This window comes from Pseudomonas sp. FG6, from assembly GCF_057809015.1.
The window spans coordinates 1-56802 of sequence record NZ_JBMDJD010000016.1 but is presented as its reverse complement, the minus strand read 5'-3'; the positions used below and the strand labels follow the sequence as shown (position 1 = coordinate 56802).

51 protein-coding genes (1 of these 51 only partly in view) are annotated in these 56802 nt (G+C 61.4%); 36 read left to right on the top strand and 15 right to left on the bottom strand.

Annotated elements, in window-relative coordinates:
* Positions 1–1767 carry the 3' portion of an efflux RND transporter permease subunit gene (locus ACODSJ_RS12730; RefSeq protein WP_489102057.1) on the top strand. It extends 1299 nt beyond the left edge of the window, so 1767 of the gene's 3066 nt are visible here — the last part of the coding sequence; its start codon lies off the left edge, out of view; the stop codon is at positions 1765–1767.
* A 162-nt stretch (positions 1768–1929) separates the two neighbouring features.
* On the opposite strand, the gene ACODSJ_RS12725 is transcribed toward ACODSJ_RS12730, so the two are convergent.
* The 3 genes from ACODSJ_RS12725 to plsB are packed head-to-tail and all read right to left on the bottom strand — an operon-like array spanning position 1930 to position 5605.
* Positions 1930–2619, bottom strand: a complete 690-nt coding sequence (locus ACODSJ_RS12725; protein WP_489102056.1) for a DUF4197 domain-containing protein — start codon at positions 2617–2619, stop codon at positions 1930–1932.
* 33 nt (positions 2620–2652) lie between these two features.
* The gene (locus ACODSJ_RS12720) at positions 2653–3051 is read right to left on the bottom strand and encodes a YbaY family lipoprotein (protein ID WP_489102055.1); all 399 of its coding nucleotides are present in this window, start codon (positions 3049–3051) and stop codon (positions 2653–2655) included.
* Between the two features lie 52 nt (positions 3052–3103).
* A complete protein-coding gene (gene plsB / locus ACODSJ_RS12715; RefSeq protein ID WP_489102054.1) occupies positions 3104–5605 on the bottom strand; it encodes a glycerol-3-phosphate 1-O-acyltransferase PlsB in 2502 nt (833 codons plus the stop codon).
* Positions 5606–5859: 254 nt separating this feature from the next.
* On the opposite strand from plsB, the gene ACODSJ_RS12710 reads away from it, so the two are divergent.
* Positions 5860–6069 carry a cold shock domain-containing protein gene (locus ACODSJ_RS12710; RefSeq protein WP_489102053.1) on the top strand — a complete coding sequence of 70 codons (210 nt, stop codon included), beginning with the start codon at positions 5860–5862 and terminating at the stop codon, positions 6067–6069.
* A gap of 82 nt (positions 6070–6151) precedes the next feature.
* Here ACODSJ_RS12710 and ACODSJ_RS12705 read toward each other — a convergent pair whose 3' ends face one another.
* From ACODSJ_RS12705 to dapE, 3 genes are all read right to left on the bottom strand, one after another.
* Positions 6152–6529, bottom strand: coding sequence for a hypothetical protein (locus tag ACODSJ_RS12705; RefSeq protein ID WP_489102052.1), 378 nt, complete (start codon positions 6527–6529; stop codon positions 6152–6154).
* 86 nt (positions 6530–6615) lie between these two features.
* On the bottom strand, positions 6616–7425 hold the full coding sequence (locus ACODSJ_RS12700) for a putative RNA methyltransferase (protein ID WP_489102051.1): 810 nt from the start codon (positions 7423–7425) through the stop codon (positions 6616–6618).
* Complete coding sequence (gene dapE / locus ACODSJ_RS12695) at positions 7425–8576, bottom strand: succinyl-diaminopimelate desuccinylase (protein ID WP_489102050.1); 1152 nt, start codon at positions 8574–8576, stop codon at positions 7425–7427. The genes ACODSJ_RS12700 and dapE overlap by 1 nt, the downstream gene beginning before the upstream one ends.
* A 302-nt stretch (positions 8577–8878) precedes the next feature.
* Here dapE and tcdA point away from each other — a divergent pair, with 302 nt between their 5' ends.
* Positions 8879–9691 carry a tRNA cyclic N6-threonylcarbamoyladenosine(37) synthase TcdA gene (tcdA, locus tag ACODSJ_RS12690; RefSeq protein WP_024779001.1) on the top strand — a complete coding sequence of 271 codons (813 nt, stop codon included), beginning with the start codon at positions 8879–8881 and terminating at the stop codon, positions 9689–9691.
* 141 nt (positions 9692–9832) lie between these two features.
* Here the strand turns inward: tcdA and ACODSJ_RS12685 are convergent, their stop codons facing one another.
* From ACODSJ_RS12685 to ACODSJ_RS12670, 4 genes are all read right to left on the bottom strand, one after another.
* On the bottom strand, positions 9833–10237 hold the full coding sequence (locus tag ACODSJ_RS12685) for a SufE family protein (RefSeq protein WP_489102049.1): 405 nt from the start codon (positions 10235–10237) through the stop codon (positions 9833–9835).
* The gene (locus ACODSJ_RS12680; RefSeq protein WP_489102048.1) at positions 10234–11439 is read right to left on the bottom strand and encodes a cysteine desulfurase; all 1206 of its coding nucleotides are present in this window, start codon (positions 11437–11439) and stop codon (positions 10234–10236) included. The genes ACODSJ_RS12685 and ACODSJ_RS12680 overlap by 4 nt, the downstream gene beginning before the upstream one ends.
* 75 nt (positions 11440–11514) lie before the next feature.
* Positions 11515–12549, bottom strand: a complete 1035-nt coding sequence (gene dapD / locus ACODSJ_RS12675) for a 2,3,4,5-tetrahydropyridine-2,6-dicarboxylate N-succinyltransferase (protein ID WP_489102047.1) — start codon at positions 12547–12549, stop codon at positions 11515–11517.
* A 33-nt stretch (positions 12550–12582) separates the two neighbouring features.
* Complete coding sequence (locus ACODSJ_RS12670; protein ID WP_489102046.1) at positions 12583–12945, bottom strand: ArsC family reductase; 363 nt, start codon at positions 12943–12945, stop codon at positions 12583–12585.
* A gap of 301 nt (positions 12946–13246) precedes the next feature.
* On the opposite strand from ACODSJ_RS12670, the gene ACODSJ_RS12665 reads away from it, so the two are divergent.
* Positions 13247–14893: a Na+/H+ antiporter gene (locus ACODSJ_RS12665; RefSeq protein ID WP_489102045.1), complete on the top strand. Its 1647-nt coding sequence runs from the start codon at positions 13247–13249 to the stop codon at positions 14891–14893.
* Between the two features lie 9 nt (positions 14894–14902).
* On the opposite strand, the gene ACODSJ_RS12660 is transcribed toward ACODSJ_RS12665, so the two are convergent.
* Positions 14903–15298: a type II toxin-antitoxin system PemK/MazF family toxin gene (locus tag ACODSJ_RS12660; RefSeq protein WP_210643046.1), complete on the bottom strand. Its 396-nt coding sequence runs from the start codon at positions 15296–15298 to the stop codon at positions 14903–14905.
* Between the two features lie 609 nt (positions 15299–15907).
* On the opposite strand from ACODSJ_RS12660, the gene ACODSJ_RS12655 reads away from it, so the two are divergent.
* Positions 15908–16273, top strand: coding sequence for a DUF6124 family protein (locus ACODSJ_RS12655; RefSeq protein ID WP_489102044.1), 366 nt, complete (start codon positions 15908–15910; stop codon positions 16271–16273).
* Positions 16274–16647: 374 nt separating this feature from the next.
* On the opposite strand, the gene dapC is transcribed toward ACODSJ_RS12655, so the two are convergent.
* From dapC to map, 3 genes are all read right to left on the bottom strand, one after another.
* Positions 16648–17847 (bottom strand): succinyldiaminopimelate transaminase, encoded by a 1200-nt coding sequence (gene dapC, locus ACODSJ_RS12650; protein WP_489102043.1) that lies wholly within the window; start codon positions 17845–17847, stop codon positions 16648–16650.
* A gap of 137 nt (positions 17848–17984) precedes the next feature.
* A complete protein-coding gene (locus ACODSJ_RS12645; RefSeq protein WP_489102042.1) occupies positions 17985–20687 on the bottom strand; it encodes a [protein-PII] uridylyltransferase in 2703 nt (900 codons plus the stop codon).
* A gap of 38 nt (positions 20688–20725) precedes the next feature.
* Positions 20726–21508: a type I methionyl aminopeptidase gene (gene map, locus ACODSJ_RS12640; RefSeq protein WP_053118843.1), complete on the bottom strand. Its 783-nt coding sequence runs from the start codon at positions 21506–21508 to the stop codon at positions 20726–20728.
* 444 nt (positions 21509–21952) lie between these two features.
* Between map and rpsB the strand changes: the two genes are divergently transcribed.
* From rpsB to ispD, 23 genes are all read left to right on the top strand, one after another.
* On the top strand, positions 21953–22690 hold the full coding sequence (gene rpsB, locus ACODSJ_RS12635) for a 30S ribosomal protein S2 (protein ID WP_003198231.1): 738 nt from the start codon (positions 21953–21955) through the stop codon (positions 22688–22690).
* A 193-nt stretch (positions 22691–22883) separates the two neighbouring features.
* Positions 22884–23750 carry a translation elongation factor Ts gene (gene tsf / locus ACODSJ_RS12630; RefSeq protein WP_489102041.1) on the top strand — a complete coding sequence of 289 codons (867 nt, stop codon included), beginning with the start codon at positions 22884–22886 and terminating at the stop codon, positions 23748–23750.
* Between the two features lie 212 nt (positions 23751–23962).
* Positions 23963–24706: a UMP kinase gene (pyrH, locus tag ACODSJ_RS12625; RefSeq protein WP_003198235.1), complete on the top strand. Its 744-nt coding sequence runs from the start codon at positions 23963–23965 to the stop codon at positions 24704–24706.
* Positions 24703–25260, top strand: a complete 558-nt coding sequence (gene frr / locus ACODSJ_RS12620; protein WP_489102040.1) for a ribosome recycling factor — start codon at positions 24703–24705, stop codon at positions 25258–25260. The genes pyrH and frr overlap by 4 nt, the downstream gene beginning before the upstream one ends.
* Before the next feature lie 13 nt (positions 25261–25273).
* Positions 25274–26029 (top strand): polyprenyl diphosphate synthase, encoded by a 756-nt coding sequence (gene uppS / locus ACODSJ_RS12615; RefSeq protein WP_489102039.1) that lies wholly within the window; start codon positions 25274–25276, stop codon positions 26027–26029.
* Positions 26029–26835: a phosphatidate cytidylyltransferase gene (locus tag ACODSJ_RS12610; RefSeq protein WP_489102038.1), complete on the top strand. Its 807-nt coding sequence runs from the start codon at positions 26029–26031 to the stop codon at positions 26833–26835. Before uppS ends, ACODSJ_RS12610 begins: the two co-directional genes overlap by 1 nt.
* Positions 26832–28022 carry a 1-deoxy-D-xylulose-5-phosphate reductoisomerase gene (gene ispC, locus ACODSJ_RS12605; RefSeq protein ID WP_489102037.1) on the top strand — a complete coding sequence of 397 codons (1191 nt, stop codon included), beginning with the start codon at positions 26832–26834 and terminating at the stop codon, positions 28020–28022. Before ACODSJ_RS12610 ends, ispC begins: the two co-directional genes overlap by 4 nt.
* 52 nt (positions 28023–28074) lie before the next feature.
* Positions 28075–29427: a sigma E protease regulator RseP gene (gene rseP, locus ACODSJ_RS12600; RefSeq protein WP_489102036.1), complete on the top strand. Its 1353-nt coding sequence runs from the start codon at positions 28075–28077 to the stop codon at positions 29425–29427.
* A 74-nt stretch (positions 29428–29501) separates the two neighbouring features.
* Positions 29502–31877 carry an outer membrane protein assembly factor BamA gene (gene bamA, locus ACODSJ_RS12595; RefSeq protein WP_489102035.1) on the top strand — a complete coding sequence of 792 codons (2376 nt, stop codon included), beginning with the start codon at positions 29502–29504 and terminating at the stop codon, positions 31875–31877.
* A gap of 45 nt (positions 31878–31922) precedes the next feature.
* Complete coding sequence (locus tag ACODSJ_RS12590) at positions 31923–32426, top strand: OmpH/Skp family outer membrane protein (protein WP_489102034.1); 504 nt, start codon at positions 31923–31925, stop codon at positions 32424–32426.
* Positions 32427–32429: 3 nt separating this feature from the next.
* Complete coding sequence (gene lpxD, locus ACODSJ_RS12585; protein WP_489102033.1) at positions 32430–33485, top strand: UDP-3-O-(3-hydroxymyristoyl)glucosamine N-acyltransferase; 1056 nt, start codon at positions 32430–32432, stop codon at positions 33483–33485.
* Between the two features lie 105 nt (positions 33486–33590).
* On the top strand, positions 33591–34031 hold the full coding sequence (gene fabZ / locus ACODSJ_RS12580) for a 3-hydroxyacyl-ACP dehydratase FabZ (RefSeq protein ID WP_489102032.1): 441 nt from the start codon (positions 33591–33593) through the stop codon (positions 34029–34031).
* Positions 34028–34804 carry an acyl-ACP--UDP-N-acetylglucosamine O-acyltransferase gene (lpxA, locus tag ACODSJ_RS12575; protein WP_489102031.1) on the top strand — a complete coding sequence of 259 codons (777 nt, stop codon included), beginning with the start codon at positions 34028–34030 and terminating at the stop codon, positions 34802–34804. Before fabZ ends, lpxA begins: the two co-directional genes overlap by 4 nt.
* 2 nt (positions 34805–34806) lie before the next feature.
* A complete protein-coding gene (lpxB, locus tag ACODSJ_RS12570) occupies positions 34807–35937 on the top strand; it encodes a lipid-A-disaccharide synthase (protein WP_489102030.1) in 1131 nt (376 codons plus the stop codon).
* A gap of 11 nt (positions 35938–35948) precedes the next feature.
* Positions 35949–36587, top strand: coding sequence for a ribonuclease HII (gene rnhB / locus ACODSJ_RS12565; protein ID WP_489102125.1), 639 nt, complete (start codon positions 35949–35951; stop codon positions 36585–36587).
* A gap of 211 nt (positions 36588–36798) precedes the next feature.
* Positions 36799–40320 (top strand): DNA polymerase III subunit alpha, encoded by a 3522-nt coding sequence (gene dnaE / locus ACODSJ_RS12560; protein ID WP_489102029.1) that lies wholly within the window; start codon positions 36799–36801, stop codon positions 40318–40320.
* 149 nt (positions 40321–40469) lie between these two features.
* Positions 40470–41417: an acetyl-CoA carboxylase carboxyltransferase subunit alpha gene (locus tag ACODSJ_RS12555; RefSeq protein WP_489102028.1), complete on the top strand. Its 948-nt coding sequence runs from the start codon at positions 40470–40472 to the stop codon at positions 41415–41417.
* A 132-nt stretch (positions 41418–41549) separates the two neighbouring features.
* Entirely contained in the window at positions 41550–42875 is a 1326-nt protein-coding gene (gene tilS / locus ACODSJ_RS12550) for a tRNA lysidine(34) synthetase TilS (protein WP_489102027.1), read from the top strand.
* Positions 42876–43149: 274 nt separating this feature from the next.
* Entirely contained in the window at positions 43150–44781 is a 1632-nt protein-coding gene (pyrG, locus tag ACODSJ_RS12545) for a CTP synthase (protein ID WP_489102026.1), read from the top strand.
* Between the two features lie 4 nt (positions 44782–44785).
* Positions 44786–45631, top strand: a complete 846-nt coding sequence (gene kdsA / locus ACODSJ_RS12540) for a 3-deoxy-8-phosphooctulonate synthase (RefSeq protein WP_489102025.1) — start codon at positions 44786–44788, stop codon at positions 45629–45631.
* A 247-nt stretch (positions 45632–45878) separates the two neighbouring features.
* The gene (gene eno, locus ACODSJ_RS12535) at positions 45879–47168 is read left to right on the top strand and encodes a phosphopyruvate hydratase (RefSeq protein WP_489102024.1); all 1290 of its coding nucleotides are present in this window, start codon (positions 45879–45881) and stop codon (positions 47166–47168) included.
* A 171-nt stretch (positions 47169–47339) separates the two neighbouring features.
* Positions 47340–47618 carry a cell division protein FtsB gene (ftsB, locus tag ACODSJ_RS12530; RefSeq protein ID WP_003184873.1) on the top strand — a complete coding sequence of 93 codons (279 nt, stop codon included), beginning with the start codon at positions 47340–47342 and terminating at the stop codon, positions 47616–47618.
* A complete protein-coding gene (gene ispD, locus ACODSJ_RS12525) occupies positions 47615–48322 on the top strand; it encodes a 2-C-methyl-D-erythritol 4-phosphate cytidylyltransferase (protein WP_489102023.1) in 708 nt (235 codons plus the stop codon). Before ftsB ends, ispD begins: the two co-directional genes overlap by 4 nt.
* An 82-nt stretch (positions 48323–48404) precedes the next feature.
* Here the strand turns inward: ispD and ACODSJ_RS12520 are convergent, their stop codons facing one another.
* A complete protein-coding gene (locus ACODSJ_RS12520) occupies positions 48405–49301 on the bottom strand; it encodes a LysR substrate-binding domain-containing protein (RefSeq protein WP_489102022.1) in 897 nt (298 codons plus the stop codon).
* Positions 49302–49408: 107 nt separating this feature from the next.
* On the opposite strand from ACODSJ_RS12520, the gene ACODSJ_RS12515 reads away from it, so the two are divergent.
* The 8 genes from ACODSJ_RS12515 to rpoS all read left to right on the top strand — a co-directional run bounded on the left by ACODSJ_RS12515 (position 49409) and on the right by rpoS (position 56617).
* Positions 49409–50521 (top strand): S-(hydroxymethyl)glutathione dehydrogenase/class III alcohol dehydrogenase, encoded by a 1113-nt coding sequence (locus tag ACODSJ_RS12515; protein ID WP_489102021.1) that lies wholly within the window; start codon positions 49409–49411, stop codon positions 50519–50521.
* A 93-nt stretch (positions 50522–50614) separates the two neighbouring features.
* Positions 50615–51460: an S-formylglutathione hydrolase gene (gene fghA / locus ACODSJ_RS12510; RefSeq protein WP_489102020.1), complete on the top strand. Its 846-nt coding sequence runs from the start codon at positions 50615–50617 to the stop codon at positions 51458–51460.
* Between the two features lie 43 nt (positions 51461–51503).
* Positions 51504–51977: a 2-C-methyl-D-erythritol 2,4-cyclodiphosphate synthase gene (gene ispF, locus ACODSJ_RS12505; protein WP_003184863.1), complete on the top strand. Its 474-nt coding sequence runs from the start codon at positions 51504–51506 to the stop codon at positions 51975–51977.
* Positions 51974–53032 carry a tRNA pseudouridine(13) synthase TruD gene (truD, locus tag ACODSJ_RS12500; protein ID WP_489102019.1) on the top strand — a complete coding sequence of 353 codons (1059 nt, stop codon included), beginning with the start codon at positions 51974–51976 and terminating at the stop codon, positions 53030–53032. The genes ispF and truD overlap by 4 nt, the downstream gene beginning before the upstream one ends.
* Positions 53020–53769 (top strand): 5'/3'-nucleotidase SurE, encoded by a 750-nt coding sequence (gene surE / locus ACODSJ_RS12495; protein WP_489102018.1) that lies wholly within the window; start codon positions 53020–53022, stop codon positions 53767–53769. Before truD ends, surE begins: the two co-directional genes overlap by 13 nt.
* Positions 53770–53810: 41 nt before the next feature.
* Positions 53811–54446 (top strand): protein-L-isoaspartate(D-aspartate) O-methyltransferase, encoded by a 636-nt coding sequence (locus tag ACODSJ_RS12490; protein WP_489102124.1) that lies wholly within the window; start codon positions 53811–53813, stop codon positions 54444–54446.
* 211 nt (positions 54447–54657) lie between these two features.
* Positions 54658–55503: a peptidoglycan DD-metalloendopeptidase family protein gene (locus ACODSJ_RS12485; protein ID WP_489102017.1), complete on the top strand. Its 846-nt coding sequence runs from the start codon at positions 54658–54660 to the stop codon at positions 55501–55503.
* 106 nt (positions 55504–55609) lie between these two features.
* Positions 55610–56617, top strand: a complete 1008-nt coding sequence (gene rpoS / locus ACODSJ_RS12480; protein WP_489102016.1) for an RNA polymerase sigma factor RpoS — start codon at positions 55610–55612, stop codon at positions 56615–56617.
* Positions 56618–56802: the final 185 nt, after the last annotated feature.

Genomic DNA, 56802 nt, shown 5'->3' with positions numbered 1-56802 from the left:
TTCCCGATGCTCACCGGTACATTGATTACCGCCGCGGGCTTTCTGCCAATCGCCACCGCGCAATCGGGCACTGGCGAATACACCCGTTCGATTTTCCAAGTGGTGACGCTCGCGCTGTTGGCGTCCTGGGTGGCTGCCGTGGTGTTCGTTCCGTATCTGGGGGAGAAACTCCTACCGGATCTGGCGAAAATTCACGCAGCCAAACATGGCACGACTGACGGTCAGACCGACCCTTACGGCACGCCGTTTTATCAACGGGTGCGGCGGATGGTGGAGTGGTGCGTACGTCGCCGCAAGACCGTCATCGCGCTGACGGTGCTGGTGTTCGTGGGCTCGGTGGTGCTGTTCCGCTTCGTGCCGCAGCAGTTCTTCCCGGCATCCGGACGGCTGGAACTGATGGTCGACCTGAAGCTGGAGGAGGGCGCTTCGCTGACCAACACCGCCGAACAGGTCAAGCGCTTGGAAGCGCTGCTCAAGGACCATGTGGGCATCGACAATTATGTGGCCTACGTCGGCACCGGTTCGCCGCGTTTCTATCTGCCGCTGGATCAACAACTGCCGGCACCCAGTTTTGCCCAGTTCGTTGTGCTGGCCAAGACCATCGAAGACCGTGAACCGCTGCGCAGTTGGCTGATCAGCACGCTGAACGAGCAATTCCCGACCCTGCGCTCGCGGGTCACACGCCTGGAAAACGGCCCCCCGGTGGGTTACCCGGTGCAGTTTCGCGTAACCGGCGAGCACATCGAGGAAGTCCGGGCGCTGGCGCGCAAGGTGGCGGCGAAGGTCCGCGAGAACCCCTACGTGACCAATGTGCACCTGGATTGGGAAGAACCGAGCAAGGTGGTGTACCTCAATATCGACCAGGACCGGGCGCGGGCCTTGGGCGTGAGCACCGCCCGTCTGGCGAGTTTCCTGCGCAGCTCCCTGACCGGTTCCAGCGTCAGCCAGTACCGGGAAGACAACGAGCTGATCGAGATCCTGTTGCGCGGCACGGTGCAGGAACGCACTGACCTGTCCGGCTTGCCGAGCCTGGCAGTACCCACCGACAACGGCCAGAGCGTGGCGCTGTCGCAGATCGCGACGCTGGAGTATGGCTTCGAAGAAGGTGTGATCTGGCACCGCAATCGCCTGCCGAGTGTGACCGTGCGGGCCGACATCTACGGCAAGGAGCAACCGGCGACGCTGGTGCAGCAGATCTTCCCGACCCTGGAGCCTATTCGCGCCGAATTGCCGGACGGCTATCTGCTGGAAGTGGGCGGTACGGTCGAAGATTCGACCCGGGGTCAGAAATCGGTGAACGCCGGCGTGCCGTTGTTCATCGTCGTGGTGCTGACGTTGCTGATGGTGCAGCTGCGCAGTTTCTCGCGCACGGCCATGGTGTTCCTCACCGCGCCCCTGGGGCTGATCGGTGTCACGCTGTTCCTGCTGGTGTTCCGCCAACCGTTCGGCTTCGTCGCCATGCTTGGCACCATTGCGCTGTCGGGGATGATCATGCGCAACTCGGTGATCCTGGTGGATCAGATCGAACAGGACATCAAGGCGGGACTGGCGCCCTGGCAGGCGATCATCGAAGCGACGGTGCGGCGCTTCCGCCCGATCGTGCTGACGGCCCTGGCAGCCGTGCTGGCGATGATCCCGCTGTCGCGCAGCCTGTTCTTCGGCCCGATGGCCGTGGCGATCATGGGCGGACTGATCGTGGCGACGGCGCTGACGCTGTTGTTCCTGCCGGCGTTGTATGCGGCGTGGTTCAGGGTCAAGAAAACCTGATCAACAGCTGCACACCAGACCTGTGACGAGGGAGCTTGCTCCCGCTGGGCCGCGCAGCGGCCCCAAGCTTTTGCGGTTGCTGAGCCCGAGGCGTCGGACCGACCGAGCGGGAGCAAGCTCCCTCGCCACAGTGGTTTGTGGTCTGTGGTTCGTCGTTGAGGCTTAGAGGCTGCCGAAGACCTTCTTCGCCAAGCTCGTCGCCGCCGCTGCCGGGTTCTTGCGGATGGCGGCTTCCTGCTTGCCAATCATTTCGAACAGACCGTCGAGCGCTTGTTCGGTCACGTAGTTCTCGATGTTGGCGCTCTTGGCATCCAGCACGCCGAACGTGGCGGCCTGGCCGGCGAAGGCGTTGTATTGCTGGGCCAGGCCGACCTTGTCGGTGGCTTGCTTGACGATAGGCAGGAACTTGACGCGGATCTGCTCGCGGCTGCTCTTGTTCAGGTATTGGGTGGCCGAGTCGTTACCGCCGCTCAGGATGCCCTTGGCGTCGTCCACGCTCATGTTCTTCACCGCGTTGACCAGGATCGGCTGGGCCTGCACCACGGCGGCTTCGGCGGCCTGGTTCATGCTGGTTTCCAGCTGATCGACCTGGTCGCCCATGCCGAAGGCCTTCATCTTGCTGGCGACCTTGCCGAGTTTGCCCGGCAATTCGATCTTCACATCCGGGTTGTTGCTGAAACCGCCGGGCGTGCCCAGCTGCTTGACGGCCACTTGCGCCCCTTGGGTCAGTGCATCCTTAAGGCCACCCGTGGCGTCCGTCTGCGAGAGATCGCCGAGAGACAAGGCCATGGCGTTGGCGCAGATCAGCAGGCCCGCGCACAGGCCGGTGAAGCGGAGGGTTGAGCGGAACATGATGGCGTCCTTGAATACAGTTGGAAAAAGGAATCAGCGTGCGGCGTTGACGCGGATCTTCAGTGGCTGCGGATCCTTGCCATCGAGTTGCACGGCGTGTTGTTCGGTGGTGATGAACATCAATTGGCCGTCCACTTCGATACGGGCACTCACGGCATAGCGATGACCAGGCTTGACCTGCGCCGGATCATAGCTGAGGTGGAACGGCAGTGGGACCTGGCCTTTGACCGGGCCGCTCTGCTCATCGAGTACCGTTGCCGGCGCATCGGCCAGGGAAACGTCCTGCAGGCTCACGCTCAGGGTGGTGCCCGGTGGCAGGGCGATGCGCTGCAGGTAGAACACCTCGCCGTCGAGGCTGTGCTTGCCCGCCAGCGGCGCGCTGGAGCAGGCGCTGAGCAGCGCGGTCGCGCAGAGGAGAAGAAACTTTTTCATGATGCCTTTCCTTGTTGAAGGGCGCCGCAGAACGACACGGCGCCAGTGGGAATCAGTCCTGGGCCGCCGGGGCGATCTGCTCCGCCGCGTCTTCATTGCGCTGCAGCGCGACCTGGCGAATCGACAGGCGAATCTCCGCCGGCAATACCCGCTTGGCCGCACCTTCGGCCAGTTCGCCCAGCATTGGGTGATAGCTTAGCTTGCCGGCTTCGTCCCGGCGCAGTACGTCGAGGTCCAGCATCGTCTGGATGAAGTGGCGGAACAGGCTCTTGTCGAAGAATTCCGGCGCATTCAGGCCATGCAGGATCGACAGGCGCTGGGCCATCATGGTGCAGAGATCTTCCAGCTCCTCGGCACTGATGCTGTTCTGGCCACTGTTGAGCAGCAGCGAAACGGTCATGTAGAAGCGTTGCAGGGTCTGGGCGATGCTTTTCGACAGCAGGGTCAGCAGCACGAAGTGCCGCGAGCTCGGGGCCGGGCGCAGGTACACGTGGTCCTCGAAACGCAGCAGGCCCTGCTCGACGAACGCTTCGAGCCACTGGTCGACCACCGCGTCCAGCGCCTCCAGCGACCAGCGAATGAACAGCTCCGATTGCAGGTACGGGTACAGGGCGCGAGTGTAGCGCAGGATCTGCTCGCGGCTCATGCGCGAGCTGCTCTGGAAGAAGCTCGCCAGCAAGGCCGGCAAGGCAAAGATGTGCAGGACGTTGTTGCGGTAGTACGTCATCAGCACCGCGTTCTGTTCGTCCAGGTACAGGATCTTGCCCAAGGCGTCGTTCTGTTCCGACAACAGGTCCATGCCCTTCACGTGTTCGATCAGCGCTCGGCCATCGCCTTCGGGCAACGTGGTATGCGGTGAGTAGGGCACCTTGCGCAGCAGCGCCAGGTACAGGTCCAGTACGCGCGCCATGGCCTGGTCGTCCAGGGCCAGGCGGCTGGTGGAGAGCAAGGCCAGGGCGACAAGGTTGACTGGGTTGATGGCCGCGGCTTCGTTCAGGTGGCAGGCGACGCGCTCGCCGAGGCGGTGGGTGGTCGCGTTGAGCCAGGCCGGCTTGAATTGCGGCCCCAGTTCCTGTTGGCGCCAACCCGGTTGCTCGCCGTCGAGGAACTCTGCCAGTTTGATCGGCTCGCCGAAGTTCACCGCCACCTGGCCGAAACGCTGCTTGAGGGCGCCGATGACCTTGAAGATGTCGAAGATCGACTCTTTCTTCTTGCTGGCGCCGCGCAATTCACCCAGGTAGGTGCGACCTTCCAGCACTCGTTCATAGCCGATGTAGACCGGCACGAAGACGATGGGCATGCGTGATGAGCGCAGGAAGCTGCGCAGGGTGATGGCGAGCATACCGGTCTTGGGTTGCAGCATGCGCCCGGTGCGCGAACGGCCGCCCTCGACGAAGTACTCCACCGGGAAACCCTTGGTGAACAGCGTGTGCAGGTATTCGTTGAACACGGCGGTGTAGAGCGGGTTGCCCTTGAAGGTGCGACGCATGAAGAACGCCCCGCCACGGCGCAGCAGGCCGCCGATCACCGGCATGTTGAGGTTGATCCCGGCGGCGATGTGCGGTGGCGTCAGGCCGTTGCGAAACAGCAGGTACGACAGCAGCAGGTAGTCGATATGGCTGCGGTGGCACGGCACGTAGATGACTTCGTGGCCTTGGGCGACGTTCTGCACATTCTCGATGTGGTTGACCTTGATGCCGTCGTAGATCTTGTTCCAGAACCAGCTCAGCACCACTTCCAGGAAACGGATCGCGGTGTAGGTGTAGTCCGAGGCGATCTCGTTGCCGTAGCGCAGGGCCTGGGCCTTGGCTTTTTCCGCAGAGATCTTTTCCCGCTCGGCTTCTTCGGCAATCGCCTGGCGGACCAGTGGCTGGTTCAGCAGGCCCTTGACCAGGTTGCGCCGGTGGGAAATGTCGGGGCCGATGACGGCCGCCTTCAAATTGCGAAAGTGCATCCGCAGGATCCGCTGGGCCATGCGCACGGTGCGTTCGTGGCCCTTGTCGTGCTCGATCAGTTCACGCACGTGGATCGGCGCGGAGAACTGCACGCGGGTCTTGCGCCCCAGGATCATGATGCTCAACAGGCGGCGCAGACGCCCGGTGACCGCCCAGCTGTCGGCGAACAACAGTTTCCACGGGCTGGATTCACTGTCGGGCGACTGGCCCCAGAACACACTGACCGGGATGATCTGCGCGTCTTCGGCCGCGTTGTGGGTGAGGGTATCGACCAGTCGTTTCAGGGTGGGCGGTGCGCCACGCTTGTCCTGGCGCCCGAGCCAGTCCGGTGCCGGCGTCAGGTAGAAAAACGCTGCTGGCTCCAGCAGGTGACCCGCCAAAACCGGCAACACCGGACGAGGCAGGCCTGCCTTGGTGCATTCGCGGTCGAGCACCGCCAGGTCTGTGAGCGACGGATCTTGCAGGACGTAGAACACCGGGCGGCTGCGGTCCAGGTTGAGGGTCAGGGACGACTGGTTGATCGTCTCGGAGCGAACCCACAGGTACAGCAGGCGGCGCAGGGTGCCAAACACAAGGCGGCGGAACGGGGAGCGGGTCATACGGTTTCTGCATGAGTGAGTGAAATCGAGCGGCTGCCCGAAAGGTCGCCAGTGTGCCGGATTCGTCGAAAATCGGCAAAATTGCGCCGAAGTAAAGTCAGTTGAGAGTTTTTGTGTCTGACATATACTCGGGCGGCTGGCTGCCTCCGCTTTCCACTGGGACGGCCGGACGGCGGCGAAAGTTCGTACGGCTCTGCCTTCTGAAGTGGGGGTAGCAGTAGCCGACTTAACAATAAGAAATGGGAGTGAACATCATGGCAGCACGCGAAACCGGCAACGTGAAGTGGTTCAACGACGCAAAAGGCTACGGCTTCATCCAGCGCGAAGATGGCGCGGATGTGTTCGTGCATTACCGTGCGATCCGCGGCGAGGGCCACCGTTCACTGGCCGAGGGCCAGAAGGTTGAATACGCGGTGGTGGAAGGGCAGAAGGGCTTGCAGGCTGAGGATGTGGTGGGGTTGTAAACCGTTCTTGCAGATACTGCAAATCCCCTGTGGGAGCGGGCTTGCTCCCACAGGGGGTTCTGCTTCAGGCATGAACGATGTGTCAGGCCGTCCTCCAGGTAATCTCCTCCTCCCCATCGGCACTGATGCGAATCCAGCGATCCGCCGCCGCTTCATCTTCTTCTTCCACCCACGAGCCCGGTGCGCAGCGTACCTCGACGTTCAGCGCGGCGAAGGCGGCGCGGGCGCAGGCGATGTCGTCTTCCCACGGAGTCTGGTCGCTCTCCAGGTACAAGCTGTTCCATTTGCCCACGGCCTTGGGTAGCCAGGTCACGGGAACGTTGCCGGCCTTGCATTTGTAGGTCTGGCCTTTCTGTACCCAGTCGCTGCACGGGCCCAGGGCCTGGCCGAGCCAGGCGGCGATGGCCTTGTGGTCGACGTCGGCGTCCTTGAGGTAAATCTCGATATCGGGTTGGCGCATGGATGTCCTCACTGCGGTCTGGAAAAATCCATTCGCGGATTTAACTGGCCCCGAGCGGTTGCCCGGGGCCCGGAATCAAAAAAAGTTTATTGAAGAACGAAATAATCGTAGCGCATCGACACGGTGACCTTGAACGGCTCGGCCTGCTCGATCACGCTGGCGCGGCGTTCGGCACTGGCGCGCCAGCCGTGGGGCGTCATGGCCAGCAGGTTGGCGCGGTCCTGGCCGTTTTCGAGCGTCAGCTTGAATTCGAGGGTTTCGCTGTGATCCAGCACCATGCCCGAGGGCACCAGGGCCAGGTGCTTGTCATCGGTGTATTCGCGTACTTCGTCGTACAGCCGTTCGCGCAATTCCATCAGATGGCCGGCGGTGGGGCCGACTTTCATCAGGCCGCCGCCGGGGCTGAGCAGGCGTTTGGCTTCTTGCCAGTCCAGCGGACTGAACACGCTGGCCAGGAACTGGCAGCAGCCGTCCGCCAGCGGCACCCGGGCCATGCTGGCGATCAACCAGGTCAGCTGCGGGTTGCGCTTGCAGGCCCGCTTGACCGCCTCGCGGGAAATATCCAGGGCATAGCCGTCGGCCTGGGGCAGCGCCTCGGCGATCTGCGCGGTGTAGTAACCCTCGCCACAGCCGATGTCCAGCCAGCGTCCGGGCGCCCGCTCGGCAGCCAGTTCCGCCAGGCGCCGGGCCACCGGGGCGTAATGCCCGGCGTTGAGAAAGTCGCGACGGGCTTCGACCATGGCCTGGTTGTCACCCGGGTCGCGGCTGTTCTTGTGCTGCACCGGCAGCAGGTTCAGGTAACCCTGGCGCGCACGGTCGAACCGATGCCCGGCCGGGCACGCGACGCCATTGTCCACCGCATTGAGCGGCTCACTGCAGATCGGGCAGGCGAGCATCAGGCGAGCAACTTGATCAGGGTCTTGTAGTAGATCTCGGTCAGCACATCGAGATCGGCCGCCAACACGCGTTCGTTGACCTGGTGGATGGTCGCGTTGACCGGCCCCAGTTCCACGACCTGGGTGCCCATGGTGGCGATGAAGCGACCGTCGGACGTGCCGCCGCTGGTGGACGCGTGGGTTTCGCGACCGGTGACGTCCTTGATGCTAGACGACACGGCGTCCAGCAGCGCACCTGGCTCGGTGAGGAACGGCAGGCCCGACAGCGCCCAGTCGATGTGCCAGTCCAGCTGATGCTTGTCGAGAATGTCAGCGACGCGTTGTTGCAGGCCTTCGACGGTGGATTCGGTCGAGAAGCGGAAGTTGAACACCGCGACCAGCTCGCCGGGAATCACGTTGGTCGCGCCGGTGCCGGCGTTGAGGTTGGAGATCTGGAAACTGGTGGGCGGGAAGAAATCGTTGCCGTGGTCCCAATGCTCGGCGGCCAGTTCGGCCAGCGCCGCGGCGGCCAGGTGGATCGGGTTCTTCGCCAGGTGCGGATAGGCCACGTGACCTTGCTTGCCGCGCACGGTCAGTTTGGCGCCGAGGGAGCCACGCCGACCGTTCTTGACCACGTCACCCACCAGGGTGGTGCTCGACGGCTCGCCGACGATGCACCAGTCCAGCCGTTCGTTGCGGGCCTTGAGGCGTTCGACCACGGCCTTGGTGCCATGGTGGGCCGGGCCTTCTTCGTCGCTGGTGATCAGGAAGGCGATCGAACCCTTGTGGTCCGGGTAGTCGGCGACGAAGCGTTCGGCTGCCACCACCATGGCCGCCAGGCTGCCTTTCATGTCCGCTGCGCCGCGGCCGCAGAGCATGCCGTGCTCGTCGATGATCGCCTCGAACGGGTCGAGCTGCCAGGCCTGCACCGGACCGGTCGGCACCACGTCGGTGTGGCCGGCGAAGCACAGCACCGGGCCGTCGTGCTTGCCATGGCTGGCCCAGAAGTTATCCACATCCTCGATGCGCATGGGTTCGAGCTTGAACCCGGCACTGCCCAGGCGCTGCATCATCAGTTTCTGGCAATCGGCATCCACGGGGGTCACGGATGGACGGCGGATCAGGTCGCAGGCGAGTTGCAGGGTCGGCGAGAGGTCGGCGTGGGCCGTCATGGAAAACTCCGGAAAGCTGGAAAGGAGATCTCAGTCCATGTGGGAGCGGGCTTGCTCGCGAAGGCGTCCTCGCAGACGCTAAAAGCTTCGCGAGCAAGCCCGCTCCCACAGGTCATGAGTTAGGCCGTTGGATGGTATTCGGCCAAGGGTTACAAAATGGCGGTTATCTTATAGCAAAACGAACACCGTGGGCCCCTGGTGCGGGACAGGTGGAACACAAAACCTGTGGGATTCAACTGGGGAACGGCTCGAATTGCCGCGGCAAAGCCCTATAATGCGCGCCGGTTTTTGGGGTAATGGTCATGAGTACAGAAGATCCACGGTTTGCCGGCATCGCCCGTTTATATGGCCTCGAAGGCCTTGAGCGCCTGCGAGCGGCCCATGTGGCAATTGTTGGCGTCGGCGGTGTCGGTTCCTGGGCGGCGGAAGCCATCGCCCGTTGTGGCGTGGGCGAGATTTCGCTGTTTGACCTTGACGACGTCTGCGTCAGCAACGCCAACCGCCAGTTGCACGCGCTGGACAGCACGGTGGGCAAGCCCAAGGTCGAGGTCATGGCCGAGCGGTTGCGCGGGATCAACCCCGACTGCACCGTGCATGCGGTGGCGGACTTTGTCACCCGCGATACCATGGCCGAGTACATCACGCCGAACATCGATTGCGTGATCGACTGCATCGACAGCGTCAACGCCAAGGCGGCGCTGATCGCCTGGTGCAAGCGCCGCAAGATCCAGATCATCACCACCGGCGGCGCGGGCGGGCAGATCGACCCGACGCTTATCCAGGTCTGCGACCTGAACCGCACCTTCAACGATCCATTGGCCTCCAAGGTGCGCTCCACCTTGCGCCGCGACTACGGTTTCTCGCGCACCGTGACCCGCCACTACAGCGTGCCGTGCGTGTTCTCCACCGAACAGCTGCGCTATCCGAAGCCGGACGGCAGCATTTGCCTGCAGAAGAGTTTTGTCGGCGACGGGGTGAAGCTCGACTGCGCCGGTGGGTTCGGTGCGGTGATGATGGTCACGGCGACGTTTGGCATGGTCGCGGCGACCAAGGCTGTGGATAAGATCGTGGCGGGTGTACGGCGACCGGCTGACAGGCTGAAGAGCGGGCAGTAACGGCTTTTGTGGCGAGGGAGCTTGCTCCCGCTGGGTCGCGAAGCGGCCCTGAAACCAGGCAGCGCGGTATGTCAGGCAGATTGAGTTGACGGTTTTTGGGACTGCTGCGCAGCCCAGCGGGAGCAAGCTCCCTCGCCACGGTTATTGCGCCAGTTCGCGCATCCGCTGCAACACCGCATTCAAACCATTGCTGCGCGACGGCGAGAGCTGTCGCGATAATCCCAGCTCATTGAACCACCCCGGCAAGTCCACCTGCTGCAACTCGGCGGCGGAGAGTCCATTGACCCGCGCCAGCAGCAACGCCACCAACCCCCGGATCAACCGTGCCTCGCTGCTGGCGGAAAACTGCCAGTGGCCGTTCTCCAGGCGACCCACCAGCCAAACCTGACTTTCACAACCGTGGACGAGGTTGGCCTCGCACTTGTCTGCGTCATCGAGGGGGGGCAGGCGTTCGCCCCATTGCATCAGCAATCGCGCGCGTTGTTCCCAGCCGGAGGCGTCCTGGAAGATGTGCAACGCGGCAGCGGCGTCGACCGGCAGGTTCATCGCAGCATCTCCAGGGCCTGGTCCAGGGCTTCGAAGAAGCGTTCAAGGTCGGCAGAGTCGTTGTACAGCGCCAGCGACACCCGGATCGCCCCCGACAGCTTCAGATGCTTGAACAACGGCATGGCGCAGTGATGCCCGGCGCGCACAGCGATGCCTTGCTCGGTCAGCAGATGCGCCAGGTCGGCGTTGTGGATGCCGTCGACCACGAAGCTCACCAGGGCCAGTTGCGGATGACCCACCAGGCGCACGCCGTTACGCGCCAGCAGGCCGTGGAGCAGGTAATCGTGCAGCGCCGCTTCATGGTCGATGACCGCTTGCCCGTCGAGACCAGCCAGGTAGTCCAGGGTCGCGCCCAAGCCGATCACGCTGGCAATCGGTGGTGTGCCGGCTTCAAAGCCCAGCGGTGCCGGACGGAAGGTCGCGTTGTGGTAGTCAGCTTGCTGCACCATTTCGCCACCGAACTGCCAGTGGCGCAGTTGGCCAAGTGCCTCGGTGCGGCCAAACAGCGCGCCGAGCCCGTCCGGTCCGTAGAGTTTGTGGCTGGAGAACACGTAGAAATCGCAACCCAGCGCCTGCACATCGTGGCGCCCATGGACCACGCCCTGGGCGCCGTCGATCACCGTCAGCGCGCCTTGCGCCTTGGCCAGGGCGAGCAGCGCCGGCAGCGGCTGCCAGGTGCCCAGCACATTGGACAGCTGGCTCGCCGCCAACAAGCGGGTGCGCGGGCCGATCAGGTCGGCCGCTGCGTCCAGGTCGATCACGCCGTCCGCGTCCAATGGCAATACCACCAACGTCAGCGAACGACGTTCGGCCAGTTGTTGCCAGGGCAGCAGATTGGCGTGGTGCTCCAGGGCGCTGATGACGATTTCATCGCCCGGGTTGAACAGATGCTCCAGCCCGTAGGCCAGAAGATTCAGCGCCGACGTGGCACCGTGGGTGAAGACGATTTGCCCGCAATCACCTGCGTTGAGCCATTGTGCAACCTTGAGACGGCTGTCCTCGAACGCCTGGGTGGCGTGGGCACCGGGCAAATGTTGCGCACGGTGCACGTTGGCCGCGCCGTTGGCGTAGTAGTGCGCCAGGGCATCGAGCAGGGCTTGGGGTTTTTGCGTGGTGGCGGCGTTGTCCAGGTAGGTCTGGCCTTGCCGTTGCAGGGCGGCAATGGCCGGGAAATCGGCCCGCCAAGGGGATGGAATCAACATGCTTTCGGCCCTGCTGGAGTGAAGCCGGACCCTGTGGGAGCAAGGTTGCTCCCACAGGTGACTGGGTGAAGCGGCTCAGTTGTGGGCGTGCAGCGCTTCGTTCAGCTCGATGGCCGATTTATGGGTCTTGCATTCCACCGCGCCAGTCTCGGAGTTGCGGCGGAACAGCAGGTCGGGTTGGCCGGCAAGGTCGCGAGCCTTGACCACCTTGACCAGTTGGTTGTGCTCGTCCAGCAGCGCCACCTTGGTGCCAGCGGTCACGTACAGGCCCGACTCCACGGTGTTGCGGTCGCCCAACGGGATACCGATACCGGCGTTGGCGCCGATCAGGCAGCCTTCGCCGACCTTGATCACGATGTTGCCGCCGCCCGACAGGGTGCCCATGGTCGAGCAACCGCCGCCCAGGTCCGAGCCCTTGCCGACGAACACGCCAGCCGACACGCGGCCTTCGATCATGCCCGGGCCTTCGGTGCCGGCGTTGAAGTTGACGAAACCTTCGTGCATCACGGTGGTGCCTTCGCCGACGTAGGCGCCCAGGCGCAGACGCGCGGCATCGGCGATGCGCACGCCGGCCGGGACCACGTAGTCAGTCATTTTCGGGAACTTGTCCACCGAGAACACTTCCAGCAGCTCGCCACGCAGGCGGGCTTCGAGCTGGTGCTCGGCCAGTTCGCTCAGGTCGATCGCGCCCTGGCTGGTCCAGGCCACGTTCGGCAGCAGCGGGAAGATGCCGGCCAGGTTCAGGCCATGGGGCTTGACCAGGCGATGGGACAGCAGGTGCAGCTTGAGGTAGGCCTCGGGGGTGGAGCTCAGTTGCGCATCTTCCGCCAGCAGGGTGGCGACCAATGGCTTGTGGCTTTCGGCCAGGCGGGTCAGCAATGCGGCTTGGCCGGCATCGACACTCTTGAGCGCGTCTGCCAATTGCGAGGCCTGGGTGGTGGTGAAGCTGATGGCCTGGTTGCCTTCGCTGTAGCCGAGGATCGGCGCGATGGCGGCCACGATATCGGCCGATGGCTTGAGCAATGGCTGGGCGTAGAACACTTCCAGCCAGGTGCCTTCACGGTTTTGAGTGCCAACGCCGAAGGCCAGGCTGAACAGGGTAGTGGACATGAACGTTACCTCAACAAAATGGACTGGGCAGGCTTACTGGAGCGCTGCCGCATAAATATCTGGCTTGAAGCCAATCAGGGTTCGGTCACCGAGATCGAGCACCGGGCGCTTGATCATCGAGGGTTGGGCGAGCATCAGTTCGATGGCTTTCATCTGGTCGAGATCGGCTTTGCGTTCGTCGTCGAGTTTGCGAAAGGTCGTACCGGCCCGGTTCAACACCACCTGCCAGCCATGTTCGTCGCACCATTGGGTCAGGTGCTCACGGTCGATGCCGGCAGTCTTGTAGTCATGGAAGTCGTAGCGTACAGCGTGTTCATCGAGCCAGGTGCGCGCCTTTTTCATCGTGTCACAGGCTTTGATGCCGAAAAGGTGCAACGTTTTGCTTGAATCGGTCAAGGAACTGCCCCCTTTGCAGGTGCTGGGAATAAAAGGTGAAGGATTATGCCATGACCGGACGGCTGTGGGAGCGAGGCTTGCCCGCGATGAACGATGATGCGATCTTCTGGTGGACCGAGGTGTTTTCATCGCGAGCAAGCGTTGCTCCCACAGCATTACTCCCGCAGCTTGCTTCACAGCCTTGCTCACATAGGAGCTGCTGCGACATAGGTGTAACGGCCAGGCCGATGCTAAGCGGTTAATATGGCACTTCAACGGCAAGCTGTTGCCGGATGTGTGTCGCTGCAATTGGAATACCGTCATGCAAAGCGCCTATACCGTCCTGATCCTGTTGATGCTGGTGGGTGTGTCGCGCCTGATCGGACGGTTGATTCCGCTGCCGCTGCCCCTGGTGCAGATCGGCGCCGGCGCGGTGCTGGCGTGGCCGTCCCTGGGCCTGCATGTGGCCTTGGACCCCGAACTGTTTCTGTTTCTGTTCCTGCCACCGCTGCTGTTCTCCGACGGTTGGCGCATGCCCAAGCGCGAATTATGGCGCCTGCGTGGACCGGTCCTGACGCTGGCGGTGGGCCTGGTGTTGTTCACCGTGGTGGGTGCCGGCTATTTCATTCATTGGCTGTTGCCGAGCATTCCCCTGCCAGTCGCCTTCGCCCTGGCGGCCGTCCTGTCGCCGACCGACGCGGTGGCGGTGTCGGCCATTGCCCGGGACCGTTTGCCTGCGCCGCTGATGCACATGCTCCAGGGCGAGGCGTTGATGAACGACGCGTCGGGCCTGGTGACTTTCAAGTTCGCCTTGGCAGCGGCCATCACCGGCGTGTTTTCCCTGGCGAGTGCCAGTCTGACCTTCGTTCTGGTGGCGGTTGGCGGTCTATTGGTGGGCGTGGCCCTGAGTTGGTTGATGGGCCGCTTGCGGGCCTGGATGATCGCCCGAGGCTGGGACGATCCGGCCACCCACGTGGTGTTCATGTTGTTGCTACCGTTTGCGGCCTATGTGCTGGCGGAACGACTGGGCGCCTCGGGCATTCTCTCGGCCGTGGCGGCGGGGATGATGCAGAGCTGGCTCGACCTGCTGCCGCGCCAGACAGGCACGCGGCTGCTCAATCGCAGTGTCTGGTCGCTGTTGGAGTTCGCCTTCAACGGCTTGATCTTCCTGCTGCTGGGCTTGCAACTGCCAGACATCATCAAGGCGGTGACCAGCCAGGAAGCCTCGCTGTGGCCGACACTGTTTTACCGTTGCCTGGACGTGCTGGCGATTTCCCTCGTGTTGCTGGTGTTGCGATTTGTCTGGGTGCAGAGCATCTGGCGTTTGTCCGGGTGGTTGCGCCGTTGGCGCGGCAAGGGCGAGCTGGCCCTGTTGCCGACCGCGCGTTCCTGCTGGCTGCTGACCTTTGGCGGTGTACGGGGGGCGGTGACGCTGGCCGGTGTGCTGTCGGTGCCGATGCTGCTGGACGCCGGACACGCATTTCCCGAGCGCGATCTGCTCATTTTCATCGCTGCCGGAGTGATTTTGCTGTCGTTGATTGCCGCCTGCATCGCCTTGCCCCTGCTCCTGCGCGGCCAGCAGAAAAGCCCCGACGACAAACGTCGTACCGAAGTGCGTGATGCCTGGCGCAAGACCGCCGAAGCGGCGATCCGTGCGCTGGAGGTGGAAGAATCAACCGAGGCCGTCACCACACCGGATGCGGCCCAGGCAGCACTGGCGACCGAGGTCAAGGCGCGACTGATGTCCGAATATCGCCACCAGTTGGAGGTGTTCAACGACTCCGCCGAGGCCCAGGCTATGGCATTCGAGATGGACCTGCTGGAGCGGCGGCTGCGTTTGAAAGCCTACCGTGCGCAACGCCTGGAGCTGTACCGGCTCAGCCGTCATCACCAGATTGGGGATGATGTGTTGCGTGAAGTGCTGGGAGAGTTGGATTTGGCGGAGGCGAATTTGGGGTTGGGTAAATAGCGATTGGGGTCAGAGCGGAAGGTAGGCCTTCACACCGGCGATCACGCCTTGCATGTCCTCAGAGCCCAGGCGAGGAACGAAATACTCTCGGCCCTTGGATCGGGTCTTTTTGTGCAGCTTGTCCAGACGTTCAAAACTCACGGTATAGATCATGTCGCACTTTACCCACAGTTCTTTGTAGCCATCGGACTGGAGGGGGTTGGTGCGGAGCAGATGGTGCCAGTCTTGCTGAGTCTGTGGCGTTGTGGAGGAAATCGGCACCACGGTACAGAGCTTGCGACTGTGTGTGGCAGTAGGGGAGATCACCACAACCTTGCGGATCTTCAACATTTCAGGCGCAACAAAGCCCCGCGTGAAGTCACAAAGAAGAACATCGCCTTGCTTGGGATGGTAATAAAGAGGCATTCCTTATCCTCAAAAAAACAAAGCCGCCCGAAGGCGGCTTCAATCGACACGCAGTTGAGCTTGCTTCGCCCTTTCTGCGCCGCTGGGTCAACCTCGAAAGGGCCCCAGACTCCTGCCAGCTTTCACTGGTGACGGGGTCGATTATGACTATCGACGGTAGCGAACTCAAGACAGCTTGAACCGCAGTAACAGAGTTGAATGACAACTGTCGGTGTACAAAGTAAGCGAAATCAATGACTTGGCGTTCGCGGTAGATTTTATGTCTTTTCTTGTCTGAGCAGGCAGATCGTGGTCTGTCAGACGCGCCGAAGTTTCCGACAAGTTTTTAAGGTTGTCCGTCGGAAGCGAGGGCTCTAGCCTCTGGGTGTCGCTTCCAATTCAGCGACCGGACGTGAGAATCCGAACACCCACTATGCGCAGTGGCGCTCGCCATATAAAGTGCAGGCGCCGTTTCGTCATGCATCATGTTATGGCGGCTGTGCGCGGGCATGTTTCGACATGGCCGGGTTTTTGGTGGGTTTAACTCGGATTCTCACCCCGCGTACGGCTGCCACTCTCTAGTCCGTGAGAAGGCTTTGTGGCAGCTCCAAGACCCACAGGAGCATGGAAATGATCAAAGAAACGCCTAATCCTCCGCAATCAGCGTCCACTTTCCCCTACGGCGACTACGCCCCCGAAAAGCTGAAAGAAGCCGCCGACCGGGCGATGGACCATTACCTCAAGCCTGACGACAGCGACTCCGAGCCCAAGCCCAAGCCCTCGGTTCAGCTATTCACTGTGGCTGACGGTATCGACACCGAAGTGTTGCTGGCCAACCTCAGTGAAACCCTGGCTTCGGCCAATGCAATGCTCAATGACCTTGCCTTCGATCAGGACGGCTCGCGACGACATGTAGCATTGGGAGTGGCCCAGATGATTGAGCTGGGGATGTTGTTGGCAAACAAGTGCCTGGATCGGGTCGAGCTTCGGACTTGATGCAATAAGTTCCGGCCTCATCGCGAGCAAGCTTTGCTCCCACAGGACCTAGTGTCGATCACAGGTGTTGTGAACAACACCTATCCACTGTGGGAGCGAGCTTGCTCGCGAAGACGTAGGCCCATCCAACATGAATGCAAGCTGAACCACCGCTTTCGCGAGCAAGCTCGCTCCCACAGGGTATTTGCGGTGTTTACAGATATGGGGGGCGACACCAAACCCCTGTGGCGAGGGAGCTTGCTCCCGCTGGGCTGCGAAGCGGCCCTGAAATCGGGTAACGCGGTATGTCAGGCAGATTGAGTTGACTGCTTTGGGGGCCGCTGCGCCGCCCAGCGGGAGCAAGCTCCCTCACCACAACAGCCCCGGTACAGCCATCAACCCCGACGCTGAATAAACGCCCGAATCCGCTCCGCCGCTTCCACGCATTCGGCCAATGGCGCAACCAGAGCCATGCGCACGCGCCCGGCGCCTGGGTTGACGCCGTCGACTTCGCGGGACAGGTAGGAGCCTGGCACCACGGTCACGTGTTCCTGTTCGAACAGGTCACGGCAGAACGCCGCGTCGTCGCCCGCCACGTTTGGCCACAGGTAGAAGCTGCCGTCGGGGCGCTGCACGTCCATTACCGGGCTGAGGATCTCCAGCACAGCATCGAATTTCTCCCGGTACAGCGCGCGGTTGGCGCGTACGTGCACTTCGTCGTTCCAGGCCGCGACGCTTGCCAGCTGGGTTTGAACCGGCATGGCGCAGCCGTGGTAGGTGCGGTACAGCAAGAAACCCTTGAGGACGTCCGCCTCACCCGCCACGAATCCGGAACGCAGGCCCGGCAGGTTGGAGCGCTTGGACAGGCTGTGGAATACCACGCAGCGCTTGAAGTCCTTGCGACCCAGTTCGACGCAGGCACTGAGCAGGCCCGGCGGCGGGGTCTGTTCGTCGAAATACAGTTCGCTGTAGCACTCGTCCGCCGCGATCACGAAGTCGTATTCGTCGGCCAGGGCGATGAGTTTTTTCAGCACGTCCACCGGAATCAGGGCGCCGGTCGGGTTGCCTGGCGAGCACAGGAACAGGATTTGGCAGCGCTTCCAGATATCCGGCGAGACGGCATCGAAGTCCGGATTGAACCCGTTTTCGTCCAGGCACGGCAGGTAGTGCGGCTTGGCCCCGGCCAGGAACGCCGCGCCTTCGTAGATCTGGTAGAACGGGTTCGGGCTGACCACCAAGGCGTCGTCGCCACGGTTGACCACGGTCTGGGTGAAGGCGAACAGCGCTTCACGGGTGCCATTGACCGGCAGCACGTGGCGCGCCGGGTCCAGCCAGCCGCTTGGCACGTTGAAGCGGCGCTCGCACCAGCCGGTGATGGCTTCGCGCAACTCCGGCAGGCCAAGGGTGGTTGGGTACACGGCCATTTTTTCCAGATTGCTGGCCAGGGCTTCAGCCACGAAGCTGGGCGAACGGTGCTTGGGCTCGCCAATGGACAATGCGATCGGGCGCTTGTCCGGGTTGGGCGTGACGCTGCCGAGCAAGGCGCGCAGTTTTTCGAACGGGTAGGGCTGGAGCTGGGACAGAGCGTTGTTCATCGGGGGCCTCGTTCAATGTGGGCACTGCCCTTGTGGGAGCGGGCTTGCTCGCGAAAGCGGTGTGTCAGTCGATGAACCATTAACTGACACACCGCTTTCGCGAGTAAGCCCGCTCCCACAGGGGGGGATTTGTTCGTTCAGATGCTGATGCGTGTCACATGAGCATCGGGTTCCTGGTTGACGCTCAAGTGCTGCTCCATTGCTTCTTGCAAGCGGCTGCACAGGTGCGGGTCGGACAGCGGCTGGTTATGCGCGTCGGTGATGAAAAAGACGTCTTCCACCCGCTCGCCGAGGGTGGCGATCTTGGCGTTTTGCAGCGACAGGTCGAACTCCAGGAAGATATGCCCGACCCGCGCCAGCAGCCCCGGGCGGTCCGGCGCGCTGAGTTCCAGCACCGTGACCTGGCGCAGGGCGTCGTTGTGGATCGTGACCTGGGGGGCGAAGGCGAAGTGCTTGAGCTGGCGCGGCACCCGGCGCTGGATGATGGTCGGGTAGTCCGCCGGGTTGCGCAAGGCTTCGGTGAGGCCGTCGCGAATCTGCTTGACCCGTACCGGGTTGTCACCGATCGAATCACCGTCGGTGTCGAGCACGATGTAGGTGTCGAGGGTGAACTGGCTGCTGGAGGTGATGATCCGTGCGTCATGGATGTTGAGGTTGAGCTGGTCCATCGCGGCTACGGTCACCGCAAAGAAGTCATGCTGGTCCGGTGCATAGATGAAGATCTGGGTGCCACCCTCGAACTCGCGCTGGGTGGTTTCCTTGATCAGCACCAAGGGCCCGCCATCGGCCGGTTGCTGCAGGATCGCGTCGCTGTGCCAGGCCACGTCGCCGGCGGTGTGGCGCAGGAAGTAATCATCGCCCAGTTGCGACCAGAGTTGCTCGACATCGTCGGGGTCGGTACCGCCGCGCACCAGGATGTCCAGGGCGGCGCTTTGGGTGCGCCGGATCTGCTCTTCGCGGTCCACCGGGTTCTCCAGGCCGCGGCGCAAGGCACGCTTGGTCTCGGTGTAGAGCTGGCGCAACAGGCTGGCGCGCCAGGAATTCCAAAGGGTCGGATTGGTGGCGTTGATGTCGGCCACCGTCAGCACGTAGAGATAATCCAGGCGGGTCTCGTCACCGACGACCTGGGCGAAGTCGTGGATCACCTGCGGGTCGGACAGGTCCTTGCGCTGGGCCGTGGTCGACATCAGCAAGTGGTTCTGTACCAGCCAGACGATCAGTCGACTGTCCCAGGCAGGCAACTGGTGGCGCTGGCAGAACGCCTCGGCATCCACCGCGCCGACTTCCGAGTGGTCGCCCGGCCGGCCCTTGCCGATGTCGTGGTAAAGCCCCGCCATGTAGATCAGCTCGGGCTTGGGCAGCTTGCCCATGAGCTTGCTGGCCAGCGGGAATTTCTCCGACACCTGGGTGTATTGCAGTTTGCGCAGGTGCTTGATCAGGTTCAGCGTGTGGGCATCGACCGTATAGATGTGGAACAGGTCGTGCTGCATTTGCCCGACGATGAAGCCAAACTCCGGCAGGTAGCGCCCGAGGATCCCGTAGCGGTTCATGCGCCGCAGGTTGCGATGCACGCCGATCTTGCACTTGAACAACTCGATGAACAGGCTGGTGTTGCGGATGTCGTGGCGGAAATCCTCATCGATCAGATGACGGTTTTCCCTCAGCAGGCGAATGGTATCGGCGCGCACGCCCTTGATTTCCGGTTGCTGGGCCATGAGCACGAAGATTTCGAGCATGGCGAAGGGCGTGCGGCGGAACACATTGGCGTTGCGCGCCTCGATGTAGCCGTCATGCAACTGGAAGCGTGCGTTGATCGGCTGCGGCGGTTCTTCATCTTCGGGGGCGAGGATGACTTCTTCGAAGTGCTGGATGATCAGTTCACTGAGCTGGGCGATGCTCATCACCACCCGGTAGTACTGCTGCATGAAATTTTCGATGGATTGCTTGGCATCCTGGCCGGTGAAACCCAGCAGGCCGGCAATCGAGCGCTGGTGATCGAACAGCAGGCGGTCCTCGGCGCGTCCGGCCAGCATGTGCAGGGCGTAGCGGACTTTCCACAGGAATTCCTGGGACGAGGCCAGCAGGGCGTTTTCGCTTTCCACCAGAAAACCTTCGCCCGCCAGGGCTCGCAGGTTCAGCGTGCCGTATTGGCGGCGGGCAACCCAGAGGATCGTCTGGATGTCCCGCAGGCCGCCGGGCGATCCCTTGACGTTGGGTTCCAGGTTGTATTCGGTGTCGTTGTACTTGTGGTGCCGGGCCTTCTGCTCGGCGTGCTTGGCCAGGAAGAAGTCCTTGCTGGGCCACATGTGCGCCGTGCTGGTCACGTCGAGCATGCGCTGGCGCAGGTGCTCGGGGCCGGCAATGGTGCGGCTTTCCATCAGGTTGGTGATCACCGTGAGGTCGGCGCGGGCCTCGTCGGCGCATTCCTGCACCGAACGCACGCTCTGGCCGACTTCCAGGCCGATGTCCCAGAGCAGCGTCAGGAAACGCTCGATGGAGTCGCGGAAAACCTCATGATCGGCGTTATCCAGCAGGATCAGCAGATCAATGTCGGAGTAGGGGTGCAGTTCGCCGCGCCCATAGCCGCCCACCGCCACCAGGGCAATGTCGGCATCAAGGCTCCAGTTGAACTGCTCCCAGGCCTTTTGCAGGATGTTATCGACGAACCAGGCACGGTCCTCGATCAATCGCCGAATGTCGCGGCCGTTGCGAAAGCGTTGGTCGAGCACTTCGTGGGCTTGGCGGATCGCCTTCTTGAACGCCGAGATGGGGCTTGCCTTCAGGGCCAGTTCAGCCTGGAACTGGCCGCGGTCGAAAAGTTCGGGATCCACCTGCGGCATCGAATGGCTTTCCTTTCTATCTATAAGCTGGGTTCGGATCAGGCGGAAACGCGGGCAATGGTGTCATCGCTGCGCAGGGTGAAGATCTCGTAGCCGGTCTCGGTCACCAGCAGCGTGTGTTCCCACTGGGCCGACAGCTTGCGGTCCTTGGTGATGGCGGTCCAGCCGTCGCCCAGGACCTTGGTGTCGGCGCGACCCTGGTTGATCATCGGCTCGATGGTGAAGGTCATGCCCGCTTGCAGCTCCATGCCGGTGCCGGCGCGGCCGTAGTGCAGGATCTGCGGTTCTTCGTGGAACACCTTGCCAATGCCATGGCCGCAGAATTCGCGCACCACCGAGAAGCCGTTCTTCTGGGCGTGCTTCTGGATCACCTCGCCGATGTCGCCGAGGCGGCAGCCCGGTTTCACCAGTTCGATGGCCATGTACATGCATTCCTGGGTGACCTTCGACAGGCGCTGGGCCCACTCCGGGACGTTGCCGACATGGAACATGCGGCTGGTGTCGCCGTGGTAGCCGTCCTTGATGACGGTGACGTCGATGTTCAGGGTGTCGCCATCCTTCAACGGTTTTTCGTTGGGGATGCCGTGGCAGACCACGTGGTTGATCGAGGTGCAGATCGACTTCGGGAAGCCTTTATAGTTGAGCGGGGCCGGGATGGCCTTTTGCTCGTTGACGATGTAGTCGTGGCAGATGCGGTCCAGTTCTTCGGTGGTCACGCCCGGCTTGACGTAGTCGGCAATCATTTCCAGCACTTCGGCGGCGAGTTTGCCGGCGACGCGCATTTTTGCGATGTCCTCGGGGGTCTTGAGGGTAACGGTCATACAGGCTCTCTCTGCGCCCGACGGCGCTGTTCAAAACGGAATGGGCGGCGGATCATGAATCCCGTGGCCCTGAAAGCGCCGATTCTAACAGACGATCGGGGCAAAGAGCTCCTCAGTCTGGAGCTCCGTGGCAAGCGGGCGACTGCAGATAACCCTGTGGGGACGGGCTTGCTCGCGAAGGTGGTGTTTCAGCCAACTCAATGTCGACTGACCCGATGCCTTCGCGAGCAAGCCCGCTCCCACAACGCTCCCCGCAGCTTTTCAGAATCCGTGTTCCGTTTTCTCCCTTGCTGTGGTATAAAATGCGCCGCTTTCCGGGGATGACCCCGCAAGCTTAAATCCACACACGTGTCGACACGATGACCTGGGTGCCTTTGGCTTATATAGCCTCTGGTTGGTCATTGGGATACGTGGAGGCCAAACCCGACTTATCAAGGAACTATCATGTCCCAAGTCAACATGCGCGATATGCTGAAGGCCGGTGTGCACTTCGGTCACCAGACCCGTTACTGGAACCCGAAAATGGGCAAGTACATTTTCGGCGCGCGCAACAAGATCCACATCATCAACCTTGAAAAAACCCTGCCAATGTTCAACGAGGCACTGACCTTCGTAGAGCGCCTGGCCCAGGGCAAAAACAAGATTCTGTTCGTCGGCACCAAGCGTTCCGCTGGCAAGATCGTTGCTGAAGAAGCAGCACGTTGCGGTTCGCCGTACGTCGATCACCGCTGGTTGGGCGGCATGCTGACCAACTTCAAGACCATTCGCGCTTCCATCAAGCGTCTGCGTGACCTTGAAGTTCAGTCCGAAGACGGCACTTTCGCCAAGCTGACCAAGAAAGAAGCGCTGATGCGCACTCGCGATCTTGAGAAGCTGGACCGCTCCCTGGGCGGTATCAAGGACATGGGCGGTCTGCCTGACGCACTGTTCGTGATCGACGTTGACCACGAGCGCATCGCGATCACCGAAGCCAACAAGCTGGGCATCCCGGTCATCGGCGTTGTCGATACCAACAGCAGCCCGGAAGGCGTTGACTACATCATCCCAGGCAACGATGACGCCATTCGCGCCATTCAGCTGTACATGGGTTCGATGGCTGACGCTGTTATCCGTGGTCGCAACAATGTAAATGGCGGCACCGAAGTCTTCGCTGAAGAAGCTCCGGCAGCAGCCGCTGAGTAATTGACGCCCTGGCGTTGACTCAGTAAGCAAAAAGGGGGCTTGGCCCCCTTTTTGCCACCTCGAAAACCATTCGTCGCCCGCGCAATTGCCTGTTTGTAATCTGCCGAGGCCTATAAGCAGTGGTTTTCAGGAAGAATTGATCGCCCGTTCGGTCGGGTGGAATGGTTGAAAACCTATCCAAGAGGATTTTGAAATGGCAGAGATTACTGCAGCGTTGGTCAAAGAACTGCGCGAGCGTACCGGCGAAGGCATGATGGACTGCAAGAAAGCCTTGACCAAGGCTGGCGGCGACATCGAGAAAGCCATTGATGACATGCGTGCTTCGGGCGCCATCAAGGCTGCCAAGAAAGCTGGCAACGTTGCCGCTGAAGGCTCCATCGCCATCAAGGACGACGGCAAGGTCGCCGTTCTGCTGGAAGTCAACTCCCAGACCGACTTCCTGGCTCTGCAGGACGACTTCAAGGCATTCGTCGCTGCCAGCGTCGAGAAAGCCTTTGCTGACAAACTGACCGACGCAGCTCCGCTGATCGAAGCTCAAGAAGCTGCTCGCCTGGTCCTGGTAGGCAAGACTGGCGAGAACGTCAACATCCGTCGTCTGACCCGCGTTGAAGGTGACGTGGTCGGTACTTACCTGCACGGTAACAAGATCGGTGTTGCTGTTGTCCTCAAGGGCGGTTCCGTTGAACTGGCCAAGGACATCGCCATGCACGTAGCAGCCAGCAACCCTGAGTTCCTGCTGCCGTCGCAAGTGTCCGCTGAAGCCATCGAACGCGAAAAAGCCGTGTTCCTGCAGCTCAACGAAGACAAGATGAAAGGCAAGCCTGCTGAAATCGTTGAAAAAATGATCGGCGGCCGTATCAGCAAGTTCCTGGCCGAAGCCAGCCTGGTTGAGCAAGCTTTCGTCAAGGATCCGGAAATCACCGTAGGTGCCCTGGCCAAGAAGGGCGGCGCTGAAATCGTTTCCTTCACTCGCTTCGCTGTAGGTGAAGGCATCGAGAAGCCGGTCGACAACTTCGCTGAAGAAGTTGCTGCCCAGGTAGCTGCTGCCAGCAAGCAATAAGACGGTTTTTTTAACTGTCGCCCAGAAGAGGCTGCCCGCTCACGCGCGCAGCCTCTTTTTGGATGAGGATGCCGATTTTTATTGGTTTCCTGTCGGAACTGGCTTACAAAGCCGTGTTCCGATGGCGCTGTGTCAGCGTCAAACGACTGTGAACGCGGGCTGCAAACAGCTTGCACAGAATTTTCGAAAATACGCCGCAGGAGAGATTCGCAATGGCTCAGCAGGGCAGTGGTTATCAGGCTCGCTATAAACGCATTCTACTCAAGCTTAGCGGCGAGGCCCTGATGGGCTCGGAAGAGTTCGGGATCGACCCGAAAGTGCTCGATCGCATGGCCCTGGAAGTCGGCCAACTGGTCGGAATCGGCGTCCAGGTCGGCCTGGTCATCGGCGGCGGCAACCTGTTCCGCGGTGCGGCGCTGAGCGCGGCCGGCATGGATCGGGTCACGGGCGACCACATGGGCATGCTGGCCACTGTGATGAACGCCCTGGCTATGCGTGATGCGCTGGAGCGTGCCAATATCTCGGCCATCGTGATGTCGGCCATTTCCATGGTGGGCGTGACCGACCACTACGACCGTCGCAAGGCGATGCGTCACCTCAACTCCAAGGAAGTGGTGATTTTTGCCGCCGGTACCGGTAATCCGTTCTTCACCACGGATTCGGCTGCCTGCCTGCGAGCGATCGAGATCGATGCCGATGTCGTGCTCAAGGCCACCAAGGTCGATGGCGTCTACACTGCCGACCCGTTCAAGGACCCGCATGCCGAGAAGTTCGATCATCTGACCTACGATGAAGTGCTGGATCGCAAGCTGGGTGTCATGGACCTGACGGCTATCTGCCTGTGCCGCGACCACAAGATGCCGCTGCGCGTCTTTAACATGAACAAACCCGGTGCCCTGTTGAACATCGTCCACGGCGGCGCCGAAGGAACACTGATCGAGGAAGTCCAGCAATGATCAACGAAATCAAGCAAGACGCTGAACAGCGCATGAAGAAATCCCTGGAGTCCCTGGCCCACAACTTCGGTCGCATCCGCACCGGCCAGGCTCACCCCAGCATCCTGGAAGGCGTGATGGTGCCGTACTACGGCGCCGACACCCCGATCAAGCAAGTGGCCAACATCACCGTCAAGGACGCCCGTACCCTGCAGGTGGTGGCTTTCGAGCGCAACATGCTTGCCGCCGTCGACAAGGCCATTGGCAGCGCCGGCCTGAACCTGAACCCGACCAACCTGGGTGAACTGCTGCTGATCTCCATGCCGGCCCTGACCGAGGAAACCCGCAAGGGCTTCACCAAGCAGGCTCGGGACGTCGCCGAAGACGCTCGTGTTGCCGTGCGCAACATCCGTCGCGATGCCAACAGCTCCCTCAAGGACCTGGTCAAGGAAAAGGAAATCAGCGAAGACGAAGAGCGCCGTGCCACGGGCGAGATCGACGACCTGACCAAGAAGTACGTGGCGAAGATCGATGCCGATCTGGCCCAGAAAGAAAAAGACCTGATGGCCGTATAAGGGTCTCGCTTTCATGGAAAAGACCAAGCAGGCCGTGTCGTTCGCGGTGCCGCGCCACGTGGCGATCATCATGGACGGTAATAATCGCTGGGCGAAGAAGCGCTTTTTGCCCGGTGTTGCCGGGCACAAGGCCGGGGTCGACGCGGTTCGCGCGGTCATCGAGGTGTGTGCCGAGGCTGGTGTCGAGGTGCTGACCCTGTTCGCCTTCTCCAGCGAGAACTGGCAGCGCCCGGCCGATGAGGTCAGTGCCTTGATGGACCTGTTCCTCAAGGCGTTGCGGCGTGAGGCAAAGCGCCTCAACGAGAACAAGATCAGCCTGCGCATCATCGGCGATCGTTCGCGCTTCCATCCTGAACTACAGGCTGCAATGCGTGAAGCCGAGGCCGCGACGGCCGGTGCTGACCGCTTTATCCTGCAAATCGCCGCCAATTATGGCGGTCAGTGGGATATTGCCCAGGCCGCCCAGCGGCTTGCGCGGGAAGTCCAGGCCGGGCATCTGCGCCCGGAGGACATCAGCCCCGAACTGTTGCAAACCTGTCTGGCGACGGGCGACTTGCCGTTGCCGGATCTTTGCATCCGTACCGGCGGTGAACACCGCATCAGCAATTTCCTGCTTTGGCAGCTGGCCTACGCCGAGCTGTATTTCTCCGACCTGTTCTGGCCGGACTTCAAACACGAAGCCATGCGCACCGCACTGGCCGATTTCGCTTCCCGTCAGCGTCGTTTCGGTAAAACGAGCGAGCAGATCGAAGCTGGAGCCCGGGTTTAATGCTCAAACAACGAATTATTACAGCGCTTATCCTGTTGCCTATCGCCCTGGGCGGGTTCTTCCTGCTCGAAGGTGGCAGCTTCGCCCTGTTCATTGGACTGGTCGTGACGCTGGGGGCTTGGGAGTGGGCGCGGCTGGCGGGTTTTCCCACGCAGTCGGCGCGCGTGGCCTACGCCGCTGCGGTGGCGGCGATGCTGTTCATCCTCTACCTGGTGCCAGGGCTCGCGCCTTGGGTGCTGGGCGCTGCCGTACTGTGGTGGGCAACGGCGACCTTCCTTGTCTTGACCTATCCGCGAACCTCGCACCATTGGGCCAACACCGCCACCAAACTGCTGATTGGCCTGCTGATTCTGTTGCCTGCCTGGCAGGGGCTTATCTGGATCAAGCAAGGTGCGCTCGGTAACTGGCAGATCATGGCTGTGATGGTGCTGGTCTGGGGAGCCGATGTCGGGGCCTATTTCTCCGGCAAGGCCTTTGGCAAGCGCAAGCTTGCACCCAAGGTCAGCCCTGGCAAGAGTTGGGAAGGGGTCTATGGCGGGCTCGTGCTCAGCCTGGTGATCACCACCGTGGTCGGCTTTGTGCGGGACTGGACCGTCGCCCAGCTGTTCATGGGGCTGATTGGCGCCGCACTCATCGTGTTCGTGTCGGTCGTCGGCGACCTGACCGAGAGCATGTTCAAGCGCCAGTCCGGAATCAAGGACAGCAGTAACCTGTTGCCGGGCCATGGCGGTGTGCTGGATCGCATCGACAGCCTGACCGCAGCGGTTCCGATCTTCGCCGTGCTGCTGTGGATGGCGGCATCGTGAAGCGTCCCCAGCAGATCACCGTCCTGGGGGCGACCGGTTCGATTGGCCTGAGCACGCTTGACGTCATTGGCCGGCACCCGGAACGCTATCAGGTGTTTGCCCTCAGTGGTTATTCGCGCCTGAGTGAGTTGTTGGCCTTGTGTGTACGGCATGTGCCGCAGTTTGCCGTAGTGCCCGAGGCGGGCGTCGCGCGGGCGTTGCAGGCTGATCTGCGCGCGGCCGGCTTGTCCACGCAGGTGCTGGTGGGCGAGGAAGGGTTGTGCCAGGTAGCTGCCGATCCGCAGGTCGATGCGGTGATGGCGGCGATTGTCGGTGCCGCGGGCTTGCGTCCGACACTGGCTGCCGTGGAAGCGGGCAAGAAGATTCTCCTGGCCAATAAAGAAGCGCTGGTGATGTCTGGCGCGCTGTTCATGCAGGCGGTGCGCAAGAGTGGTTCGGTGTTGTTGCCCATCGACAGCGAGCACAACGCGATTTTTCAATGCATGCCGCAGGATTTTTCCCGTGGCCTGGGTGCGGTGGGCGTTCGGCGGATTCTGCTGACAGCCTCCGGCGGCCCGTTCCGGCAGACTCCGTTGGAAGAGCTGACGCACGTTTCGCCCGAGCAGGCGTGCGCCCATCCCAACTGGTCCATGGGGCGCAAGATTTCCGTGGACTCGGCGAGCATGATGAACAAGGGCCTGGAGCTGATCGAGGCTTGCTGGCTGTTCGATGCCAAGCCGTCCCAGGTCGAGGTGGTGATTCACCCGCAGAGCGTGATTCATTCCCTGGTGGACTATGTCGACGGTTCGGTGCTGGCCCAGCTGGGTAACCCGGACATGCGCACCCCGATCGCCAACGCGCTGGCCTGGCCGGAGCGGATCGACTCGGGTGTTGCCCCGCTGGACTTGTTCGCCATTGCGCGCCTGGATTTCCAGGCCCCTGATGAGCTGCGTTTCCCTTGCCTGCGCCTGGCGCGACAAGCGGCAGAGGCGGGCGGCAGTGCGCCGGCCATGCTGAACGCCGCCAATGAAGTGGCGGTTGCAGCGTTTCTCGACGGGCGTGTCCGTTATCTAGAGATCGCGAGTATCATCGAGGAAGTCTTGAGTCTCGAGGCGGTTGTTTCGGTCGACGATCTCGACACGGTATTCACGGCCGACGCCAGGGCTCGTGAGCTGGCCGGCCAGTGGTTGAAGCGCCACGGGCGTTGACGCTGCGGCACGTTAGCCAGGGCTGCCCTGGACAGGATTGCGGAGAAAACTGATGAGCGCGCTCTATATGATTGTCGGCACCTTGGTTGCATTAGGGGTGTTGGTCACTTTTCACGAATTCGGTCATTTCTGGGTTGCGCGTCGCTGTGGCGTCAAGGTGCTGCGCTTTTCCGTTGGCTTCGGCATGCCGTTGCTGCGCTGGCATGACAAGCACGGTACCGAGTTTGTCGTGGCAGCCATCCCGCTGGGCGGCTACGTGAAGATGCTCGACGAGCGTGAAGGCGAAGTGCCCGCCGATCTGCTCGATCAATCGTTCAATCGCAAGTCCGTCCGGCAGCGCATCGCCATCGTGGCGGCGGGGCCGATTGCCAATTTCCTGCTGGCGATGGTGTTTTTCTGGGCGCTGGCGATGTTGGGCAGCGAGCAGGTGCGACCGGTCATCGGCGCGGTCGAGGCCGGCAGCATCGCGGCTCGGGCCGGGTTGGGGGCGGGACAGGAAATCGTCGCGATCGATGGCGAGCCAACCTCGGGATGGGCGGCGGTCAACCTGCAGCTGGTACGGCGCCTGGGCGAAAGCGGTTCGCTGCAGTTGATGGTGCGCGAGCAGGGTTCCACGGTGGATTCGCCCCGGGAGCTGGCGCTGGATAACTGGCTCAAGGGTGCCGATGAGCCGGACCCGATTCGTTCCCTGGGTATACGCCCGTGGCGCCCGGCGCTGCCGCCGGTGCTGGCCGAGCTCGATCCGAAAGGCCCGGCCCAGGCCGCTGGCCTGAAGACCGGTGATCGGCTGCAAGCATTCGATGGACAGCCGGTCAATGACTGGCAACAGGTAGTCGACTCGGTTCGTGTACGTCCTGATACCAAAATTGTGCTGCGGGTTGAACGTGACGGTGTTCCAATCGACGTCCCGGTCACCCTGGCCGCCCGTGGCGAAAGCAAAGCGCCGACCGGCTACCTTGGGGCAGGCGTCAAGGCCGTCGAATGGCCGCCGGAAATGGTGCGTGAGGTCAGCTTCGGTCCCGTGGCGGCGATTGGCGAGGGGGCGCGTCGCACTTGGAACATGAGCGTCCTGACCCTCGACTCGCTCAAGAAAATGTTGTTCGGCGAGCTCTCGGTAAAAAACTTGAGTGGACCGATAACCATTGCTAAAGTGGCGGGCGCTTCTGCCCAGTCGGGCATTGCTGATTTCCTGAATTTCCTTGCTTATCTGAGCATTAGCCTGGGAGTTCTGAATTTGCTGCCCATCCCGGTACTGGATGGGGGGCATTTGCTGTTCTACCTGATCGAGTGGGCGCGTGGTCGCCCCTTGTCGGATCGGGTGCAAGGTTGGGGGGTACAGATCGGTATCAGCTTGGTGGTCGGGGTCATGCTGCTTGCCTTGGTCAACGATCTGGGTCGCCTGTAACGCGTCGCTGAATTGCGAACCTGCCGCATTTTGCGGCAGTTTGTTTATTGCCAGTTGGAATAAGAAAGGACTTCATGAAACGTCTGCTGCTAACTGCGGTTCTCACCGTATTGATGATCGCCGAAGTTCACGCCGAGTCCTTCACTATCTCTGATATTCGCGTCAACGGCCTCCAGCGGGTTTCCGCCGGTAGCGTCTTTGGTGCCTTGCCGCTGAACGTCGGCGAGCAGGCGGATGATCGGCGCCTGGTGGAATCCACTCGTGCGTTGTTCAAGACCGGCTTCTTTCAAGATATCCAGCTGGGCCGCGACGGCAATGTCCTGGTCATCACGGTAGTCGAGCGCCCGTCGGTCGCCAGCATCGAGATCGAAGGCAACAAGGCGATCTCCACTGAAGACCTGATGAAAGGCCTCAAGCAGTCGGGCCTGGCCGAAGGCGAGATCTTCCAGCGTGCCACCCTCGAAGGCGTGCGTAACGAGCTGCAGCGCCAGTACGTCGCCCAGGGCCGCTACTCGGCCACCGTCGACACCGAAGTGGTGCCGCAGCCGCGCAACCGTGTAGGCCTGAAGGTCAACATCAACGAAGGCACCGTGGCAGCCATCCAGCACATCAACGTGGTGGGCAACACCGTATTCCCCGATGAAGACCTCATCGACCTGTTCGAGCTCAAGACCACCAACTGGCTGTCGTTCTTCAAGAACGACGACAAATACGCCCGTGAAAAACTCTCCGGTGACCTGGAGCGCCTGCGTTCCTATTACCTGGACCGTGGCTATATCAACATGGACATCGCTTCGACCCAGGTGTCCATCACCCCGGACAAGAAGCACGTCTACATCACCGTCAACGTCAACGAAGGCGACAAGTACACCGTTCGTGACGTCAAGCTCAGCGGTGACCTGAAGGTGCCGGAAGAGCAGGTCAAGTCGCTGCTGCTGGTGCAAAAAGGCCAGGTGTTCTCGCGCAAGCTGATGACCACCACCTCCGAACTGATCACCCGCCGCCTGGGTAACGAGGGCTACACCTTCGCCAACGTCAACGGTGTGCCACAGCCTCACGATGACGACCATACCGTCGACATCACCTTTGCCGTGGACCCGGGCAAGCGTGCCTACGTGAACCGCATCAACTTCCGTGGCAACACCAAGTCCGAGGACGAAGTGCTGCGCCGTGAAATGCGCCAGATGGAAGGTGGCTGGGCGTCGACCTACCTGATCGACCAGTCCAAGACCCGTCTGGATCGCCTGGGCTTCTTCAAGGAAGTCAACGTCGAGACCCCGGCCGTGCCGGGTGTCGATGACCAGGTCGATGTGAACTACAGCGTCGAGGAGCAGGCTTCCGGCTCGATCACCGCCAGTGTCGGTTTCGCCCAGAGCGCCGGCCTGATCCTCGGCGGTTCGATCACCCAGAACAACTTCCTGGGTACCGGTAACAAGGTCAGCGTCGGCTTGACCCGCAGCGAATACCAGACCCGCTACAACTTCGGTTTCGTGGACCCCTACTGGACTGCCGACGGTGTGAGCCTGGGCTACAACGCCTTCTATCGCACCACCGACTATGACAAGCTCGACTCCGATATCTCCAGCTATGCGGTGGACAGCTACGGTGTTGGCGCCAACGTGGGCTACCCGATCAGTGAAACCTCACGCCTGACCTTCGGCCTTACCGCCCAGCAGGACAAGATCAACACCGGTCGCTACACCGTCGACGAGATCTTCGACTTCGTGAACAAGGAAGGCGACAGCTACCTGAACTTCAAGGCGTCGGCCGGCTGGTCCGAATCGACCCTGAACAAAGGTGTGCTGGCGACCCGTGGCCATTCCCAGAGCCTGGTGTTCGAAACCACCACGCCGGGCAGCGACCTGTCGTTCTTCAAGCTCGACTATCGTGGTCAGCTGTTCCAGCCACTGACCGACAACTACACCATGCGCTTCCACAGTGAATTGGGCTATGGTGATGGCTACGGTTCGACCGACGGCCTGCCGTTCTACGAGAACTACTACGCCGGTGGTTTCAACTCGGTGCGTGGCTTCAAGGACAGCACCCTGGGTCCGCGCAGTACGCCGAGTCGTGGTACTAACCCGGGCACCATTGCTGACCCGGACCAGGATCCGCGGCCCTTCGGTGGCAACGTGCTGATCCAGGGCGGTATGGAGGTTCTGTTCCCGATGCCGTTCGTCAAGGATCAACGCTCCCTGCGCACCTCGGTATTCTGGGACGTGGGTAACGTCTTCGACTCCAAGTGCAGCGACACCACCAGCGCCAACGGCACCAGGTCCAACACTCAGTGCAATGACATCAGCCTGAGCAACATGGCCAGTTCCGTCGGTGTAGGCGTGACCTGGGTGACCGCGCTGGGTCCTTTGAGCTTCGCGTTGGCCATGCCGATCAAGAAACCGGATGACGCTGAAACCCAAGTGTTCCAATTCTCTCTCGGCCAGACGTTCTAAGCGTCTGTCCCATGACAACGACAATGGATTTTGTAGGAGTGCATCGTGCGTAAGTTGACTCAATTGGTTCTCCTGGCGACCGTCCTGGTAGCAGGTCCGGCTTTTGCCGACATGAAGATCGCCGTACTGAACTATCAGATGGCGCTGCTGGAGTCCGATGCTGCGAAGAAATACGCTGTGGACGCCGAGAAGAAGTTCGGCCCGCAACTGACCAAGCTCAAGGGCCTGGAAAGCAGCGCAAAGGGTATCCAGGATCGCCTGGTATCCGGTGGCGACAAGATGGCCCAGGGCGAGCGTGAGCGTCTGGAGCTTGAATTCAAGCAAAAGGCCCGTGACTTCCAGTTCCAATCCAAGGAACTGAACGAAGCGAAAGCCGTTGCCGACCGTGAAATGCTCAAGCAGCTCAAGCCAAAACTCGACAGCGCCGTGGAAGAAGTCATCAAGAAAGGTGGTTTTGACCTGGTGTTGGAGCGTGGCGCCGTGATCGATGTCAAGCCTCAATTCGACATCACGCGCCAGGTGATCGAGCGCATGAATCAGCTGAAGTAATCCATGACAGCGACTATCAAACTCGGCCAATTGGCCGAGTTCCTCGGCGCCACCCTGCGTGGCGACCCGCAGAAGGCAATTACTGGGCTAGCCACTTTGCAAGAGGCTGGCCCAGATCAGTTGAGCTTTCTGGCAAATCCTCAATATCGCAAATACCTGGCCGACAGCCGGGCCGGCGCGCTGTTGCTCAAGGCCGCTGATGCCGAAGGGTTTGCTGGCGATGCGTTGATCGTGCCTGATCCGTACCTGGCCTATGCCCGGATTTCCCACCTGTTCGATCCCAAGCCCAAATCGACAGCCGGCGTGCATGCCAGTGCGGTGATCGCGGCGGATGCGGTGGTCGATCCCACGGCCAGCATCGGTCCCTGTGTCGTCATCGAAAGTGGTGCGAGGATCGGCGCCGGCGTGACATTGGGTGCCCATTGCTTCATTGGCGCTCGCAGCGAGGTCGGCGAAGGTGGTTGGTTGGCCCCTCGGGTTACCCTGTACCACGATGTGCGCATCGGCAAGCGAGTGGTCATCCAGTCTGGCGCGGTGCTGGGCGGTGAGGGGTTCGGTTTTGCCAACGAGAAAGGCGTCTGGCAAAAAATCGCCCAGATCGGTGGTGTCACCGTGGGTGATGACGTGGAGATCGGCGTCAACACTGCCATTGACCGCGGTGCGCTGGCCGACACGATCATTGGCAATGGCGTCAAGCTCGACAACCAGATCCAGATCGCCCACAACGTCCAGGTCGGTGATCACACCGCGATGGCTGCTTGCGTGGGCATCTCCGGCAGCACCAAGATCGGCAAGCACTGCATGCTCGCCGGCGGCGTTGGGCTGGTGGGGCATATCGAGATCTGCGACAACGTTTTCCTGACCGGGATGACCATGGTGACCCACTCGATTACCGAGCCGGGTGCCTATTCTTCCGGTACTGCCATGCAACCGGCGGCCGAATGGCGCAAGAGCGCGGCCCGCATCCGTCAGCTCGACGACATGGCACGACGTTTGCGACAGCTGGAAAAGCGTGTAGGGGACGTGACCCCTGGCGGTAATGCTTCATCAGATGGCTGATACCATTTCCATATCAAGTGTGCACAGCCGTTAGGGCTTCTTGATTTGCTAGCGGAGTGCGCATCACCCGTGCGCTCCCAATCTTTACATAGGCTTCCCCCCGAAATGATGGACATCAACGAGATTCGCGAATACCTGCCTCACCGTTACCCGTTCCTGCTGGTGGACCGGGTAGTGGACCTGGATGTTGAAGGCCAACGCATTCGCGCCTACAAGAATGTCAGCATCAACGAACCGTTCTTCAATGGTCACTTTCCTGCGCATCCAATCATGCCGGGCGTGCTGATCATCGAGGCAATGGCTCAGGCTGCAGGGATCCTTGGTTTCAAAATGCTCGACGTGAAGCCTGCCGACGGCACGCTCTACTACTTCGTCGGCTCCGACAAACTGCGTTTCCGCCAGCCGGTGACGCCGGGCGATCAATTGATCCTCGAAGCCAAGTTCATCAGTTGCAAGCGCCAGATCTGGAAGTTCGAATGCCAGGCTTCGGTCGACGGCAAGCCAGTCTGCTCCGCTGAGATCATCTGTGCGGAACGCAAGCTATGAGTTTGATTGACCCTCGCGCAATCATCGATCCGACGGCCGTCCTGGCCGCCGATGTCGAGGTCGGCCCGTGGTCGATCATCGGCGCAGGTGTGGAAATCGGCGAGGGTACGGTGATCGGTCCTCACGTGATTCTCAAGGGGCCGACCCGGATCGGTCGTCACAACCGCATCTACCAGTTTTCTTCGGTAGGCGAGGACACCCCCGATCTCAAGTACAAGGGTGAAGAAACTCGCCTGGTCATCGGCGATCACAACGTGATCCGCGAAGGCGTGACGATTCACCGTGGCACCGTGCAGGATCGTTCAGAAACGACCCTGGGCGACCACAACCTGATCATGGCCTACGCCCACATCGGTCATGACAGCGTCATTGGCAACCATTGCATCCTGGTCAACAACACCGCGCTGGCGGGCCATGTGCATGTGGACGACTGGGCGATCCTGTCCGGTTTTACCCTGGTGCATCAGTATTGCCACATTGGCGCCCACAGCTTTTCCGGCATGGGTACGGCCATTGGCAAGGATGTCCCGGCCTATGTCACGGTGTTCGGTAACCCGGCTGAAGCTCGTAGCATGAACTTCGAGGGCATGCGCCGTCGTGGGTTCAGCGAAGACGCGATTGCCGCGTTGCGCCGCGCCTACAAGGTCGTGTATCGCCAGGGCCTGACGGTCGAGCAGGCGCTTGCCGAGCTGGCCGAGGCTTCGGAGCAGTACCCCGAGGTCGCCATCTTTCGCGACTCCATCCAGTCGTCGAACCGTGGCATTACCCGCTAATCATGGCTAATTTGCGTATTGCGCTGGTGGCGGGAGAGGCTTCCGGTGACATCCTGGGCGCCGGCCTGATGCGGGCGCTCAAGGCGCAGCATCCGGCGGTGGAGTTCATTGGGGTCGGCGGGCCATTGATGCAAGCCGAGGGCATGGCCTCCTATTTCCCCATGGAACGCCTCTCGGTGATGGGGCTGGTGGAAGTGCTCGGGCGCCTGCGGGAGTTGCTTGCCCGGCGCAAGAAACTGATCGCGACGTTGATCGAAGAGAAGCCGGATGTGTTCATCGGCATCGACGCGCCGGATTTCACCCTCAATATCGAACTCAAATTGCGCCAGGCCGGCATCAAGACCGTGCACTACGTCAGCCCGTCGGTCTGGGCGTGGCGGCAAAAGCGTGTGCTGAAGATCCGCGAAGGCTGCGACCTGATGCTCACGCTGCTGCCGTTCGAGGCCCGGTTTTACGAAGAGAAGGGCGTGCCGGTGCGGTTTGTCGGTCACACCCTGGCCGATACCATTCCCCTGGAGGCTGATCGCGAAGCGGCGCGCCAGGCGTTGGGCCTGCCCGACGGTCCGCTGGTGGCGCTGATGCCCGGCAGCCGCGGCGGTGAAGTGAGTCGCCTGGGAGGGCTGTTTTTCGACGCCGCCGAACGTCTTCGGACGATGCGTCCGGGTGTTCGCTTTGTCCTGCCGTGTGCCAGTGCTCCACGCAGAGAGCAATTGGAAGCGCTGCTGGTCGGTCGCGATCTGCCGGTCACGTTGCTCGATGGCCGCTCCCATGATGCGCTGGCTGCCTGTGATGCGGTGTTGATTGCCTCTGGCACGGCGACCCTCGAAGCCCTGCTGTACAAGCGTCCGATGGTGGTCGCCTATCGCCTGGCGCCGCTGACCTTCTGGATCCTCAAGCGCATGGTCAAGAGCCCCTACGTTTCCCTGCCGAACCTGTTGGCCCAGCGCTTGCTGGTGCCGGAATTGCTGCAGGACGATGCGACGGCCGAAGCCTTGGCCGACACCTTGCTGCCGTTGATCGACGGTGGCCAGGAACAGACTCGCGGTTTTGACGAGATCCATCGGACCTTGCGTCGCGATGCCTCCAACCAGGCCGCAGATGCGGTATTGACCCTGATCGGCGCGAAACCATGAGCCATTCGAAACTGCAAATGGGCCTGGACTTCAACCTGGTCGCCGAAGTGGAAGAACTGGTGGCCGGTGTCGACGAGGTTGGTCGCGGCCCACTGTGTGGCGCGGTGGTGACGGCGGCGGTGATCCTCGACCCCAATCGTCCGATTCTTGGTCTCAATGACTCCAAGAAGCTCACCGAGGCCCGTCGCGAGAAGCTCTACGACGAAATCTGCGAGAAAGCCCTGAGCTGGTGCATTGCCCGGGCCGAAGTCGAAGAGATCGACGAACTCAATATCCTCCACGCCACCATGCTCGCCATGCAGCGTGCCGTAGAGGGGCTGCACATCACGCCGAAACTGGCAATGATCGACGGTAATCGCTGTCCGAAACTGTCGATGCGTGCCGAGGCGGTCGTCCAGGGCGACGCCAAGGTGCCGGCCATCGCGGCGGCCTCGATCCTGGCGAAGGTCAGTCGCGACCGCGAGATGGCGGCGTTCGAGTTGATCTATCCGGGCTATGGCATCGGCGGTCACAAGGGCTACCCGACGCCCGTTCATCTGGAGGCCCTGGCGCGCCTTGGGCCAACGCCCATCCATCGGCGTTCGTTCGCGCCGGTGCGGCTGGCTTATGAAGCCCGTGATGGTTTGATCGAAAGCGAAAAATTCGTCTGATTCGTGGCGAGGGAGCTTGCTCCCGCTTGGGCGCGAAGCGCCCACAAGAATGGTCTGCTGCGCCCTGGAGCGCCAGCCCGGCCCAGCGGGAGCAAGCTCCCTCGCCACAATTCAATCCTCGGTTGAAGAGCACGGGTTGCAGGCTGATGTTTTACCCAAGGCCCGGTACAATCCGGGCCTTGTTGTTTTCATGACCTAACGCAGGATCACTATGCCGGCTTCATTCGTTCATCTACGCCTGCACACTGAATATTCCCTGGTCGATGGCCTGGTGCGGATCAAGCCCCTGGTCAAGACCCTGGCGGGCATGAACATGCCTGCCGTGGCGGTCACTGACCAGAACAACATGTGTTCCCTGGTCAAGTTCTACAAAAACGCGATGGGGGCCGGGATCAAGCCGATCTGCGGCGCCGACCTGTGGCTGTCGAACAAGGATCCCGATGCCCCGCTGAGCCGTATCAGCCTGTTGGTGATGAATGCCCTGGGCTATCGCAACCTTACCGAGCTGATCTCCCGTGGCTTTATCGATGGCCAGCGCAACGGTTCGATCATCATCGAGCGTGAATGGGTGGCCGAGGCCAACGAAGGCCTGATCATGCTGTCGGCGGCCAAGGAAGGTGAAATCGGCCTGGCCCTGCTCAGCGGCAACCCTGATGAAGCCGAGACGCTGGCCCGTGAATGGATGGCGGTGTTCCCGGACCGCTTCTATGTCGAGGTGCAGCGCACCAACCGTCCCAATGACGAAGAACACCTGCACGCCGCCGTGGCCCTGGCCGACAAGATTGGCGCGCCGCTGGTGGCGACCAACGATGTGCGGTTCATCAAGCAGGAAGATTTCGAAGCCCACGAGACCCGCGTCTGCATCGGCGAAGGCCGGGCCCTCGACGATCCGCGTCGCTCGAAAAACTACAGCGACCAGCAATACCTCAAGAGCGCCGAGGAGATGGCCGAGCTGTTCAGCGACCTGCCAGAGGCGCTGGAAAACACCGTCGAGATCGCCAAGCGTTGCAACATCGAAGTGAAGCTGGGCAAGCACTTCCTGCCCAACTTCCCGATTCCCGATGGCATGACCATCGATGAGTATTTCCGCAAGGTGTCCTTCGACGGCCTCGAAGAGCGCCTCAGCGTCCTGCTGCCCAAGGACACCACCGAAGACTACGAAGCCAAGCGCCAGGTCTATGTCGATCGCTTGAATTTCGAGCTGGATATCATCATCCAGATGGGGTTCCCCGGTTACTTCCTGATCGTGATGGACTTTATCCAGTGGGCCAAGAACAACGGCGTGCCGGTGGGCCCGGGACGGGGGTCGGGTGCCGGCTCGCTGGTGGCCTATGTGCAGAAGATCACCGACCTCGACCCGCTGGAGTATGACCTGCTGTTCGAACGTTTCCTCAACCCGGAACGGGTTTCCATGCCCGACTTCGACGTCGACTTCTGCATGGACGGGCGTGACCGGGTGATCGACTACGTGGCCGAGAAGTACGGCCGCAACGCCGTGAGCCAGATCATCACCTTCGGTTCCATGGCCGCCAAGGCGGTGGTGCGCGACGTGGCGCGGGTGCAGGGCAAGTCCTATGGCCTGGCGGACCGTCTGTCGAAGATGATTCCGTTCGAAGTCGGCATGACCCTGGAGAAGGCCTTTGATCAGGAAGAGATCCTGCGGGACTTCATCAAGGTCGATGAGGAAGCGGCCGAAATCTGGGAGATGGCCCGCAAGCTCGAAGGCGTGGTGCGTAACGTCGGCAAGCATGCCGGTGGCGTGGTGATCGCGCCGACCAAGCTGACCGACTTCTCGCCGATCTACTGCGATGAAGAGGGCGATGGCCTGGTCACCCAGTTCGACAAGGATGACGTCGAGGCGGCGGGCCTGGTGAAGTTCGACTTCCTCGGCCTGCGGACCCTGACCATCATCGATTGGGCGCTGAAGACCATCAACCGTGACCGCGCCAAGGTCGGCGAAGAACCGCTGGACATCGCCTTCATCCCGCTGGACGACAAGCCGACCTACAGCCTGCTGCAAAAGGCCGAGACCACGGCGGTGTTCCAGCTTGAATCCCGGGGCATGAAGGAGCTGATCAAGAAGCTCAAGCCCGACTGCCTGGAAGACTTGATCGCACTGGTGGCTCTGTTCCGTCCGGGCCCGCTGCAATCGGGCATGGTGGATGACTTCATCAACCGTAAGCACGGCCGTGCCGAGCTGGCGTATCCGCACTCCGACTATCAATACGAAGGCTTGAAACCGGTGCTGGCACCGACCTATGGCATCATCCTGTATCAGGAACAGGTGATGCAGATTGCCCAGGTCATGGCCGGTTATACCCTCGGCGGCGCGGACATGCTGCGTCGGGCCATGGGTAAGAAAAAGCCCGAGGAAATGGCCAAGCAGCGCGGCGGTTTCATTGAGGGTTGCGCAACCAACGGCATCGATCCTGACCTGGCCGGTAACATTTTCGACCTGGTGGAAAAGTTCGCCGGCTACGGCTTCAACAAATCCCACTCCGCGGCCTACGGCCTGGTGTCGTACCAGACGGCCTGGCTGAAGGCGCATTACCCGGCGCCGTTCATGGCCGCCGTGCTCTCGGCGGATATGCACAACACCGACAAGGTCGTGACCTTGATCGAAGAAGTGCGGACCATGAAGCTGCGCCTCGACGCACCGGACGTGAACACTTCCGAGTTCAAGTTCACGGTGAACGACGAAGGCCGCATCATCTACGGGCTGGGCGCGATCAAGGGCGTCGGCGAAGGCCCGGTGGAAGCCATCACCGAGGCGCGCCTGGACGGACCGTTCAAGGACCTGTTCGATTTTTGCGCACGGGTGGATCTCAAGCGCATCAACAAGCGCACCCTCGACGGCTTGATCCGCAGCGGTGCGCTGGATCGGCTGGGCCCATATTTTCATGATGAGCCCAAGGCCTACCAGGCCAACATCGACCGCAACCGGGCGGTGTTGCTGGCGGCCATGGAAGAAGCGATCAAGGCGGCCGAGCAGACGGCGCGGACCCACGACAGCGGCCACGCCGACCTGTTTGGTGGTTTGTTCGTCGAGGAAGACGCCGATGTCTATGGCAACCATCGCAAGGCCAAGGAACTGACCCTCAAGGAACGCCTCAAGGGCGAGAAAGACACCCTGGGGCTCTACCTCACCGGTCACCCCATCGACGAGTACGAGGGCGAGATTCGCCGGTTCGCCCGCCAGCGGATCATCGACCTCAAGCCGGCTCGCGATACGCAGACGGTTGCCGGTATGATCATCGCCCTGCGGGTGATGAAGAACAAAAAGGGTGACAAGATGGGCTTTATCACCCTGGATGACCGCTCCGGACGGATCGAAGCGTCGTTGTTTGCCGATGCGTTCCATTCGGCGCAGTCACTGCTGCAGACCGACGCGATGGTGGTCGTGGAAGGCGAGGTCAGCAACGATGACTTCTCCGGTGGCCTGCGGCTGCGGGTCAAGCGGGTGATGAGCATGGAGGACGCCCGCACCAACCTGGCCGAGAGCCTGCGCCTGAAGTTGCAGACCCAGGACCTCAAGGGCGATCAGTTGCGTTGGCTGGGCGAATTGTTCCAGCGTCATCGAGGCGCTTGTCCGATCACCATGGAGTACGTGCGCCCCGATGCCAAGGCTGTGTTGCAGTTTGGCGAAGGCTGGCGGATCGACCCGGCGGATGCGTTGATTCAAGCGTTGCGTGACCAGTTTGGTAAAGACAACGTCTTCCTCCAATACCGTTGACGGCCAGGGGCCACTCTTGAAACCAGAGCGCCCCTGATCTCGACCCGAATTTTTAATCTCGACCTGAACGCGCCTCTCCCTTAAGGTAGGGCGCGAATAGACAACCGGCCGGCCCAAGCTCTCTTGGACGTGACCCTAGACGGACGCCTATGAACCCGAATTTTCTAGATTTCGAACAGCCGATCGCCGACCTGCAAGCCAAGATCGAAGAGTTGCGCTTGGTCGGTAATGACAATTCGCTGAATATCGGCGATGAAATCTCTCGTCTGCAGGATAAAAGCCGCACGCTGACCGAAGACATCTTCGGCAAGCTGACCAGCTGGCAGATCGCGCGCCTGGCGCGTCACCCGCGTCGTCCCTACACCCTGGACTACATCGACCACATCTTCACCGAGTTCGATGAGCTGCACGGTGACCGTCACTTCTCCGACGACGCCGCGATCGTCGGCGGCGTCGCCCGTTTGGACGATCAGCCGGTCATGGTCATCGGTCACCAGAAGGGCCGCGAAGTGCGCGAGAAAGTACGTCGCAACTTCGGCATGCCGCGTCCGGAAGGCTACCGCAAGGCCTGCCGCCTGATGGAAATGGCCGAACGCTTCAAGATGCCGATCCTGACCTTCATCGACACGCCGGGCGCCTACCCGGGCATCGACGCCGAAGAGCGCAACCAGAGCGAAGCGATTGCCTGGAACCTGCGCGTCATGGCTCGCCTGAAAACCCCGATCATCGCCACCGTGATCGGCGAAGGCGGTTCCGGCGGTGCATTGGCCATCGGTGTCTGCGACCAACTGAACATGCTGCAATATTCCACCTACGCGGTAATCTCGCCGGAAGGCTGTGCGTCGATCCTGTGGAAAACCGCCGAGAAGGCACCGGATGCGGCGGAAGCCATGGGCATCACCGCCGAGCGCCTGAAAGGCCTGGGCATCGTCGACAAAGTGATCAACGAGCCAGTGGGCGGCGCCCACCGTGACCCAGCGGCCGCGGCGGCGTTGATTCGTGCCGAGCTGAGTGCACAACTGGCGACCCTGAAAAAACTCGACAACGACACCTTGCTGGCCCGTCGCTACGAGCGGTTGATGAGCTACGGTCTCTAACCCGACTGCAATACCCCTGTGGGAGCGAGCCTGCTCGCGATAGCGGTTTAACATTCAACACATCAGTTGACTGAGACACCGTTATCGCGAGCAGGCTCGCTCCCACACTTGTTTGTGCGAAGGCTGAATCCTATGAACTCCAGCGCGGATCTGCCCACCCAGCTCCTCAAGCAACTGCTCCCCTGGCGCAATGCCGCCGCCTGGCGCATCGCCTTCTCCGGCGGCCTGGATTCCACTGTCCTGCTGCACCTGCTCGCGACCCTTTCGAAAAGCCATTCCCTGCCACCGCTCAGTGCGATTCATGTCCATCATGGGCTCCAGCCGGCGGCCGACGCCTGGCCGGACCATTGCCGTTCGATCTGTGCCAGCCTTGGGGTGCCGCTGCACGTGATCAATGTGCAAGTCCAGCCCGGCGCCAGCCTGGAGCGTGCCGCTCGGGATGCGCGGTATGGCGCCTTTGTTGCGGCGCTCCACCGCCATGAGGTGCTGCTTACCGCCCAACACCGTGACGATCAGGCCGAGACGCTGCTGTTTCGCTTGTTGCGCGGGGCAGGGGTGAGGGGCTTGGCGGCGATGCCGAGGCAACGTGCCTTGGGGGCGGGAGAGTTACTGCGGCCGCTGCTCGATGTCTCCCGTGAGGCGCTGGAGGCGTATGCGACGCAACAGGGCTTGAGCTGGATCGAGGATCCTTCCAACGACGATCACCGCCATGCGCGCAATTACCTGCGCCAACGGGTCTTCCCTGTCTTGACCGAGCGCTGGCTCCAGGCCTCGAGGGTGCTGGCCCGTAGCGCCGCACACATGAGTGAGGCCCAGGGCTTGCTCGATGACCTGGCCCGGATCGATCTGGCCAGCGCGGCGACCCCAGGTGCGTTCGACTGGCTCGGATTGCCGTCGTTGGCGCTGGAGCCCTTGCGCGTGTTGCCGCCAGCCCGTCAGCGCAATGCGCTGGGTTTCTGGCTGGCGCCGATGACGACGCTGCCCGACAGCGATCACTGGGTCGGCTGGGATTCGCTGCGCGATGCGCAGGAGGATGCCCGGCCGGTCTGGCGCCTGGCGGGCGGTGAATTGCATCGGGCAGGTGGGCGAGTCTGGTGGTTATCCGACCACTGGTTGCGACCAGTCGCGGGGCCCGTCGACTGGCCGCTGCCCGGGACACCATTGGCCTTGCCGGACAATGGCCGGGTCGCGCTCAGCGGCAAGATCCCCGCCGGTCCTCTTTGCGTGCGCTACCGTCAAGGCGGTGAAGTGATGCAATTGCCCGGGCGCGGTCACCGTGATCTCAAGCGTTTGCTCAACGAAAACGGCGTGCCCGCGTTCATACGCGGCCGATTGCCGCTGTTGTATCAAGGGGACCAGTTGCGGGCGATTGCCAACCTGCCGGGGCTGGACAGTGGGGCTGATGGCACTTGGCAATTGACCTGGACGCCAGGAAACCAAGATCGGGGTTTGAGCTGAAAGGGGCTTTCCGGTAGACTACGCTCCCTTCTTGATACAACTTCTGTGGATTCGCCTGAATTGCAGGAGTTGCCGATTACCAAGCAGTCTTTGCTGGGCGATTCCAAAAAATGTGTAGCGAGCAACGTACCGGTGATTTCACTTCCGGTCTGTCCCAACGCGGCGGTTTTTTTGAAAGGTGCACTGTGATTAATGCAGGTGATCGGGGCCTTCGGCCTTCCTTCGCTTTCCCCGGCGGCTCGGACCGCTTTAACGCAGACTTCTAGGGTTTTTCATGACGCGCTACATATTCGTCACGGGCGGTGTTGTTTCTTCATTGGGGAAAGGCATTGCCTCGGCTTCATTGGCGGCCATCCTGGAGGCGCGGGGACTTAAGGTCACCATGCTCAAGCTGGACCCGTACATCAACGTCGACCCGGGCACCATGAGCCCGTTCCAGCACGGTGAAGTGTTCGTCACCCACGACGGCGCCGAGACCGACCTGGACCTGGGCCACTACGAGCGGTTCATCCGCACGACTATGACCCAGAACAACAACTTCACCACCGGCCGTGTCTACGAGCACGTGCTGCGCAAAGAGCGCCGTGGTGATTACCTGGGCGCGACCATCCAGGTCATCCCGCACATCACCGACGAAATCAAGCGCCGCATCATCAAGGGCGCCGGCGATGCCGACGTCGCGATGGTCGAGATCGGCGGTACCGTGGGCGACATCGAGTCCCAGCCGTTCCTCGAAGCCATCCGCCAGTTGCGTTTCGAAGTCGGCGCCAAGCGCGCGATGCTGATGCACCTGACCCTGGTGCCGTACATCGCCACCGCCGGCGAAACCAAGACCAAGCCAACCCAGCATTCGGTCAAGGAACTGCGTTCCATCGGCCTGCAGCCTGACGTGCTGATCTGCCGCTCCGATCACCCGATCGACATCTCCTCGCGCCGCAAGATCGCCCAGTTCACCAACGTTGAAGAGCGTGCGGTGATCGGCCTGGAAGACGCCGACACCATCTACAAGATCCCGGGCATCCTGCATTCCCAGGGCCTGGACGATTTCGTCGTCGAGCGCTTTGGCCTGCAATGCGCCAGCGCCGACCTGTCCGAATGGGACGCCGTGGTCGACGCCAAGCTCAACCCTGAGCACGAAGTCACCATCGCCATGGTCGGCAAGTACATGGAGCTGCTGGACGCGTACAAGTCGCTGATCGAAGCGATGAGCCACGCCGGCATCAGCAACCGCACCAAGGTCAACCTGCGCTACATCGATTCCGAAGACATCGAGAACCAGGGTACCGGCCTGCTCGAAGGCGCCGATGCGATCCTCGTGCCGGGCGGCTTCGGCCTGCGGGGCGTGGAAGGCAAGATCACCGCGGTGCAATACGCCCGTGAGAACAAGGTGCCTTACCTGGGCATCTGCCTGGGCATGCAAGTGGCGGTCATCGAGTTCGCCCGCAACGTGCTGGGCTGGAAAGACGCCAACTCCACCGAGTTCGACCGCGCCAGCGGCCACCCGGTCGTCGGCCTGATCACCGAATGGGCGGATGCCACCGGCGCCGTCGAAACCCGTACCGAAGCGTCCGACCTGGGCGGCACCATGCGCCTCGGCGCACAGGAATGCCTGCTCGAAGCCGGTTCCAAGGTGCACGACTGCTATGGCAAGGACGTGATCGTCGAGCGTCACCGCCATCGTTATGAAGTGAACAACAACCTGCTGCCACAACTGATCGAAGCCGGCCTGAAAATTTCCGGTCGTTCCGGTGACGGTGCGCTGGTGGAAGTGGTCGAGTCCCCGGATCACCCATGGTTCGTCGCCTGCCAGTTCCACCCTGAGTTCACCTCCACGCCACGGGACGGCCACCCGCTGTTCAGCGGTTTCGTGAAGGCGGCTTTGGCCCAACACCAGAAAAAGGCATAAGACGATGACCCAGAAGATCATCCGCGTCGGCGACATCGAGATTGCCAACGACAAGCCCATGGTGCTGTTCGGTGGCATGAACGTGCTGGAAAGCCGTGACATGGCGATGCAGGTCTGTGAAGAGTACGTCAAGGTCACCCAGAAACTGGGCATCCCCTACGTCTTCAAGGCCAGCTTCGACAAGGCCAACCGTTCGTCGGTGACCTCTTACCGTGGCCCAGGCCTGGAAGAGGGCATGCGGATCTTCCAGGACATCAAGCAAGCCTTTGGCGTGCCGATCATCACCGACGTCCACGAGCCTGACCAGGCCGCGGTCGTCGCTGAAGTCTGCGACATCATCCAGTTGCCGGCCTTCCTCTCGCGCCAGACCGACCTGGTGGTCGCGATGGCCAAGACCGGCGCGGTGATCAACATCAAGAAAGCCCAGTTCCTCGCCCCCCAGGAAATGAAACACATCCTGAGCAAGTGCGAAGAGGCCGGGAACGACCAGTTGATCCTTTGCGAGCGTGGTTCGAGCTTCGGCTACAACAACCTCGTGGTGGACATGCTCGGCTTCGGCATCATGAAGCAGTTCCAATACCCGGTGTTCTTCGATGTGACCCATGCGTTGCAGATGCCTGGCGGTCGTTCCGATTCCGCCGGTGGTCGTCGCGCCCAGGTGACCGACCTGGCCAAGGCCGGCATGAGCCAGTCCCTGGCCGGCCTGTTCCTCGAAGCCCACCCGGACCCGGACAACGCCAAGTGCGATGGTCCTTGTGCCCTGCGTTTGAACAAGCTGGAACCTTTCCTGTCTCAGCTCAAGGCGTTGGACGAGCTGGTCAAGAGTTTTCCGACGATAGAAACCGCGTAACGCGGTTTTCTCCGGTAAAGTACCGCTCGATTATCGCTCTGGCCCGCTGGCCGTACCGTTCTTGAGGGGGCATGGCCTGCCTGCGATCAGCCCCTACGGAACTCGCTGGCGAGCCTTGCACCTTGTGGCGAGGGAGCTTGCTCCCGCTGGAGTGCGAGGCGCTCCCGTTGAGTCTTCAAGCCGTGTCGCAGCCGAGCGGGAGCAAGCTTCCTGCAGTGTTCTAGTCAACTTTGGAGTGTTTACAACAATGGCAAAAATCGTCGACATCAAAGGTCGTGAAGTTCTCGACTCCCGTGGCAACCCCACTGTTGAAGCGGACGTGCTTCTCGACAACGGCATCATCGGTAGCGCCTGCGCGCCGTCCGGTGCTTCCACTGGCTCGCGCGAAGCGCTGGAGCTGCGTGATGGCGACAAGAGCCGTTACCTGGGCAAGGGCGTGCTCAAAGCCGTCGCCAACATCAATGGCCCGATCCGTGACCTGCTGCTGGGCAAGGATCCTGCCGACCAGAAAGCCCTCGATCACGCGATGATCAAGCTCGACGGTACCGAGAACAAAGCCACCCTGGGCGCCAACGCGATCCTCGCCGTGTCTCTGGCCGCTGCCAAGGCTGCTGCCCAGGACCAGGACCTGCCGCTGTACGCACACATTGCCAACCTCAACGGTACGCCGGGTGTGTACTCGATGCCGGTGCCGATGATGAACATCATCAACGGTGGCGAGCATGCCGATAACAACGTCGACATCCAGGAATTCATGGTGCAGCCGGTTGGCGCCAAGTCCTTCTCTGAAGGCCTGCGCATGGGCACCGAGATTTTCCATCACCTCAAGGCCGTGCTGAAGGCCCGTGGCCTGAGCACCGCCGTTGGCGACGAAGGCGGTTTCGCACCGAACCTGGCGTCCAACGAAGATGCGCTGAAAGTGATCTCCGAAGCTGTGGCCAACGCTGGCTACAAGCTGGGCACCGACGTGACCCTGGCCCTGGACTGCGCCGCCAGTGAATTCTTCGAAGACGGCAAGTACAACCTGTCCGGCGAAGGCCAGGTGTTCACCGCCGAAGGTTTCGCCGACTACCTCAAGGGCCTGACCGAGCGTTACCCGATCATCTCCATCGAAGACGGCCTGGACGAGTCCGACTGGGCTGGCTGGAAAATCCTCACCGACAAGATCGGCGCGAAAACCCAGCTGGTGGGTGACGACCTGTTCGTGACCAACACCAAGATCCTGAAAGAAGGCATCGACAAGCAGATCGCCAACTCGATCCTGATCAAGTTCAACCAGATCGGCACCCTGACCGAAACCCTGGAAGCCATCCAGATGGCCAAGGCCGCTGGCTACACTGCCGTGATCTCCCACCGTTCCGGCGAAACCGAAGACTCGACCATCGCCGACCTGGCTGTAGGCACTGCCGCTGGCCAGATCAAGACCGGTTCGCTGTGCCGTTCCGACCGCGTTTCCAAGTACAACCAACTGCTGCGTATCGAAGAGCAGTTGAACGGCAAGGCCAAGTACAACGGTCGTAGCGAGTTTCGCGGCTAAGCGGTAGATGGTAAAAAGACAGCAGATTTCGTGGGAAAAATCGCCATGACGGCGGTTTTGCCACTAATCTGATGCCTTATCAAGCACAAGCCTGGTTATTCCAGGCTTCGTGCTATCAGATGCTTCAAAGTGTGGCATGGCGGTCTTTTTTCACTGGATACCTGATATTCGATGCGCAGTCCCAATTGGTTGTTTCTTGTCTTGCTCCTGTTGCTGGCCGGCCTGCAGTACCGCCTTTGGGTGGGTAATGGCAGCTTGGCGCAAGTGGCTGACCTGACTCAGCAGATAGCCGACCAGCACGCCGAAAACGAGGCACTGCTGGAGCGCAACCGAGTGATGGACGCCGAAGTGACAGAGCTGAAGAAAGGCATGGAGACCGTTGAAGAGCGGGCTCGCCATGAGTTGGGTATGGTCAAGGAGGGTGAAACCCTCTATCAGTTGGCCCAATGAGTATCCGTTTGCCGGCCTTCTGGGCCGTGATTCCTGCCGCGGGCGTTGGCGCCCGAATGGCCGCAGACCGTCCCAAGCAATACCTGCAACTGGGCGGACGCACAATTCTCGAACACAGCCTTGGCTGTTTCCTCGATCACCCCACCGTCAAGGGCGTGGTGGTCAGCGTTGCACACGATGATCCCTACTGGCCGACCCTGGCTTGCGCCAACGATGCTCGCATCCAGCGCGTGGACGGTGGCGCCCAGCGTTCGGACTCGGTGCTCAACGCCTTGCTGCACTTGCACAGCCAGGGCGCCGATGATCACGATTGGGTGTTGGTGCACGACGCCGCCCGGCCTAACCTGTCTCGCGATGACCTCGACACACTGCTCAGGGAGTTGGCGACCGACCCGGTCGGCGGCCTGCTGGCGGTCCCTGCGCGCGACACCCTCAAGCGCGTGGACAAACACGGTCGGGTGGTGGAAACCGTTGACCGCAGCGTGATCTGGCAAGCCTACACCCCCCAGATGTTCCGCCTCGGCGCCTTGCACCGAGCCCTGGCCGACAGCCTGGTGGCGGATGCCGTCATTACCGATGAAGCCTCGGCCATGGAATGGGCCGGGCAGGCGCCTCGGCTGATCGAAGGGCGGGCCGATAACATCAAGGTGACCCGGCCGGAAGATTTGGAGTGGTTGCGTCAGCGGTGGGTTAATCGGCATTAAGTGAGCAATAGAGGCGTCTTCTGAATCGCTATCGCGAGCCTGCTCGCGATAGCAATCGCTCAAGCAACATAAAAAACCACTGTCATCCCCGATACTCCGGCCGCCCAGCCAACCCTTCCTTCAAGTAATCCACCAACTTGCGCACCTTCGGCGACAAATGCCGCTGTTGCGGGTACAGCGCCCACACTGCCGTGTTCGGGGGCTGATGCGCCTCCAACAGTGAGATCAGCGCGCCGCTGTTCAGGTGTTCCAGCACGTAGTAATCCGGTAACTGACAGAGCCCCACGCCTTGCAGCGCGGCATCCAGCACCGCTTGCCCACTGTTGCAGCGCCAGTTTCCCTGCACACGCTGGGAAAATTCCCGCCCGTTCTGTTCCAGTTGCCACAGGTCGGAGCTGCCGACCAGGCAGTTGTGGCGGCTCAGCTCCGACAAACTGTGGGGACGGCCGTAGCGTTCCAGGTACGACGGTGAAGCGCACAGGTACATGCGTCGTGGCGCCAGGCGCGTGGCCACCAGGCGGGAATCCTGCAAGCGGCCCAGGCGGATGGCCAAGTCCAGGCCTTCGTGGACCAGGTCGAGAGGGTGGTTGCTCAGTTCGATATCCACGCGCAATTGCGGGTAGAGCCCCATGAACCGCGTCACCAGCGGCACGATGAAGCGTTCGCCATAGGCCACCGCGCAGGTCATGCGCAACATGCCCTTGGGTTCGCTGGTGAGGTCACCCACCGCCCGTAGTGCTTCCTCGCGCCCGTCCTGTAGACGTTGGCAATGTTGCAAAAAAGTCTGGCCGGCCTCGGTCAGGGTGACCCGGCGGGTACTGCGGTACAGCAGTCGTGTTTGCAAACGCTCTTCAAGCCGTACGATTTGTCGACTGATGTGAGAGGACGAAACTCCGAGACGTTCGGCTGCCGCCGTGAATTGGCTGCATTCCGCCACGGCGACGAACTCGTCGATCCCTTCCCAGCGGTTATCGGACATGGGCGATTATCCCTGTATGGCAATAATGTTTTGCTTTTGGTCGGATTATTCATCGTCCTGTGGAGGATTACACTCCCGGTCTTGTTTTTATTTGCTGGAGAGTCCGGATGATCAAGTCACGCGCGGCCGTTGCCTTCGAGGCCAAGAAACCCCTGGAAATCGTTGAAGTCGACGTCGCCATGCCCAAGGCGGGCGAAGTGCTGTTGCGCGTGGTGGCTTCCGGTGTCTGCCACACCGACGCCTACACCCTGTCGGGCGCTGACCCGGAAGGGATTTTCCCGTCGATCCTTGGCCATGAAGGCGGCGCGATTGTCGAGGCCATCGGCGAAGGCGTGACCTCGGTCGCGGTGGGTGACCACGTGATTCCGCTGTACACCCCGGAGTGCGGCCAGTGCAAGTTCTGTAAGTCGGGCAAGACCAACCTCTGCCAGGCGATTCGCGCCACCCAAGGCAAAGGCCTGATGCCGGATGGCACGTCGCGCTTTTCCTACAAGGGCGAGACGATTTTCCACTACATGGGTACCTCGACCTTCTCCGAGTACACCGTGTTGCCGGAAATCTCCGTCGCCAAGATCCCGAAAGCTGCCCCGCTGGAAAAAGTCTGCCTGCTGGGTTGTGGCGTCACCACCGGCATCGGCGCGGTCATCAACACCGCCAAGGTCAAGCCGGGTGACACCGTGGCGATCTTCGGCCTCGGCGGCATCGGCTTGTCGGCGGTGATCGGCGCGGTGAAGGCCAAGGCCTCGCGGATCATCGCCATCGACATCAACCCGGCCAAGTTCGAAATCGCCAAGCAACTGGGTGCTACCGATTGCGTCAACCCGAAAGACTTCGACCGTCCGATCCAGGAAGTCATCGTGGACATGACCGACGGCGGCGTGGACTTTTCCTTCGAGTGCATCGGCAATGTCCAGCTGATGCGTGCCGCACTGGAATGCTGCCACAAGGGTTGGGGCGAGTCGGTGATCATCGGCGTGGCCGGTGCTGGCCAGGAAATCGCCACCCGTCCGTTCCAACTGGTGACCGGTCGCGTCTGGCGCGGTTCGGCGTTTGGTGGCGTGCGCGGTCGCAGCGAGCTGCCAAGCTACGTGGACATGGCCGAGAAGGGCGAGATCCCGCTGGATACGTTCATCACCCATACCATGGGCCTGGAAGACATCAACAAGGCATTCGACCTGATGCATGAAGGCAAGAGCATCCGCACCGTCATTCACTTTTAAGGAACCGTGGCAAGCTTCAAGCGGCAAGCTGCAAGTGAAGGGTGTGCTTTTTCTTGCAGCTTGAAGCTTGCAGCTTGTAGCTGAGGTAAAGCTATGAACCTGGAAAACATTTCCTGCCAGAAAAGCTTCGGCGGCTGGCACAAGCGTTACCGGCACCGTTCCGAAGTGCTCGGCTGTGACATGGTGTTTGCCGTGTACCTGCCGCCGCAAGCCGAGCAGGGCGGCAAGCTGCCGGTGCTGTATTGGTTGTCCGGCCTGACCTGCACCGATGAAAACTTCATGCAGAAGGCCGGCGCCCAGCGCATGGCCGCCGAGTTGGGATTGATCATCGTCGCACCGGACACCAGCCCACGCGGCGCCGATGTACCGGGCGATCCGGACGGTGCCTGGGACTTTGGCCTGGGGGCGGGCTTTTACCTGAACGCCACGCAGGATCCGTGGGCCCGGCACTATCGGATGCACGACTATGTCGTGCAGGAATTGCCCGCGTTGGTCGAAGCGCATTTCCCCGCTTCCGATAAACGTGGCATCAGCGGTCACTCCATGGGCGGCCACGGTGCGCTGGTCTGCGCCTTGCGCAACCCTGGGCGTTACCGTTCGGTGTCGGCCTTTTCGCCGATCAACAACCCCATGGATTGCCCGTGGGGGCAGAAAGCGTTTTCCCGTTACCTGGGGGAAGATCGTTCGAAATGGCGCGAATGGGATGCCTGCGCGTTGATCGCCGAGGCGACCGAGAAGCTGCCGCTGCTGGTGGACCAGGGCGACCGCGATGATTTCCTGGCCAACCAGCTCAAGCCCGAAGCCCTGCAACAGGCCGCCAAGGCCGTCGACCATCCGTTGGTCCTGCGCCTGCAACCGGGTTATGACCACAGCTACTACTTCATTGCCAGCTTCATCGATGATCACTTGCAGCATCATGCACGCGCTCTGAACGCCTAATGCAGGTAGAATCACGCCCTGACAAAAATCGGGGCGTTTTTTTATGCGTATTGGCCACGGCTACGATGTTCACCGTTTCGCTGAAGGCGATTTCATTACTCTGGGCGGCGTGCGTATCGCACACGGCTTCGGGCTGTTGGCGCATTCCGACGGTGATGTCCTGCTCCACGCCTTGAGCGATGCCTTGCTCGGCGCGGCAGCCCTGGGTGACATCGGCAAGCACTTCCCCGACACCGACCCGCAGTTCAAGGGCGCCGACAGCCGCGTGCTGTTGCGCCACGTGGTTTCGCTGATTCACGCCAAGGGCTGGAAAGTCGGCAACGTCGATAACACCATCGTCGCCCAGGCGCCGAAAATGGCGCCGCACATCGAAGCGATGCGCCAGTTGATCGCCGAGGACCTTCAAGTTGAGCTCGACCAGGTGAACGTGAAGGCCACCACCACCGAGAAGCTGGGTTTTGTCGGTCGTGAAGAAGGCATTGCCGTCCATTCCGTTGCCTTGTTGCTGCGCCCATGACCGAACTGGAACTGTTGGGCCCGCGGGCCTATGGCGAGTCGCTGGGCCGCGCAGTGCTCAAGGCCACCGCCGAAGATTTCCAGGTCGACGAAGTGCTCGACATCCCCTTGAGCGGCGATGGCGAGCATCTGTGGATCTGGGTTGAAAAACGAGGCTTGAACACCGAAGAAGCCGCCCGGCGCATCGCCAAGGCTGCCGGCGTGCCGTTGCGCACCGTCAGCTATGCCGGCCTCAAGGATCGCCAGGCTCTGACTCGCCAGTGGTTCAGCGTCCAGTTGCCCGGCAAGGCCGACCCGGATCTGTCGACGGCAGAAAACGACACGCTGAAGATCCTCAAGACCGCACGCCACCGCCGCAAGCTGCAACGTGGCGCGCATTCGGCCAATGGCTTCACCTTGCGTCTGACTCAGTTCGAGGGCGACGCAGCGGCCATCGATGCGCGCCTGCAACAGATCAGCCGCCAGGGCATCCCCAACTACTTTGGCGCCCAGCGGTTTGGCCATGACGGCGGCAACGTCGTCGATGCCCGTGGCTGGGCGGCACGCAAGGCCTTGCCGGAACAGCGTAACGTGCGCTCGCGGCTGCTGTCGGCGGCACGCAGTTTTCTGTTCAACCAGGTGCTGGCCGCTCGTGTGGCCGACGGCACCTGGCAACAAGCGCAGGTCGGCGACTTGCTGGCTTTTACCGACAGCCGCAGTTTTTTCCCGGCCGGCGAAGCTGAATGCAGCGACCCGCGCCTGGCGATCCTCGACCTTCACCCGACCGGGCCGCAGTGGGGCGAGGGGCCTTCGCCCGCCGCCGGCGCGACCCATGACCTGGAGCAGGCCATCGCCGCGCGCGAAGCCGACCTGCGCGATTGGTTGATAAACGCAGGAATGAATCACGAACGTCGCATCCTGCGACTGCCCATTGGCGGGCTGTCGTGGCATTATCCCTCGCCTGACATTCTGCAATTGGAATTCGTCCTGCCGGCCGGATGTTTCGCCACTGTCTTGGTGCGCGAACTCGTCGATCTGGTGCCGGTAGGGCAGACGGACAGCCCATGCGTATTCTGATTTCTAACGACGACGGGGTGACAGCACCCGGTCTTGCCGCGCTTTATGCTGCGCTGGCCGATTATGCCGAGTGCGTAGTGATCGCCCCGGACCAGGACAAAAGCGGCGCCAGCAGCTCGTTGACGCTCGACCGTCCGTTGCACCCCAGCTATCTGGACAATGGCTTCATCAGCCTCAACGGGACGCCGACCGATTGCGTGCACCTGGGAATCAACGGGTTGCTGGAGCGCGCGCCGGACATGGTGGTGTCGGGCATCAACCTGGGCGCCAACCTGGGAGACGATGTGCTGTACTCCGGCACGGTCGCCGCGGCCCTGGAAGGTCGCTTCCTGGAAAAGCCGTCGTTTGCCTTTTCGTTCGTTTCGCGCCAGGTCGATAACCTGCCGACCGCGGCCTACTTCGTCCGTAAACTGGTCGAGGCCCACGGTGAGCTGAACCTGCCGCCCCGTACCGTGCTGAACGTGAACATCCCGAACCTGCCGCTCGATCACGTGCGCGGCATCCAGCTCACGCGCCTGGGCCACCGCGCCCGTGCCGCCAGCCCTATGCAAGTGGTCGATCCACGGGGCAAGGCCGGTTACTGGATTGCCGCCGCCGGCGATGCCGAGGACGGTGGGCCGGGCACCGATTTCCATGCGGTCATGCAAGGTTATGTCTCGATCACTCCGCTGCAGCTCGATCGCACCTTCAACGATGCCTTTCGGCCTCTCGATGGCTGGCTGGAGGGGCTGCGCTGATGGGGCGTGAACAAGACGATATGCTGCGCCGCGGGATCGGGATGACGTCCCAACGCACCCGTGAACGGTTGATCCAGCGGCTGTATGACGAAGGCCTGTCCAACGCCCAGGTGCTGGAAGTGATCCGCCGCACGCCGCGGCATTTGTTCGTCGATGAAGCCCTGGCTCATCGTGCCTATGAAGACACGGCGCTGCCGATCGGCCATAACCAGACCATTTCCCAGCCATACATGGTGGCTCGCATGAGCGAGTTGCTGCTGGAGGCGGGGCCGTTGGACAAGGTGCTGGAAATCGGTACCGGTTCGGGCTACCAGACGGCGGTGTTGTCGCAGCTGGTGGAGCGCGTGTTCTCCGTCGAGCGGATCAAGGTCCTGCAGGATCGCGCCAAGGAACGCCTGGTGGAGCTGAACCTGCGCAACGTGGTGTTTCGCTGGGGAGACGGTTGGGAAGGCTGGCCGGCACTGGCGCCGTACAACGGCATCATCGTGACTGCCGTAGCCACCGACGTGCCCCAGGCCTTGCTCGATCAGCTTGCCCCCGGCGGGCGGCTGGTGATTCCAGTGGGGGCCGGGGAGGTCCAGCAATTGATGCTGATCGTGCGCGAAGAACATGGGTTTTCGCGACACGTCCTGGGCGCGGTGCGTTTCGTGCCGCTGCTCAACGGACCGTTGGCCTGAGCATCTATAAACAGCCGCTGAATTCCTCGATGCTGGCCATGTCTTACGGCGGCATCGAATGAATGAACAGCGTTCAACGGCAGCCAGCAAACGTGTGCGAAAACGTTTGGCGCTTCATTAATAGAAGTGCATTGGCCGCCAGCTATATTGACATGACGTCTGCCTGAACAGGCAGTTTCCAATTTTCCAGCCACCACATAGGGAGCGGCGGGTGAGTCTCACAGTCATTGCGCAGCGTATGGGTATCACGAGCTTTCAGCGCCTGGTGACTGGCCTTGTCTTGAGTACCTTGCTGGTCGGTTGTTCCAGCACGTCGTCGAATAACGTCCGGGTCGTCGATCGCAACGAGGCGACACCCCAGCGTCCTACAGTAACGACGGGGCAGTATGTAGTCCGTCGCGGCGATACGCTGTTTTCCATCGCTTTTCGCTACGGCTGGGACTACAAAGCCCTCGCCGCGCGCAACAACATTCCTGCGCCTTATACGATTCATCCAGGTCAGACGATTCGCTTTGACGGCCGCAACGGTTCAACGCCTACGGCCGTCGTCACGCAGTCGGGTTCGACGCCTTCTTCGTCGAGTAAAACCACGGTCATCCGCCGGCCGGCGGGGGGAGAGACTGCTGCAGTACCGTCCGTCGCGGGCAAACCGGCACCGGCTCCGATGCCTCCCGCAGGCCCCGCCCCGACAGGCTGGGCATGGCCTTCTAATGGCATTCTGATTGGAAAATTCTCTTCAAACGGTAGTTTGAATAAAGGAATTGATATCGCCGGGGATTTGGGACAGCCTGTTTTAGCCGCGTCTGATGGCACGGTTGTGTACGCCGGGAGTGGTTTGAGGGGCTACGGCGAACTCGTGATCATCAAACACAGCGATACCTACGTCAGTGCCTACGGTCACAACCGCAGGCTGTTGGTTCGGGAGGGGCAGCAGGTCAAGGTCGGGCAGACAATTGCCGAAATGGGGTCAACGGGTACAGACCGGGTGAAACTGCATTTTGAGATTCGCCGACAAGGTAAACCTGTAGATCCGCTGCAATTCCTGCCACGTCGTTGAGTTGCTTGTCAGCCTGTTCCGTCACGTAGAGGGAACAGGCTCCAGCGTTGCCAAGGATAAAGGCGTCGCTTGAGCTTGAGGTCGAACTCACCAAAGGACTATAACAATGGCTCTCAGTAAAGAAGTGCCGGAGTTTGACATCGACGATGAGGTTCTCCTGATGGAGACCGGCATCGCTATGGATTCGATGTCGAATGATGAAGGGGCAACACCGCCTTCCGTTCGTGCCAAATCCAGACACTCCGCTTCACTTAAACAACATAAGTACATCGACTACACCCGGGCGCTCGACGCCACTCAGCTGTACCTCAACGAAATCGGTTTCTCGCCACTGCTCTCCCCCGAGGAAGAAGTTCATTTTGCGCGCCTGTCGCAAAGTGGCGATCCGGCCGGTCGAAAACGCATGATTGAAAGCAACTTGCGCCTGGTGGTGAAAATCGCCCGACGCTACGTCAATCGTGGGCTTTCGCTGCTGGACCTGATCGAGGAGGGCAACCTGGGCCTGATTCGCGCGGTCGAGAAATTCGACCCTGAGCGCGGCTTCCGCTTCTCGACCTACGCCACGTGGTGGATCCGCCAGACCATCGAGCGGGCGATCATGAATCAGACCCGGACCATCCGGTTGCCGATTCACGTGGTCAAGGAACTGAACGTCTACCTGCGGGCCGCTCGCGAGTTGACCCAGAAACTCGACCATGAACCTTCACCGGAAGAAATTGCCAACCTGCTGGAAAAGCCAGTGGGCGAGGTCAAGCGCATGCTTGGGCTCAACGAGCGGGTTTCCTCGGTGGACGTGTCACTGGGCCCGGACTCCGACAAGACCCTGCTGGACACCCTGACCGATGAGCGTCCCAGCGACCCATGCGAGTTGCTCCAGGATGACGATCTGTCCCAGAGCATCGACCAGTGGCTCTCCGAGCTGACGGACAAGCAACGGGAAGTGGTGATCCGCCGCTTCGGCTTGCGTGGTCATGAAAGCAGCACCCTGGAAGATGTAGGCCTGGAAATTGGCTTGACGCGAGAGCGGGTCAGGCAGATCCAGGTTGAAGGTCTCAAGCGTCTGCGAGAGATCCTGGAGAAGAATGGCCTGTCGAGCGAGTCGCTGTTTCAATAGGCGCGTGCGCGGGGCTAGAGGTAGGGCCTCGATAGGTTTTTAATGTTGTTTGCTTGAAAAAAGGCGCTTCTTTCAGAGATGGGAGGCGTCTTTTTTTTTGGATTGTGTGTATATCTGTTTCTTTGGTCATGGCGGCTTATGGTTCCGCCCTTACGGCGGCTCACTTTTTTTCAGACGCCAAAAAA

Bases quoted from the DNA above. Each gene is read 5' to 3' on its own strand.
- map (WP_053118843.1), bottom strand. From the start codon at position 21,508: ATGACCGTTACCCTCAAGACCCCCGAGGACATCGCAAAAATGCGCGTC.
- fabZ (WP_489102032.1), top strand. From the start codon at position 33,591: ATGATGGACATCAACGAGATTCGCGAATACCTGCCTCACCGTTACCCG.
- ACODSJ_RS12610 (WP_489102038.1), top strand. From the start codon at position 26,029: ATGCTCAAACAACGAATTATTACAGCGCTTATCCTGTTGCCTATCGCC.
- rpsB (WP_003198231.1), top strand. From the start codon at position 21,953: ATGTCCCAAGTCAACATGCGCGATATGCTGAAGGCCGGTGTGCACTTC.
- dnaE (WP_489102029.1), top strand. From the start codon at position 36,799: ATGCCGGCTTCATTCGTTCATCTACGCCTGCACACTGAATATTCCCTG.
- kdsA (WP_489102025.1), top strand. From the start codon at position 44,786: ATGACCCAGAAGATCATCCGCGTCGGCGACATCGAGATTGCCAACGAC.
- ispD (WP_489102023.1), top strand. From the start codon at position 47,615: ATGAGTATCCGTTTGCCGGCCTTCTGGGCCGTGATTCCTGCCGCGGGC.
- ACODSJ_RS12705 (WP_489102052.1), bottom strand. From the start codon at position 6,529: ATGCGCCAACCCGATATCGAGATTTACCTCAAGGACGCCGACGTCGAC.
- ACODSJ_RS12660 (WP_210643046.1), bottom strand. From the start codon at position 15,298: ATGCCTCTTTATTACCATCCCAAGCAAGGCGATGTTCTTCTTTGTGAC.
- bamA (WP_489102035.1), top strand. From the start codon at position 29,502: ATGAAACGTCTGCTGCTAACTGCGGTTCTCACCGTATTGATGATCGCC.
- surE (WP_489102018.1), top strand. From the start codon at position 53,020: ATGCGTATTCTGATTTCTAACGACGACGGGGTGACAGCACCCGGTCTT.
- tsf (WP_489102041.1), top strand. From the start codon at position 22,884: ATGGCAGAGATTACTGCAGCGTTGGTCAAAGAACTGCGCGAGCGTACC.
- tcdA (WP_024779001.1), top strand. From the start codon at position 8,879: ATGAGTACAGAAGATCCACGGTTTGCCGGCATCGCCCGTTTATATGGC.
- ACODSJ_RS12725 (WP_489102056.1), bottom strand. From the start codon at position 2,619: ATGTTCCGCTCAACCCTCCGCTTCACCGGCCTGTGCGCGGGCCTGCTG.
- ACODSJ_RS12685 (WP_489102049.1), bottom strand. From the start codon at position 10,237: ATGAACCTGCCGGTCGACGCCGCTGCCGCGTTGCACATCTTCCAGGAC.
- fghA (WP_489102020.1), top strand. From the start codon at position 50,615: ATGAACCTGGAAAACATTTCCTGCCAGAAAAGCTTCGGCGGCTGGCAC.
- uppS (WP_489102039.1), top strand. From the start codon at position 25,274: ATGGAAAAGACCAAGCAGGCCGTGTCGTTCGCGGTGCCGCGCCACGTG.
- rpoS (WP_489102016.1), top strand. From the start codon at position 55,610: ATGGCTCTCAGTAAAGAAGTGCCGGAGTTTGACATCGACGATGAGGTT.
- dapE (WP_489102050.1), bottom strand. From the start codon at position 8,576: ATGACGGCCCACGCCGACCTCTCGCCGACCCTGCAACTCGCCTGCGAC.
- pyrH (WP_003198235.1), top strand. From the start codon at position 23,963: ATGGCTCAGCAGGGCAGTGGTTATCAGGCTCGCTATAAACGCATTCTA.
- ftsB (WP_003184873.1), top strand. From the start codon at position 47,340: ATGCGCAGTCCCAATTGGTTGTTTCTTGTCTTGCTCCTGTTGCTGGCC.
- plsB (WP_489102054.1), bottom strand. From the start codon at position 5,605: ATGACCCGCTCCCCGTTCCGCCGCCTTGTGTTTGGCACCCTGCGCCGC.
- ACODSJ_RS12710 (WP_489102053.1), top strand. From the start codon at position 5,860: ATGGCAGCACGCGAAACCGGCAACGTGAAGTGGTTCAACGACGCAAAA.
- ACODSJ_RS12665 (WP_489102045.1), top strand. From the start codon at position 13,247: ATGCAAAGCGCCTATACCGTCCTGATCCTGTTGATGCTGGTGGGTGTG.
- rseP (WP_489102036.1), top strand. From the start codon at position 28,075: ATGAGCGCGCTCTATATGATTGTCGGCACCTTGGTTGCATTAGGGGTG.
- ACODSJ_RS12515 (WP_489102021.1), top strand. From the start codon at position 49,409: ATGATCAAGTCACGCGCGGCCGTTGCCTTCGAGGCCAAGAAACCCCTG.
- ACODSJ_RS12555 (WP_489102028.1), top strand. From the start codon at position 40,470: ATGAACCCGAATTTTCTAGATTTCGAACAGCCGATCGCCGACCTGCAA.
- lpxB (WP_489102030.1), top strand. From the start codon at position 34,807: ATGGCTAATTTGCGTATTGCGCTGGTGGCGGGAGAGGCTTCCGGTGAC.
- ACODSJ_RS12720 (WP_489102055.1), bottom strand. From the start codon at position 3,051: ATGAAAAAGTTTCTTCTCCTCTGCGCGACCGCGCTGCTCAGCGCCTGC.
- pyrG (WP_489102026.1), top strand. From the start codon at position 43,150: ATGACGCGCTACATATTCGTCACGGGCGGTGTTGTTTCTTCATTGGGG.
- lpxD (WP_489102033.1), top strand. From the start codon at position 32,430: ATGACAGCGACTATCAAACTCGGCCAATTGGCCGAGTTCCTCGGCGCC.
- tilS (WP_489102027.1), top strand. From the start codon at position 41,550: ATGAACTCCAGCGCGGATCTGCCCACCCAGCTCCTCAAGCAACTGCTC.
- ACODSJ_RS12655 (WP_489102044.1), top strand. From the start codon at position 15,908: ATGATCAAAGAAACGCCTAATCCTCCGCAATCAGCGTCCACTTTCCCC.
- dapC (WP_489102043.1), bottom strand. From the start codon at position 17,847: ATGAACAACGCTCTGTCCCAGCTCCAGCCCTACCCGTTCGAAAAACTG.
- ACODSJ_RS12490 (WP_489102124.1), top strand. From the start codon at position 53,811: ATGACGTCCCAACGCACCCGTGAACGGTTGATCCAGCGGCTGTATGAC.
- ACODSJ_RS12680 (WP_489102048.1), bottom strand. From the start codon at position 11,439: ATGTTGATTCCATCCCCTTGGCGGGCCGATTTCCCGGCCATTGCCGCC.
- lpxA (WP_489102031.1), top strand. From the start codon at position 34,028: ATGAGTTTGATTGACCCTCGCGCAATCATCGATCCGACGGCCGTCCTG.
- ACODSJ_RS12520 (WP_489102022.1), bottom strand. From the start codon at position 49,301: ATGTCCGATAACCGCTGGGAAGGGATCGACGAGTTCGTCGCCGTGGCG.
- dapD (WP_489102047.1), bottom strand. From the start codon at position 12,549: ATGTCCACTACCCTGTTCAGCCTGGCCTTCGGCGTTGGCACTCAAAAC.
- ACODSJ_RS12700 (WP_489102051.1), bottom strand. From the start codon at position 7,425: ATGCTCGCCTGCCCGATCTGCAGTGAGCCGCTCAATGCGGTGGACAAT.
- ispF (WP_003184863.1), top strand. From the start codon at position 51,504: ATGCGTATTGGCCACGGCTACGATGTTCACCGTTTCGCTGAAGGCGAT.
- truD (WP_489102019.1), top strand. From the start codon at position 51,974: ATGACCGAACTGGAACTGTTGGGCCCGCGGGCCTATGGCGAGTCGCTG.
- frr (WP_489102040.1), top strand. From the start codon at position 24,703: ATGATCAACGAAATCAAGCAAGACGCTGAACAGCGCATGAAGAAATCC.
- ACODSJ_RS12645 (WP_489102042.1), bottom strand. From the start codon at position 20,687: ATGCCGCAGGTGGATCCCGAACTTTTCGACCGCGGCCAGTTCCAGGCT.
- eno (WP_489102024.1), top strand. From the start codon at position 45,879: ATGGCAAAAATCGTCGACATCAAAGGTCGTGAAGTTCTCGACTCCCGT.